The following is a 56851-nucleotide window of genomic DNA, read 5'->3' as shown; positions in this document are numbered from 1 at the left end:
CACTGGCTTCATGGGAAAGTGCCACGCGCTGGCCTATGGCTCGGTAAAGGCTGTATTCGGAAATGTCCCGGAGACCCGCCTTGAGGTTCTGTGCGATGTGCCCGCCGACAAGGCGAATAGCTTCGCAAATCAGTTCGGTTTTGCCAGGGGGACGGACGACTGGAAGGATCTTGTTGCTGATCCCAAAGTCGACATCGTCTGCATCACGACGCCAAACAAGGTCCACAAGGACATGGCGACAGCAGCGCTTTATGCCGGCAAACACGTCCATCTTGAGAAGCCGATGGCACTTACGCTCGAAGATGCCAACGCCATGCTGGCGCTTTCAAGGGAAACGGGCGCCAAAACGATCGTCGGCTACAACTACCTTCATAATCCCGCGTTCCGGCATGCGCAGAAACTCATTTCCGAGGGAGCCATCGGGCGGATCGTGCATTTCCGCGGCGCGGTCGACGAAGACTACCAGGCCGACCCTGAACTTGCCTGGACCTGGCGGGCGACAAAGGCCGATGCGGGGCTTGGAACCTTGGGCGACCTTGGGTGTCACCTGATATCACTGGCAACCGGCCTCGTCGGGCCAATCGAAAGCCTTGTTGCGGAAACCAGGACCGTTCACGCCACACGACCAATGGGAGAGGGGGCGCTGGAGCGCCGGGACGTTGAAAACGAGGATATTGCCTCCGCGTTGCTCACCTTCGAAAACGGTGTCCACGGTGTTATCTCCACGTCGCGTAGCGCCTGGGGACGTAAAAGCTACATCGGCTTCGAAGTGCACGGAACGGAAGGCATGATCACGTTCGACCAGGAACGGATGAACGAGCTTCGACTTTATCAAAATCGTGGTCCACTGGCAGAGCAGGGCTTCAAGACGCTTCTTACCGGACCTGCTCATCCACCCTATGGACAATTCGTTCCGGCCGCAGGTCACCAACTTGGTTTCAACGACCTCAAGGTCATCGAAGCCCATGAATTCCTGTGTGCGATCTCGGAAGGCCGGGATGCGCTGCCCTCCTTCAAGGAAGCGCTGCATTTCGAAGCCGTCATCCATGCGATTGCGGAAAGTGGTATGACTGGAACCCGGGTTCAGATCGCTGCCATCTGATCTTCCGGCAGGGACTCGCTCCAGATCCTGAGTTCGTCCAGGAAGCCGAGCGCCGTCCTGCCGAAGTCGGTGATCTCATATTCGACCGAGACCGGTGCGGTCTTGAGAACGGTTCGGGAAACGAGACGGCGTGCTTCAAGCTGCCTGAGCCGCTCTGCAATCATTTTCTTGCTGGCGCCACCCAGCATTCTCGTCAGATCGTTGAAGCGGACCGGGCCGTCCTTCAAATGCCAGAGGATGGAACCGGTCCATTTGCCGCCGAGAATGCGCATGCCGCGTTCGATCGGACAGGGGGCAGTGCATTCTCTCAAAACAACGCGCCTCTTTCCGATTGTCTTCAGGCGTCCGGCCATCTTGAAGCTCCAAACAAAACAAGTTCAAGCAGGTTACAAAAAGTATACTGGTTGATTTTCGTTACCTTATGCCTCATCTGTTTGCCGGGTCAAGCATATGCCGGGGATGAAGCAGAGCCGTGCGCTGAAGTTGATCTTCTTCACCGGTCGGGGCGATCCGGCGCGCAATCGAAAGACGTCGTAACGGAGGGAGCAACAGATGCCGAAGCCGGATATCCACCTATATACCGCCGCCACGATGAACGGTTACAAACCGGTGATTTTCCTGGAAGAAGCGGGAATACCATATGAACTGACCTTCATCGATTTTGCGAAGAAGGAGCAGAAGGCGCCGGACTACCTGAAGCTCAATCCGAACGGCCGCATCCCGACAATTGTCGACCGGAGCAACGGTGATTTTGCAGTGTTCGAGAGCGGTGCGATCCTCTGGTATCTCGCGGAAAGGTATGACTGCTTTTTACCTGCCGAGCCGAAAGCACGATCCGAAACCCTTCAGTGGCTCATGTTCCAGATGGGCGGGATAGGCCCGATGATGGGCCAGGCCATGTATTTTCAGCGCATCGCCGCGCCGAACGGACATGAAGAGCCGTTTTCCGTCAAGCGTTATGTGGACGAAACGCGGCGGCTGCTCGAAGTGCTGGACACAAGACTTGAAGGGCGCGACTGGCTTGCCGGCGATACCTATACGATTGCTGACATGGCGACCTATCCCTGGGCACGCGCCTATGTCTGGGCCAAAGTGTCCGTTGACGGTCTTGATCATCTGCAAGCCTGGTTCGAGCGGATCGACGCACGCCCTGCGGTGCAAAAGGCGCTGACGATACCCAAGGCTCAACCGGCCTTCTGGGGACAGGCAGATGCGTCCGAGTTCCTGAAGGAAAATGCCGCGCGTTTTTCCAGTGATGTGAAGCGCACATAACATCTGTTGGAGCGACACGGGCTCCTGTAACCTTAACATTAACAAACGTTGGACCCGGCGGCCTGGCCGCCTTGTTTCATTTGTACGAGCGGGGGTTTCCTTGGCCAAGGTACTGGTACTTTTTGCGCACCCGAGACCGGACAGGTCTGAGGTGAACTATCCGATGTTTGAAACAGCGCAGGCCGTACAGGGCGTTACTGCTGTCGATCTTTATGCGCGGTATCCGGATTTCGACATCGATGTCGATGCAGAGCAGGCCCAGCTGGTCGAGCATGACGTGATTATCTTTCAGCACCCGCTGTACTGGTACTCGGCTCCTTCGATCATGAAGGAGTGGCAGGATCTGGTTCTGGAATATGGGTTCGCTTACGGCCAGCACGGGCATGAGCTCGACGACAAGATATTCCTGAATGCGGTGACAACCGGTGCCAAGCCGGACGCCTATTCGGAGCAGGGAATGAACCATGCTGACCTGCGTAGCCTGCTCGCACCGTTCGAAAAAACAGCCGACCTCTGCCGGATGAAATACCTTGCGCCGTTTTGCCTGTTCGGCGCCGGCCGGGCCGTTGAAGAAGGGCGGCTCAATGTGCACCGCAATGCCTATGACGACCTCCTGAAAGCGCTCGTTGCAGACCGGCTGGATCTTGAAAAGGCGGCCCGGGCCGACGTTCTGACCGACGTTCTCGACGATTTCATTTTGAAAGGGGAGGTGGTCTGATGGAGCTCCTTAGCGACGCATTCGTTTATTTGTGCGCAGCCGTCATCGCCGTGCCGATCGCAAACAGGCTCGGCCTTGGTTCGGTGCTTGGATATCTGATCGCCGGTGTGGTCATTGGTCCCGTCCTCGGGATTGTCGGGTCGGAGACAACCGAAGTGCAGCATTTCGCCGAGTTCGGTGTGGTGATGATGCTGTTTCTGGTCGGTCTGGAACTGCAACCCGCTGTCTTGTGGAAGATGCGCAAACAGCTGATCGGACTTGGCGGGCTGCAGGTTGTCGGTACCACAGCCGTCTTTGCGGGGATCGGGCTTGCGTTTGGCCTTGCGTGGCAGGGTGCGCTTGCGCTTGGAATGATCCTCGCCCTGTCGTCAACGGCAATCGTTCTGCAGACCCTCAATGAAAAAGGTTGGCTGAAGACACAAGGCGGGCAGAGTTCCTTTTCAGTGTTGCTGACGCAGGATATAGCGGTGATCCCGATGCTCGCCGTCTTGCCGCTTCTGGCAGTCGGTCACGTATCCGGTAGCGGCGCAGCGCATTCTGACGGCAACGGAGGACATGAGGGCGGTGGCGCGCATGGCGGTGAAGCCCTCGCTGCCTTGCCCGGATGGGCCCAGGCACTCGTGATCTTCGCCGTGATTATCGCGATCATCATTGCAGGCCGGCATTTGCTCAGGCCCATCTTCCGGTTCATCGCTGAAGCGCATTTGCGCGAAATCTTCACGGCGACCGCACTCCTGCTCGTAATCGGGATCGCGCTTCTGATGGACTTTGTCGGGCTGTCCCCTGCGCTTGGAACCTTCCTTGCGGGCGTTGTCCTTTCCGACAGCGATTACCGGCATGAACTGGAAAGCGATATCGAGCCCTTCAAAGGGCTGCTGCTCGGACTGTTTTTCCTGACCGTCGGGGCCGGGATCGATTTCAATCTTCTGTTTGGCGCACCTATCACCATCTTCGGACTGGCTCTTGGTCTGATGGCCGTCAAGTTCGCCTTGCTGTTCGGGCTTGGCACGCTGTTCCGCCTGGACGGTCCTGATCGCTGGCTATTTGCGCTCGGGCTTGCCCAGGCCGGCGAATTCGCGTTTGTGCTCTTCGGGTTTGCAAGCAGTTCCGGCGCGCTTGATCAAAGCCTGCTTCGAACCATGACGCTTGTCGTCGCCATATCGATGCTGCTCACACCAGCGCTGTTCATACTCTATGAAAAGGTGATCGCTCCGCGGGCCTCGGTGAAGTCCGACCGGGAGGCGGATGTGATCGACAGCAAGGGCCGCGTCGTGATCGTGGGCATGGGCCGTTTCGGTCAGATCATTTCACGGCTGCTGCTGACCAGCGGCTATGACGTCGTCATCCTGGATCACGATCCGCAGACAGTTGAGAACCTCAGCAAGGTCGGCATCAAAACGTTTTATGGTGATGCCACACGGCCCGATCTGCTGCACACGGCAGGGGTCGGCGATGCGGATCTCTTCATTGCGGCGATCGATGACCGTGACAAGCAGACGCTTGTGGTCGAGCACGTTGCCAAAACCTATCCGAAGGTGAAAATTCTCGCCAGGGCGCGAGATCGCCACCATGTCTACGAGCTGGAAAACGTCGGGGCCCATATCGCGGAGCGGGAAGTGTTCGAAGGTGCGCTGGCCCTCGGACGGCAGGCACTTGTCGAGCTTGGCGGGCATCCGTTCCGGGCCAGAACGAAAACCAAGGAGTTTCGCAATCACGACTTCGCGATGCTTGACGATCTGCGTGAGAATTACAACGACGGCGGCGTCGACAAATCCTACATTGACGCGATGCGCGCCCATGCCGAAACGCTGTTCGACATCATGAGGGTTGATCGCGGTGAAGAGCGTCATGACCGCACGGAGCGTGGATGGAACCCACCCCCGAAAAGCGATGCGACCCTGGGACTGGAAACCGAAGGAGAAGAAACCCGTGGCTGATTTATCAGATCTTGATATGGACGAGGTTCTTCAGATCGATATCGTCTCCGATGTTGTCTGTCCCTGGTGTATTGTCGGTTTCAAGCAGCTGGAACAGGCCATACAGCGGACACAGGCCTCCGCAAGCGTAAAATGGCACCCTTTCGAACTCAATCCGGATATGCCGGCCGAAGGCGAAAACCTGCGCGATCACATCATGCGCAAATACGGGTCGACAAAAGAGCAATCCGAAGATGCGCGCAAGCGCCTGACGGAGATTGGAAGCGGACTGGGCTTTGAGTTCAAGTTCACCGAAGACATGCAGATGGTGAATACATTCAAGGCACATCAACTGTTGCACTGGGCCGCGAGCGAGGGCAAGGAACACGTTCTCAAAATGGCTTTGTTCACCGCCTATTTCCGGGATCGACGGGATCTCAACGATGATCATGTTCTGGCTGATGTCGCACATAACGTCGGTCTCGACAGAGCAGTCGCATTGAGTGTCCTGGAAGACGGCCGTTATGCGGATCAGGTGAGGCAGGAAGAAACGTTCTGGACACAGAACGGGATCCAAGGTGTTCCGGCCGTGATCTTCAACCGGCGGCATCTGGTAACGGGTGCACAGGGCGTCGACGCTTATGAATCGATCATCCGGCAATTGCTGGCGGGTGAGGCCGCCTGAGGTCAGGAATGACGGTTTGAACTGCAGATCTGCGTGTTACTCACTACCAGATATCCAATTCTCCGTCGTCATCCAGGCCAAGCGTAAGCGCGAGCCGGGACCGGTGAGCCAAGAGACCCTCTATGGCTCCCCGTTCCCGGGTCTTCGCTTCGCTGCGCCCGGGATGACGAACTGAATGACTTTGATCGTCAACGTTCTGCATTGAGCCATCCGCGCCGTTATCTTCAACCGGCGGCATCTGGTGTCCGGCCTAAAGGGTGTTGAGTCTTTTAAGACGATTATCCGGCAGCCGACCAAGAGCGGCGCGAAATGAGGCGAACATTGAGGGCAAAAACTGCAAGCCCCAATGCAAAGTCTCCTGTTCGTTTCTGCTTCCCAATTGTCATCCCGGTTTGCTGCGTAACCGGCAAGACCGGGATCCAGAATTCCATCTGGCCGGTTGAGAAAAGACGGACAGACAAGGGTTTACTGGTTTCCGGCCTTCCGCTGCGCTTCGGCCGGAATGACAAGCAGAGGACCAGAGGATCACCCGCAAAGTCGTGAAACAAATCCGGTAATGATGGACTGCCAAAGGAACCCATACCGTTCGGCGGAAAGACCTTCTAGAGATTTTCGAAAAGAACACCGGCCGCCTCGATCCGACCGACCGGCGTTTCGGCAGGTTCCGAACCGTAATTGACCCAGATCCTCTGGCTGGCTGTTTCCCGGCAGCGAACGCCGCCCTCGAGCGCGATCGTCTCAAGTCCGGTCTGCTGACAAAGCCCGGAAAGAAGGTGCATCCAAGCTGTCTCGTCGCAGGCACCGCCAACATAGGTCATGTTTTCAGACCGCATGACGGCGATCTGACCATCTTCGAGTGTCATGACAACTTCGGCAGAACCTTCGAGCTCCTCGCGATAGCCGACAAAGCATCCGCCGCCCTTCAACGGCATCGGCATATCGGGTCGAACGCTTTCAACCCGCGCGACGGTGACATCGACGTTGGGCATATCGGGAGGCAGTGGAACCGGGATGACCATATCGGCGTTGCGCGCCGCGGTCCGTGGCCCGATCACGACATGGGCTTCAGTTTCTGCGAGCGCGCGCTTCAAGTCCTGGGGCATGTAGATCATGCCGGGGGCAAGCACGAGCTTGTAACCCGAGAAGTCGCGTGTGTCGGCCCGGAGGATATCGATGGACAGTCCGAGTTTTCTGAGCGCCTTGTAGACGTCGAACACGATCTGGAAGTAGTTGAGACCTGCACCATGCGGCTGGGTGGCCCAGGCGAAATCGGCATCGTAGTCATAGATCAGCGCAACCGGTGCCTGTTTGATCGAGACATCCGGGGCATCGCGTAGCTCATCTGCAACCTGCCTGGCTTCAGTCAGTGCAGGTGCGTCCGCATTGTCGGGGCGAAGCATGCCGGCATGCATCTGTTCCTGGGCAAAGGGGGCCTGGCGCCAGCGGAAATAACAGACGGCTTCGGCACCATGTGCATAGGCTTCCCAGGCCCACAGGCGCATCATCCCGGGCATTGGGGCGGGATTATACGGCGCCCAGTTGACCGGCCCCGGCTGCTGCTCCATGACCCACCAGCGTCCCCTGCCGACTGCCCGGTAAAGGTCGTGATGCAACGCCTGGAAATCCGGATCGCCCTGACGGGCGTAGGTCCGCTGATGCTGTTCATCCGCTCCGACCCTGTCTTCCAGGAACCCGAGCGGGTAACTGTCCCAGGTCGCGATATCAAGATCGTCACCAACCTTGAAATGGTCGAATTCCGTGATCCGGCCCATGAAATTGTGGCTGGTCGGTGCTTTGGAATATTCGCGGATGATTTCCACCTGGCGCCGATTGAAACTTGCGACCTGATCTGAAGAAAAGCGGCGGAATGCCAGCACATGAGACGGGTTTGGTTCGGTCACGGTCAGATTGGGCAGTCCGATTTCGCCGAATGAACCATATTCCATCGACCAGAAGACGTTGCCCCAGGCACGATTGAGGGCGTCGATGGCTCCGTAACGGTCCTTGAGCCACGACCTGAACGCGTTGAGCGCGGCAGGCGTATAGGAATGCGTCGTGTCGTGGCAGCCGTATTCGTTGTCGGTCTGCCATGCGGCAACATAGGGGTTGTAGCCATAACGTTCGGCAAACAGCCGGACGATCCGGTCGCTTTCTTCCCGGTATCCCTGATGCGAAAAGCAGTAATGGCGACGAGAGCCGAAACCTCTTGGATTTCCGTTTGCATCCAGCGCGATCATGTCGGGATGTTTGTCGACAAGCCATCTGGGGGGCGTTGCCGTCGGTGTGCCGAGAACGACCTTCAATCCCGCCGCACCCAAAATTCCGATGGACCGGTCCATCCAGTCAAACTGAAGGTCACCGGGAGAAGGCTCCAGCCGCGACCACGCAAATTCGCCGATCCGTACCCAGGTCAGGCCTGTTTCCGCCATGCGGCGGGCGTCGGCTTCCCACATCTCTTCCGGCCAGTGCTCTGGATAGTAGCAGGTCCCTAGCGTGCGCTTCATCTGGCTTCTCTCATCAAATTTGTTGTCCCGGTCGGCGACAGCGCGCCAGGGCCGGGCGGCCACTCGTCCTGAAGTCAGGTTGGTCTTTGCGGAATTGTACCGGATCCCTGCCTTCGCAGCGATGACAACCGCAGGTGACCTGGTTCAAGGGCGATCGGCGGCCAGAGTATTCCTGTTTTTGGTCAAAGAATGACGCGGTGCTCCGCTTGCCCGCGTGCAGACACCTGGGCGAAATAGGTTTTGCCTTCCCAGTCGCCGTTCAGACCCACTGCGGCCGAGGTTGCGAACAGGGTTTGAAGGTCTGCACCTCCGAATGCCGGACAGGAGATCTGCCGCGCGCGGAACGAAACTTCCTCAACAAAGCTGCCGTTCGGCGTATATCGCGCGACACGGTTGGCACCCCATTGTGCGTTCCAGAGGTAACCTTCGCTGTCGACAACGGCGCCGTCGGGATTGTGTCCTTCCTTCGAAAGGTCGGTGAAGAGCGTGGGTGTTGCCGTAGGCCATCCGTTGTCGTCGAGGACAACTTGTTGAATTGTCTGGGTTGCCGTATCGGCGAAGTAGGCTTTTTGCCCATCGGGCGAAAAGCAGATCGCGTTGGTGATCGTGATGCCGGAGTAAAGCCGTCGCAGTTCGCCACGGTAGTAGCGGTAAATCGCGCCTTTGCCTTGTTCGGCATTGATCCCCATCGTGCCGATCCAGAACCCGCCCTTGGGGTCAGCGCGGCCGTCATTCGATCTGGTAACAGGATCATCCGCTTCCAGTGTGCACAGTTTCATTCTGGCTTCGGTGTCAAGGTTGAACAGAAAGAGCTGGCTCGCGCTCGCGATCATCAACTCCGACTTGCTGACCCAGCCAGCGGCCGAAACATACTCGTCAAAATCCCAGGATTTGGTCGTGCCATTTTCCCGTGACAACAGACGCCGGTTCAGGACGTCGAACCAGAAAAGCTGCTGGCGTTCCGGGTGCCAAAGCGGTCCCTCGCCGAGCGTACAGGGCCGCTCGTCAAATATGTTTGTCATTATTATTATCCGCTGGCTGAGACGGCAGTGTCATAGGCGCTGACAATCTGCGCGGCGCGTTCCTTGACGTCCGCGACGGTGAGGCCCGGTTTATAGAGGGCGGTTCCGATCCCGAATCCTGTCGCGCCTGCCTGAAACCAGGCCCCGAAATTGTCCGGACCGGCGCCACCGACCGCATAGGTCGGGGTTTCCTTCGGTAAAACCGCGAGCATGGCTTTCAGTCCGTCGGGCCCGATCAGGGATGCAGGAAAGAATTTCAGTCCGTCCGCTCCACAGCGCAGAGCCGTAAAACACTCGCTCGGGGTCATGACCCCCGGAAAAGAGGACATGTCCTCCGCTTTCGTGGCGAGAATTACGTCGGGATTGCAATCAGGCGAAACAATCAAGGTTCCGCCCGCCGACTTGACTTCAAGCACCTGTTCGGGTGTCAGAACGGTTCCAGCGCCAATCTCAGCACGGTCAGAATACGCTTTGACCATGGATTCGATGCTCTTGAAGGGATCCGGAGAGTTCAACGGAACTTCGATGCGGGTGATGCCAGCGTCGATCAGGCATTCAGCGATAGGCAATGCCTCAGGTGGGGTCAAGCCCCGCAGGATTGCGATAAGATTCCGGCTCATGAGGAAACCTTTGAATAGGAAGAATAGGCAAGCGCAAGGCCATTCAGCGTGGTGGCCTCAGCGTTGATCACTTCGGACTTGTGTCCGAGGCGGGCAAGCGCCCTCTGGTATGCCGTGGCAATCTGGTCGCTCCCCAGCAGGATGACGGCTGAAAGATCAAACTCATCTCTCACCGCGGCGAGTTCAGCGCCAATCAACAGACCCGAAAGACGCCCCCTGGCCGATTGCGGTGACAAGCCGGCAACAAGACCACCAGCGCGGATACCGAAGAGGCTTGTAGCGATCGACTGTGGGCGACCGGCAACCTGCTCAACAGCCTCGTCAAACGCGGTTTGATCCATTTCCTTCGGCGAGAGGCTGTGTTGCAGGACGGAGCGCGCGGAAAGGAGTGCGAACATTTCCCCCGTCATGCAGGTCCTGAAATGCTCTACGATACCGTCCTGGAGCCTGACCCATTTCGAGTGTGTTCCCGGCAAACAAAGGGTTCCCGAGAACCCGGCGTTTTCCGACAGAAAACCGGCAATCTGGGTTTCCTCGCCGCGCATGACATCGGCCGGATCAGGTTGCTTGATGCCGGGCAGAATGCGCACGTCGAGGCGCTCATCCAAAGAACGGACTGTGGTTGCGTCTTTGAGGGCAGGCGGTGCGCAGGGGGTTGTTTTATAGGGGGCCTCCGCCCAGCCCTGACGGGACCCGGCCATGCCGCAGATCACGACGGCAGTTTTGCCGGCGGGACGAATGAGGTCACCAATCAGTTCAAGCAGGGTCGGTTCGAACTCGTCTTTTTCAAGACTGCTCATCCCTTTGCTTGAGCTGCGATGGGCGATGATATTGTCTTGAGAATCAAGCGCCCAGGCGCGCAGATTGGTTGTGCCCCAATCCACCGCGATCCAGTCCGCTTTTGCCTGAAGGCTCATCCCGTCACCACTACTCCACCGTCGACGACGATCGCTTGCCCTGTCATGCCCCTGCTGGTCTTCGATGCCAGGAACAGGACGGGATCGACCATGTCTTCAGGCGCTAATTCAAACTTCAGGCACTGGCGGTCAATATGCGCCGCGAGTGCTTCCGGCGTCACCCACATGTCTTTTTGTTTTTGTGTCAGCACCCAGCCGGGTGCGATGGCATTGACCCGGATGTTTTCCGGACCAAACTCGCGGGCAAGGCTCCGCGTCATTCCGTTAATCCCGGAATTGGCAGTCGTGTATGAGGCATAGCCTGCATTGCCCATCATATACGAAATCGACGTGAAATTGACGATCGATCCGCCTCCGGCCGCGCGCATTCCCGCAACTACATGCTGACATGCAAAGAAATAGGCCTTCAGATTAATGGCCTGGGACCAATCCCAGAATTCCTCATCCACTTCTTCCGTTGCGTGGCGTTTGTCGTTGGCGGCGTTGTTGACAAGCACCGTAATAGCGTCGTGCGCTTCGGCAGCCTTGTCGATTGCGCCTTTAAGCTGGCCAATATTGGAGATATCGCAAGGCAGAAACAGCGGTCGGTTGCCGTGCAGGCGCTCCATCTCATCGCAAAATTCTGTCGCATCCGAACGTTGGACGAAGGCAACCTTTGCACCCTGGGCCAAAAATCCGCTTGTGAGTTCCGCGCCGATGCCGGAACCGCCGCCGGTAATGAAGACCGACTGGCCTTTCAGGTCAGGATAGTTTGCGTGCATATGACGCTCCCTTCTGTTTTGCCACGGCACCTCAAAACACTGTGCCGGCAAATTCTTGTCTGTTCAGAGCCGTTTTGCTTCCAGAACCCAGATCGTTTCCGGGAAGCGCCAGGGCAAAATGAGACCATGCGACATGAGATACTGCCCGCTTGCCTCTAGGTCATTTTTCTTCAGGAGCGGAGACCCGCGGGACAGGCCCGGCGCCTCGGCACGATTGATCAGCGTGATCCTATAGAGTGCGTTTTTGTCGAGGCCGGTCAGCCGCAACGGGTATTGCAAAATCTGGTTCGAAGGACGCACGAGTGCTGCAAAGACAACAAAACGGCCGCCGTCCTCTGCCAGTTGCTGCTCTGCGAACAATGCCGGATCTGCGCTGTCCAGGCGCAAAATGTCGGCCGTTGCCATCCAGTCCCTGTTTGCCTTCCACCAGCTGGTGACCGATTTCAGGATGTCTGCTTCCTCATCAGACAATTCCCGAGGGTCCATTTCGAAACCCATATGCCGTTGAGCTGCCGTCCAGGCACGAAACTTGCCGTTTATCGTGCGGCCCGATGTGTGGCTGACACGCGGGCCGACATGCGATCCTGTCACGCTTGCGGGAAGAAACAGGGACGCGTCATGCTGAATGCGCTGCCGTTCGAGGGCGTCGTTGCTGTCCGAGAGCCAGACCCTGTGCGTCCGCTTCAAAATTCCGAAATCGACCCTGCCGCCGCCAGAAGCGCAGCTTTCGATCTCGACATGTGGAAAGTCCGCGCGCAGGCGATCGATGAGGGTGTAGAGCCCTTCGGTTTGAGCCGCATCGACTACGGGCAAAACGCGATTGTGGTCCCATTTGATGTAGCCGATATCATTTTCCGAAAGCACCTTGGCGATGCAATTGAACAGATAGTCATGTACGTCCTCGCGCGACATATCGAGGACAAGTTGCTGCCGACCCTTCGGCTGATCGGCCGATCCCAGAACCCAATCAGGATGCGCCCGGAACAGGTCGCTGTTTTCGTTGATCATCTCTGGTTCGAACCAGATGCCGAATTCGAGTCCGAGCGATTTGACGTGGTCGATGAGCGGTTTAAGCCCGTCGGGGTATTTCCGCTTGTCGACGACCCAGTCACCAAGGGAGGATGTGTCATCGTCCCTTTGGCCGAACCATCCATCGTCCAGCACAAAACGCTCGGCCCCCAGGTCCGCCGCCCTGGAGGCAATTGACTTCAGTTCGTCAAGCTTGTGATCGAAATATACGGCTTCCCAGCAATTATAATGGACCGGGCGCGGCATTTTCGCACCGGAAACCAGCTGGTTCCTGACGTATCTTTGGAAACGCACCGCGGCGCCGTTGAAACCGGTGCCGGAATAAGTGGCGAAGAGTGGTGCCGTCCGGAATGCATGGTTCTTTTTCATGCTTGCGGATGCATGACCGAACTGGACCTGGCGCCGTCCGTCGGCCAGTTCCTCTGCGACCATCCTGTGACCGCCGGACCATCCGTAGTGATACGCGTAGGCTTCTCCTGACGTATTGCTCGTTTGGCTCGAACAAACAATCAGGGCGGGGAAGTGCGCATGATCGGTGCGGCCGGTCCGGTTGTCCCGCACTCTTGCTCCCGGTGCAAAGGGAAGTCTGCGCGTCAGGAACTCCGCGCACCAGCGGCCGGAATACTCGATCATTTCCCCCATATGGGCGGGAACGGGGAGCACCGGGGCTGCGAGCCAGTCAACCGTAATCTTGTGTGCGCTTTCCAGATGGGTTTGCATCTGCAAGAGCGACGTTTCCGGATCTATCGACAGTTCGAGGACAAGGCTCAGATCGAGGTCGGTGTCGGCATAAACAAGCGTCAGGCCGTGCTCAGACACCGTTTCGCTCGAAAAGCGAAACCGTGGTGTGAGCGGCTGGCCGTCGGCGTCCCGACCGGTCAGTCCCGACTGACCGGGAAAGGTCTGGGATGCTTCCGGGTTCAGGCTGATGGGCGCATTCCGGTCCACCATGCCGCCCGTGACATCTGTTACTGCAGCGGCTGCAAGCGACTGATACGATTGCTGTTCCGGAAGCGCAGGCCCCCAATAAACCGCTTCGGGAAGGCAGTCCCCCAAGCTGGCGAGCACCAGGCTTTGATAATCATCGCCGAGATGCCAGGTCCTAGCCTGCATTCCCTTAACTCCACACACTCTTTTTTGTATTCAGACCGGCCTGATACAGGCCGATCATTTAACAGCCCCGAGTGTCAGGCCGGCGATAAAGTGCCGCTGCATCAAGAAGAACATGGCCACCGGCGGAAGCGCTGCAACGATCGAACCGGCACTCATCAGATGATACGCGGCGCGATATTGCGCATTGAACGAGGTGATCCCTGCCGTGACCGGCTGGCTTTCCACGCCCTGCGTCAGAACAATTGCCCAGAAATAGTCGTTCCAGATAAAGGTGAACATCAGAACAGAGAGCGCGGCAATAGCAGGCTTCATCAGCGGAAGCACCACGAACCAGAAAATCCGCCATTCCGAGATACCTTCTACGCGCGCCGCCTCGATCAACTCGAAGGGGAGGGCGCGGATGAAGTTTCGCATGAACAGGGTGCAGAACCCGGTCTGGAAGGCAACGTGGAACAGAACCAGACCCGTTATGGTGTTGTAGAGACCCAGCTGAAGCGTGAGGTCACGAACGGGGACCATCAGGATCTGGAACGGAACGAAATTGCCGGCGACAAACATGAAGAAGATCCAGATGTTTGCCTTGAACTTGTAGATGCCGAGCGCAAATCCGGTCATGCAGGAGAGCGCCACGGCACCGATCACGGTCGGGATCGTGATCTTGAACGAGTTCAGCATGTATTGCGGCATGTCGGATGCGGTAAACACCAGCCAGTAGTTGGCAAACCCCTTGAATTCCGACGGCCAGCCCCAATAGTTCGCGTTGGCGAAGTCGGATTCGGGCTTGACCGAGAAAATGGCAACGGCGATGAGGGGCAGCAGCCAGAGGATCAGCGCCAGCGGCAGGAACGACTGATAGGTCACTTGCCATGAGCGCGGTGTGCGTTCGATCGGTGTCGGAAACATCTCAGCGCGCCTTTTCTTCTTTGTACATCGACCGCAGGAAGTAGGCGATGAAGGCCAGCATGATCAGGAACAGTACGACCGCAATTGCAGCACCGTAGCCCATGCGGAACCCGTATTCGGACAGGGCGACCTCGAACATGTAGAAGCTGAGGACGCGGCTGGCACCGAACGGACCGCCATTGGTCATGACGGAGATCAGGTCGAAGGACCGCAATGCACCGATGATGGTGACAACGAAGGCGATGAAGGTTGCCGGGCGCAACTGCGGAACGATGATGTACCACAGCATCTTCCAGCCCTTGGCGCCGTCCAGACGACCGGCTTCGATCTGTTCGGGATCAACGGCGTTGAGGCCTGTCAGATAAAGGATCATGCAGTAGGCGGTTTGCGGCCACAGACCGGCAACGATAATCCCGACGGTAACCCAGTTCTCGTCGCCAAGCACATTCATCGGTGGAATGCCGACCGCGCCAAGAACCACATTGAGGATGCCGAAAGTCGGGTCGTAAAACCAGGTGAACACGAGACCGACGACAACCTGCGAAATCACAAACGGGAAGAAAAACAGCGATTTATAGAGCCGGATACCTGTCACCGTCTGGTTCAGGAAGAGGGCGATGAAAAGCCCGGCGGGAATGGCAAGCAGATAGAGAAGCAGCCAGATGACGTTGTTTTTCAACGACGTGTAAAAGGCTTCGTCCCAATAGAGTTCTTCGTAGTTGTAGAGCCCGACATATTCTGCCTGGCCGAGACCGTCCCATTCATAAAGAGACAGGTTGAACGACTGGAAGATCGGGAAGATCACATAAAACAGAAAGAAGAGAATACCTGGAGCCAGGAACAGCCACGGAGTGATTTGTTGCTGGTTTCGGTGCCACCACGAGCTCTGGTGGTCTTGGGCAACGGACGCCTGGGCCATGTTTGCCTCTCCAGAATTGGCTACTGGGACCTTGTAAGGGGACAGGGTGCGGGACGCACCCTGTCCTGTTCCGCTATGTGCGGAACTTACTTGTAGATGCGCTCGCGAGCGCGATCCAGGCGGGCCAGGATCTTGTCAAGGTTATCCGGCTTGACCATGAATTCCTGCAGGCCTTCCATGGCAACTTTCGCCATTTCAGCCGGCGCGTCACGGTCAAAGAACTGGGCAACGCCACCTGGAGAGTTGCTCGAGAGCATCTCGAAGCCCTGGACGAGGAACTTGTCGTCGTCGACCGAGGAGTTGGCGTTAACCGGAAGCTGACCAAGGTTCTTGCCGTTGTTGATCTGGGTCTGTACGTCCGGAGAAACAACGAACCGCAGGAACTCGCGTGCCGCTTCCTTGTTCTGCGCATTGGAAGGAATGTGGAATGTGTCGGTCGGCGCGTCTTCGGCCTTCTCGATACCAGGCGTGATTTCCACGAACTGGTAGAAGTCGATCTGGTCGTCGCTCAGGCCGGCGTCGCGCAGCGGCGCTACGGCGAAATTTCCCATCAGGTATGCAGCGGCATCACCCTTAACCATGAAGGGCAGGGCTTCCTGCCAGCTGTAGGTCTGGTGGTTGTCGATGAACGCGCCCATGTCGATGAGCTCGCGCCAGTTGGCGAATGTCTTGCGAACTTCGTCGGACTGCCACGAAGCCTCGCCGGTCAGCAAGTCCATGTGGAAGTCGAAGCCGTTGGTGCGCATGTTCAGGTAGTCGAACCAGCCGCCTGCGGTCCAGAGGAACTTGGTGCCGATCGTGTAGCACTTCTTGCCGGCATCGATGATCTTCTGGCAGTTGGCTTTTTCTTCTTCCCAGGTCGTCGGCTCGCTGAGGCCGAGTTCGTCGAAGATGTCTTTGCGGTAGTAAACGCCCCACTGGTAATACGTGTAGGGAACGCCCCATTGCTTGCCGTCGATGGTCATCGCGCCTTTGGTCGATGCCAGATTGTCGGCGATTGCAGGCTCTGCCCACAAATCCGAGACGTCTTCAAAAAGGCCTGCTTCAACATAGGGACGCATGCGGTTGGCAGCGTACCAGGTCGCGACATCGGGCGCATTCGCGGTGAGGAAGTTACGGATCTGGGTCTTGTAGGCCTCACGATCGATCACGGTGGTCTCGATGTTCAGGTCCGGGTTTTTCTCCTGGAACTGCGAAATCATGTTTTCCATCGTGGCCCGCGGTGCCGGGTTCGACGTGTCTAGGAAAATCTTGAGATCGCCTGTCAGGCCGTCAGCAGAAACAGCGCCCATTGTGCCTGCCAGAATGGCGAAAGCAGCAGCGGACGTCTTCAACATGGAACGCATGGTGTCCTCCCTTTTGGTTCCATTATTTGAAACTTAGTTTTGTATATTGATACTTTGAGCTGATCAGGTTAAGTTGTCAACAGGCCCGGCGAAAAAGAAACGGGCCGACGGAGGAAATCATGAACAAGCAGGCCACTGGCGACGGAACTGTCGGCAAGGCGCTCGATGTGCTCGATAAAGTCGCTGCCGTCGGACGTCCGGTCCGCTTTAGCGAGTTGCTATCCGAGAGTGTGCATCCCAAGGCGACGCTCTACCGGTTGCTTCAGACACTGGTGAGTCAGGGTATGCTTGCCTATGACGAAGGCCAGCAAACCTATTCGCTCGGAATCCGGCTTGTCCGGCTTGCTCACGCCGCCTGGCGCCAGAGTTCCATCGCTCCTATCGCGCGTCCTTTCGTGCGCAAACTGTCCGAAGCCGTCGGAGAGACCGTCCACCTGGCGCAACTGGACGGAGGGCAGGTGCTTTATGTCGACAAGCGCAATGCCATCAATCCCATCGACATGTATTCGCAGGCCGGCAAGATCGGACCCGGATACTGTACCGGGGTCGGAAAGGCGTTGCTGGCGTTCCTGGAGCCGGACGAGCTTGCGGAAGCGATCAAGAAACAGTCGTTCTATGCTTACACACCTTCGACGTTGAGCAGCGAAGCCGCGCTCAGGGCCGATCTGGAGGACATCAAAAACAAAGGGGTTGCATACGACCGGGAGGAGCATGAACCCGGCATTATCTGTATTGCCGCACCTGTCCTGTCCTCAAAAGGGCGTCCCATCGGGGCGCTCTCCGTCACCACATCGACAACACGAAAGGGTCTGGAAGAGCTTTCAGAAGTGCGTCCTGTGCTTATGAAAACCGCTTCGGAAATTGCTGCAGCCGTTGAAGACTGGCAGTTCCCCGCCTGAATCACATCTAGGGAGAAGAGATTAAATGTCTGGCGTCACGCTGACCAAAGCAGTCAAAAAATATGCCGACCTGCAAGTCATCCACGGCGTGGATCTTCAGATCGACCATGGTGAATTCTGCGTTTTTGTCGGCCCGTCCGGCTGTGGAAAGTCCACACTCTTGCGCATGATTGCCGGACTAGAGGAAACAACCACCGGACAGATCCAGATAGGCGGTCGCGATGTGACGAGATTGGATCCGTCCGAGCGCGGCGTGGCGATGGTGTTCCAGACCTACGCGCTTTATCCGCACATGTCGGTTGAAGAGAATATGGGCTTCGGTCTCAAGATGAACGGCCACCCCAAGGAGGAGATCAACGCAAAGGTTTCCGAAGCAAGCCGTATCCTTAAGCTGGATCCCTACTTGAAACGCAAGCCGAAAGCTCTTTCGGGCGGTCAGCGCCAGCGTGTTGCCATCGGCCGGGCAATCGTTCGCGGACCGGAAGTTTTCCTCTTTGACGAACCGCTGTCCAACCTCGATGCGGAACTGCGTGTCGACATGCGTGTCGAAATCGCGCGGCTGCACAAGGATATCGGCGCTACGATGATCTACGTGACGCACGACCAGGTCGAAGCCATGACGCTTGCCGACAAGATTGTCGTGCTGCGTGCAGGCAAGATCGAACAGGTCGGGTCGCCGATGAAGCTTTATTCTGATCCAGACAACCGCTTCGTTGCGGGTTTCATCGGCTCGCCGAGCATGAACTTTGTTGAAGGTGTTGCCGCCGAAAGTGGTGTCACCATTCCCGCATTTGGTGGAATAACCGTGCCGACGAATGTTGCGCTTCCGGGTGCCGGAACAAAGGTTCTGGTCGGATTGCGCCCGCAGCATCTGAAGATTTCCGCGAGTTCCGAGGGTGCGACCGTCGACCTGTGCGAACAGCTCGGCGGCGTTGCCTACTCTTATCTGATCTGTCCGAGCGGTGAGAAAGTCATCGTGGAGACGAAAGGAGAAGAGGCTCCGGTGAGGGAAGGCAACGTTGAAATCGCTTTCGATCCGTCGTCCGCTTACTTCTTTGACGCAGAGACCGAAGCGCGGTTGCGGTAATCTGCTTGGGCGGTCGCCGTGCTCAGCGGCGACCTCCTTCCCTGTCTGTGGGCGCAGCCTTTTCTGTTGGAAGCCGCATTTTCCACACCGGATTTGCCAAGCTAATTCAACAGTATCTGATCCCGGGTGCCGAATATCGTGAGCGGTTTATCCGCTCACTTTCTTCGTAACGCGGCCATCGCAAACTCAACAATTCAAGATTTGAAATTTCGGCCAGCCTGAAGAGCGTTGTCCGGTCTAACAGGGGGTGTCTTGCGAGGCCTGTTGCGCCGAGCTGTCGTCGTCTTGTCTTGACATGAATACTGATTCAGGTTTCATATATGCATGGCGTTGGGCGGAAAGATGGAGTTTTGCGTGATGTGAGAGCAGAACGCAGCCTGTCTGGTTCCTGCGCCTATCGGGAGGAAAACGATGACCATACGCCTTCACCGCTGGGCAAGTCCGATTGTGGCCGGCCTGAGCCTTTTCGCCGTGAGCGTGCCTGCCGCCCTGGCGGAAGATATCAAGATAGCTCACGTCTACGGAAAAACCGGACCGTTCGAAGCCTATGCAAAACAGTCCCACACCGGCCTGATGATGGGGCTTGAATACGCCACCGACGGCTCGATGGAGATCGACGGCCGCAAGATCGTGGTGATCGAGAAGGACACGCAACTGAAGCCGGATATCGGCAAGGCGGCCCTTGCCGAAGCCTATGGCGATGACGAGGTCGATATTGCGGTCGGGCCAGTTTCTTCCGGTGTTGCACTCGCGATGCTGCCGGTCGCCGAAGAATATGAAAAGCTGCTGATCGTTGAACCAGCCGTTGCCGATTCAATAACAGGCAACAATTGGAACCGTTACGTCTTCCGGACCTCACGCAATTCATCGCAAGACGCGATCGCGAATGCGGTCGCGCTTGGCCAGGAAGGCGTTTCGATTGCAACGCTCGCGCAGGACTACGCGTTCGGCCGGGACGGTGTCGCCGCGTTCAAGGAAGCGCTGGCGGGCACCGGTGCCAACCTTGTCTTCGAAGAATACGCCCCCACCGACACCAAGGACTTCACCGCGAACGCGCAGCGCATTTTCGATGCCCTGAAAGACGAACCAGGCCGCAAGTTCCTGTTCGTGATCTGGGCTGGCGGCGGCAATCCGATCAGCAAGATCCAGGCAATGGAGCCGGAAAGGTTCGGCGTCGAGATTGCGACGGGCGGCAATATCCTGGCGGCGATGAAGGCCTACAAGGCATTGCCTGGAATGGAAGGCGCGACCTATTACTATTATGAGATCCCGAAAAACCCGGTGAACGACTGGCTCGTAACCGAGCACCAGAAGCGTTTCGATGCGCCACCAGATTTCTTCACCGCAGGCGGCATGTCCGCAGGGATTGCAATTGTCGAGGCGATCCGCAAGGCAGGTTCAACGGAAACGGAAGATCTGATCGGCGCGATGGAAGGCATGGAATTCGAAACGCCAAAGGGCAAGATGGTGTTCCGCGCGGAAGATCATCAGGCACTGCAGCCCATGTATCACTTCAAGATCCGGGTCGATCCCGATGTCGAGTGGGGCATTCCGGAACTGGTCCGTGAACTGAAGATCGAGGATATGGATATACCGATCCGCAATCAGTAGGGAGACCGGCGCGTTTCACCCCATCGACCACGCGCCAGTTCCCGAAATCCTGTAAAGTTGCCCGGCCGGAGAAATTCGACCGGCCGGGGCCTTGCCGGCAGACGTATTCGAAATCACAGGATGCATTCCCGTGGCGACAGAAAAACCTATTCTCGAAACTCGTGACCTGACCATCCGCTTCGGCGGTCATGTTGCGGTTGACCGCGTCTCATGCAGGTTCGACCGGGGAACACTGACCGCCATTGTCGGACCGAACGGCGCAGGAAAGACAACCTATTTCAATCTCATTTCGGGGCAGCTCAAGGCATCAGACGGCGTCGTGACGCTGAATGGCGAAAACATCACCAGACTGTCAGTTCCCGAGCGGACGGATCGCGGCATCGGGCGCGCCTTCCAGCTGACCAATCTGTTTCCCACCCTGAGCGTGCGCGAAAACGTCCGTCTTGTCGCGCAGTCCAAGGCGCGTAAAGGGTTCGATCTGTTTTCGATCGCGGAAAGCCATATCGAGCTTCTGGAACGCGCCGATCACGTTCTGGCGGAAGTCCGGTTGATCGATCAGGCCGACCAGATCGTTTCGGCGCTCCCCCATGGCGACCAGCGCAAGCTTGAAGTCGCGCTGCTGATTGCTCTTGGGCCCCAGGTGCTGATGTTCGACGAACCGACAGCTGGCATGAGCGTCGACGAAGTGCCGGTCATTCTGGAGCTTATCCGGAAACTGAAGGCGGACATGGACCGGACCATCCTGCTGGTTGAGCACAAGATGGACGTGATTCGGTCCCTGGCTGATCGCATCGTTGTGCTGCATAACGGCGAACTTGTTGCAGATGGTGATCCCGCCGAAGTGATTGCGCTGCCCGTCGTGCAGGAGGCGTATCTCGGCAAGGCTCCGGAGGCGGCCTGATGTCCGACACCCTGCTTTCACTTGCCGGCGTGCACACGCTTATCGGTCCTTACCACATTCTTCAGGGCGTGGATCTCGTCGTGCCGGAAGGCGGTGTGACCGTTCTTCTGGGACGCAACGGCGCGGGCAAGACCACGACGCTCAGGACCATCATGGGGCTGTGGACCGCCAACCAGGGTGAAATCCGCTTCGATGATCACCTGATCACACAACTCGATACGCCCGAGATTTCCCGGCGCGGCGTTGCCTATGTGCCCGAAGACATGGGAATCTTTACCGATCTGACCGTTGCCGAGAACATGGCGCTCGCGGCCTCAGGCGGCCCCATGGACGGCAAACGTCTCGGCTGGATCAAGGACCTGTTTCCCCCGATAGGCACTTTCTGGGAGGCATCCGCCGGAACGCTTTCCGGTGGTCAGAAACAGATGCTCTCCGTTGCCCGGGCGATCATCGAACCGCGCCGGCTGATCCTGATTGACGAACCGACCAAGGGACTCGCGCCGGCAATCATCAACGCGATGACCGAAGCCCTGCGCGAGCTGAAGCAGACGGACACCACCATCCTGCTCGTTGAACAGAATTTCGCAATGGCGTCCGCCATCGGAGACACCGTCGCCGTCATGGATGACGGCCGCATCATTCACTCCGGACAGATGAGCGAACTGGTGGAGGACGAGAGTTTGCAGGAGAGACTGATGGGGTTGAGCCTGGAGGCGCATCAATGAGCGATACCGCAATCAAGCCGCGCATCGAGAAAGTCCCTTTCCGGGAACAGGTGTTGCAGAAACTGCCGGTGCTGCTGGTACCCGTGCTTGCATTGCTGGGACTTGTTGCCATTGGAAACCCGGCGAGCTGGCTGACCCTGACGGTGGCGGGCCTGGCGATGGGCATGATGATTTTCATCATGGCGTCCGGGCTGACCGTGGTGTTCGGGCTCATGGATGTCATCAATTTCGGCCATGGGGCCTTTGTCGCAGTCGGGGCCTTCGTCGGATTCACGGTGCTGGCGTGGCTTGCCGGCTGGACCGCCTCGCCGAGCGTCATGCTCAACCTTGCCGCGGTTCTAATCGCCATCCTCGCGGCCATGGTGGTGACCGGATTGCTCGGGTACGCCTTCGAACGCGTCATCGTAATGCCGGTCTATGGCGAGCATCTGAAACAGATCCTCGTCACCATGGGCGGCCTGATCGTTGCCCAGCAGATGATTTACGTGGTGTGGGGGCCGGACGAACTGCATATCTCGCGCCCGGAGGCGTTACAGGGATCGGTGGTATTCGGAGAGGCGGCCATCGAGAAATACAGGCTCGTGGCGGTCGCCATCGGCCTCGCTCTCTTTCTTGCGATGCGGCACGTTCTGAAGAACACAAAGGTCGGCCTGCTTGTCAGGGCCGGGGTCGAGAACGGCGAGATGGTCGAGGCGCTCGGTTACAGGATCCGCAGGTTGTTCCTGATCGTCTTCATGACCGGCTCGGCGCTTGCCGGTCTCGGCGGCGTGATGTGGGGGCTCTACCAGGAGACGATCACGGCGCATATGGGATCGGAGATCATGGTGCTGGTCTTCATCGTGGTGATCATCGGCGGACTAGGCTCCGTCGAAGGTTGTTTCATAGGCGCTCTGCTTGTCGGCCTGCTCGCCAACTACACGGCCTTTCTCGCGCCCAAAGTGGCGCTGATCTCGACCATCGCGCTTATGGTCGTGATCCTGATGTGGCGGCCCCAGGGTCTTTATCCCGTCGTCAAGGCGAAGTGAGGGACAGGCATGCTCACCAGACTTCTTTCCGGCGACACACCGCGCAGCGGTCTTCTGACTTTGCTGCTCGTAGCGGTCCTGATTTCGCTCGCTTTTGCACCGTTCCTGTTCCCGGGGACAAAGTCGCTCGAGACGGCAGCGCGGATCTGCATCTTCATCGTCCTGGTGGCGAGTTACGATCTCTTGCTCGGTTATTCGGGGATCGTCTCCTTTGCGCATACCATGTTCTTCGGCATTGGTGCTTATGGCACCGCACTTGCGCTCAGCACGTCCGGTCCGAGCTACGGGTCGCTCGTCTGGGGCACGCTCGCCGGCGCGCTTGTTGCGGCCGTCTTTGCCCTTGCAATCGGTCTTTTCTCGCTGCGCGTCAAGGCGATCTTCTTCGCCATGGTGACGCTGGCCGTTGCAAGCGCGTTCGCGGTTTTCGTTTCGCAGATGTCCTGGCTGACAGGCGGCGAGGACGGGCTCAACTACAAGATCCCGCGCGAGCTGACACCGGCCTTCAAGCTCGTTCAGGAAAAAGTCTTCGGCGTCCGGATAAACGGAAAGCTTCTGGCCTACTACCTCGTGTTTTTTGCCTCACTGATGCTGTTTCTGGTCATGTTGCGGATCGTCAATTCGCCATTCGGGCGGACGCTCAAGGCCGTTCGGGACAATGCGTTCCGGGCAGAAGCGATCGGGTACAAGGTGGTCTGGTATCGCACCACCGCAACGGTCCTTTCCGCTGTCATGGCGGCGTTTGCCGGGTCATTGCTGGCGATCTGGCTACGCTACACAGGCCCGGCCACAACCCTGTCGATGGAGATCATGATCGACATTCTGCTGATGGTCGTCATTGGGGGCATGGGCACGCTCTATGGAGCCGTTCTCGGAGCGACCCTGTTCATCCTGGCGCAGACCTATTTGCAGAACCTGATGGGCGTTGCCGCGGAGGCGACAAGCGCCGTACCGCTGGTTTCCACACTCGTTGCACCGGAACGATGGCTGCTTTGGCTCGGCGTGCTATTTGTTCTCTCGGTTTATTTCTTTCCGAGCGGGATCGTCGGAAGACTGCGGGCGGGGCGTGCTTGAGCAACAAGGGACTTTACATTCGCGACGTCGGAGCAGGACGCCCCCTGGTGCTCATTCACGGCTGGTCGTGTACGGGCCAGTTCTTTCAAAGCCAGATTGACGGCCTCATGGCGCATGCCCGCTGTCTTGTTCCGGATCTTCCAGGTCACGGGCACACCGGCAACCATCTGCCATTGACGATCGAAGCGGCTGCTGATGCAGTCCATGCCGAACTGGTTAGGCGAGATATCACAGGCGCCGTTGTCTGCGGCTGGTCCATGGGAGCCCTCGTTGCTTATTCGATGATCGAGCGTTTCGGTCCGGACAGGCTTTCTTCCTTCGTTGCAATCGACATGACACCGAAAGTGCTGAACACGTCCACCTGGCAAAACGGCACGCTGAACGGGCTCAATTCGGAGCTCAACCAGGTGTTTCTTGATGCCATTGTTCCGGACTGGCCGAAGCTGCCGGGGCGGATCGCGAGCCGGCTCTTCGCGCACGGATTGCCCGTTGGGCAGGAACGGAAGGAAAAAGTTGGCGCAGAGATCGCCAAGGCCGATCCGGCACTTTTGAAACCGATGTGGGCCTCGCTGACAGCCCAGGACTTCCGTCCGCTTTTGCAGGATTTCCCCTTACCGTTTCACCTGGTCGCGGGGCGCAGGAGCCAACTGTACGGTCAAGGCGTCCATCGCTGGCATGAAAAGAATGTGCCGGACTTTCAGCTGCACCTCTTCGAAAGCTCCGGCCACGCACCGCATATGGAAGAACCTGTCCGTTTCAACGACCTGCTGATGGACCTGATTGACGAGCGCTAAGGTGCTTCAGTGCCCGTCGCCAATCTTCGATTTCACGAACTCGATGATCTTGTCGAGGAATGTCAGGACAACAAAGACCGCCAGCAGCCCGACGAAAAAGCGGAGGTCCGTTGTCAGGCTGTTCTTGGTTACATCCCATTGGCGCGCACCAATATTGGCGTATGTCCAGGCGTAATAGGCAACAGCCGTAAGGGCTGTCGTCAGGATCAGCGAGATGACGATGGTTATCGCACCAGGCTCTGATGATTTGTCTTCGCTCATTTCAGGATCCTCGCCTTTGCAAGGTCTACCTTGAAGACCATCAGATCATCGAGGCGTTCGACGTCGCCCTCCAGTTCAACGTAAAGCGCCAGCAATGGTTTGATTTCGTCACCGATCAGGTTCCCGTCCTGATCGGCCATCAAAAAGAAATTGCGGTTTTCAACCGGGCCAGACGAGACGAAGACCGGCGGTATGCCACCTGTCAGGCAGAGATCTGCGCAGGCCTTGTGGGCAAGGCCGCGGCCCGGGCGCATGGCCCCGGCGTAACACTTGCCGTCACAGATTTCTCCGGTCAGTTTCCAGCGGCCGAGCGGCACAGGTCCTGCGGGTGTAAAGTCGGGAGCATTTCCTTCGACGGCCTCAACCCGCCCGACCTGGATCATGGTGAGATCCCCGCGATTGACTGGAACGCCGCGCAAGGTTACGGGACCGTCCTGGTTTTTTTCCGCCTGACTGAATGCTCCGCGTTTTCCCTGGCCGGCAAGCATATAGGTTCGCGCAGGGGTTTCGCCGTCCGCCGGCACCCGAAGAACGGGATAGGGACGCAGTTCGAGGACACCGACATTCTCAAACCGGTTGCCCCATTGGAAACCACCGTTGCCCGGATCGTTCTGCGTTGACGAAAGCGCGAGTGCCGCGATTCCAAGGCCGCCTGCAAAACAGACAGAGAAGACAACGAGGAACATGACCAGCTGCTTCGGCACCGCATTCAGGTAGCCGACGTAGAAGGGGGCGTCTTTCGTCTGTCTCCAGCTCATGCCGCTTCTCCGATTTCGACTGGGTCCACATGGGTGCCGGGTGGCAGCGCATTCGGATCAAGCAGGATTGTCGATCCGATCAATTTCAGTTTGTAGGTCGAGATCTTTTCGGTGAACGGTGCCGGTGCGCGGCCGTCGCTGAGATTGTACTGATAACCGTGCCAGGGGCAGGTAATGCAGCCCCAGAGCACCTTGCCTTCTCCGAGCGGGCCGTTCTGGTGCGCACAGGCATTGGTGATCGCCGACAGCTTGCCGTCGTACTTGAAAATGGCAACCCGTTCGTCGTCCGACAAAGTTACGACCTTGGCGCAGTCATCGTCGATCTCATCCAACTCTCCTGCGACCAGCCAGCCTTTCTCCTGAAGCGATGCCTTGGCCGTCTCTTCGCCCCGGTCCCGCCGGGCTTCCATGCGGCCGGTGGCAAAGTGAAGTCCCGATACAAGGACAACGCTCGCCGCAACGACGCTGGTAAAGATCGGATCTCCCGCGCCCTGAAGCGCGCCGAGCGCTACATGCAGGACAACGCATGCGTAGGCAGCATAAATGAACATATGCAGCGCTTTCCAGATCGGCGCGCCCAGAAAGCTAAGCCAGAAGTCGTGGCTGGTCGCAGCGAGTACAAACAGGATCAGAAGCGCCGCGATCCCCAAGGTTTCAAAGGGAAATCCGAGGACCTGCCCATAGTTGGTGTTTGAAGACAGAAGAGCGACATATTTGTCGGTCGGTGAGAAATTGTAGTACCAGGTCAGGACATAGTTGGCGTGGACAGCTGCGATGCCCGCCGTCATCACGCCGAAATGCCGGCGATTGTAGAGGAGTGGCAGGAACCGCCGGTCGAGGCGTGCGAGCGGTCCGATGCACAAGATCACCGTCAGCATCAGAAAGGCACAGCTGCCGAACGCCCTCATGCGCAGGATTGCACCGTCAATCGGCTTGGTGACATCCTCGTAGCCGGGTGCGACACGGATGTAGATATAGAGGTAAAGCGCGACCGCAATCAGCAGCACGGCGTCGTAGAAGATCTTGTTCCGGTTCCAGATGACCGGTGTGTATTGCACACTCATTGAGATGCCTCCGCGCCGTTTGGATCGCCTGCTGGCGCTTCAACGAGAATGGCGGGTCGGTCCGCCGGAGGTGTCTGCCGAAGGGTCAAGACCGTGAAGAATGCCAGAGGCAGCAAGATACCGAGGATCGTCCAGATCCGGGCGTGAGCTGTGCGATGAGCGCGTTTCACCGAGCGTCTTCTCCATGTTTTTCCAGGGTGAACCAGCGATACAGCACCAGCGGCCAGATCAGGCAGATGCCCGGTATCAGAAGGGGCCGAAACGCGTAGGAACCGCGCGCGGACGGTTCCACCCGATCGATGCCAAAGACAAGAAATGCGGCCGCCACGACGCCGCCGGCCATCAGGTACCAGCGGCCAAGCTCAAGAAGTAATGCTGCACTTTGCAATCTTAATTCCCCACATTCTGTCGACTTGTCGTCCCGGCTGGAGCGGTTGTTTTCGCACCTGGGAGTTAAAATTAGCCTCATCCTGAGGAAGCGCAAAGCGCTGTCTCGAAGGATGGGCCAACTGATACAGACCTTTTGTCCGATCCTTCGAGACGGACCTTCCGGTCCTCCTCAGGATGAGGCCGCGGTTTGAGCGAAGCCCAATCACACCAGATCCGCGTCGGTTACTATTTCCACAAGCGAGGGTCCGTCATGGGCGATCGCATTGGCGATGGCATCGGAAAGTTCGGATGCCTCCGTGACACGGTGGCCATGGCCGCCGCAAAGACGGGCGAAGGCGGCGAAGGACGGGTTGGTGAGATTGGTCTCCCAGACCGGCCATTCTCCGGACCGCTGTTCCTTGGAGATCTTTCCAAGTTCGGAGTTGTTGAGAAGAATATGCGTGATGTTCATGCCGTATTTGACGGCGGTGGTGAATTCCATCGCGTATTGACCGAAGCCGCCGTCGCCAGAAATCGAGATGACTTTGCGACCCCTGTATTCCTCGAAGTCCTGTGTTGCGCACCAGGCTCCGAGCGCGGCCGGCAGACTGAATCCGATGGAGCCGAGATAGCCGGACATCAGGATCCTCTGACCACGCGGTTCGAAATAGCGGCCGAATGAGTAGGTGTTGTTGCCGACATCGACGGGGATGATGGCATCGTCCGGGCAAAGTTCCGTCAGTGCCTTGAACACCGCCGCGGAATGAATGCCGCCGCCGTGATTTTCCGACAGCCGCGTTTCCTTTTCCTCGCGCCAGATGGCCCATCGTTCGACAAGTTCTGCCCTTTGGTCTGCAGCATCGTCGGCTTGCGAGACGGAGCCTGATACAGCATTGCAGAATGTGCCGATTTCACCCCAGACCGGAAGCGTCACCGGATGGAACTTGCCGAGCTGCATGCGCTCGAAATCCACCTGGATGATCGGCTTGTAGGGCGCGATCCCGGTGTGGTTGGCAAAGGAAGAACCGAGCGAAATGATGAGGTCCGCCTCGTTCATGAACCAACTGGCGATGGGCGTCCCGGACCGGCCGAGCACGCCTGCTGCAAGCGGGTGCGTGTCCGGGATCAGTCCCTTGCCCTTGAAGGTGGTCATCACCGGCGCGCCGATCTTTTCGGCCAGCGCGATGACCTTGTCGCGTACATCCTTGGCGCCGTAGCCGAGCACGATCGTTGGGCGTTTCGCGCCGTTGATCATCTCGGCCGCCTTGGCGAGATCGTCCGGCGAGGGCGAGATCTCCGTTCCGCCGAGGCGCCCTTCCGGACGGCCAGCCGGTTTTTCGCTCGGGATCGTCTGGACATCGTCCGGGAAAATCAGATTGGCGACATCCCGTTCGACAATGGCTGTCTTGAGTGCGAGCGACATGAGTTCGGCATGGTTGGAGGTGCTCAGGACGGGCTGGGAGAATCTGGACACCGCATCAAAGGCCGATTTCAGATCAATGTCCTGAAACGCACCCGGGCCAAACACCTGGGTCTGAACCTGACCGGTGAGGGCCAGGACTGGTGCGCGATCGACCTTGGCGTCCCAAAGGCCGGTCAGAAGATTGGTCGCACCCGGGCCGGCAATGGTCAGACAACCGGCGGGCTTGCCCGTCAGCTTGCCGTAGGCGGAGGCCGCAAACGCCGCGGCACCTTCATGGCGGATGCCGACGAAGCCCAGATTACCTTTGTTGACCTGCAGCCGGATTGCATCGGCAAGGCCGAGATTGGAGTGGCCGACCATGCCGAAGACGCGCTTTACGCCCCAGTTGACCATGGTCTCGGCCATGACGTCGGTTGCGGTGCGCTCGTGCTCCGGTTCGGCTTCGAGCCCGACGAAGATCTCATTGTTCTCAATCTTGAGCGGGTAGACCTGCTGACCGCTGTCTTCGTGTCCGCCCGGGGGCTTGCCGGTAAGCGGATCGAAATCCCAACCGTGCCACGGACAGCGTATCCAGCACTTTCCGTCCGTTCCCTTCTCGATGGAACCCTCGCCAAGCGGACCACGCTGATGCGGGCAGTGATTTTCCATGGCGGCCCACTGCCCATCGAAGTGAGACAGGCAGATGGATGTCGTGCGGGCGGTTACGGTCTTGACGCGGCCTTCCGGCAAATCGTCGGTATGACCGATCCTGATCCAGTCAAGCGATTGAGTGTTCATCATGGTCTCCCTCAAAATATCCTGACCGGATTAGGCGACACCGCCATAGGCGATGCCGGACAGGTCGGACATTTCCCGCTTCCAGGTTGTCAGATCGTCCGGGTTGAATTCGTTCAGGTGCGCGTATCCGCAGGCCCGCGCCATCACCTGCATCAGCTCGACGGAGGCCTCAAAGAAATTGGTCAGCTGCCGCGCGGATTTTTCGATCTGAAGGCGGCTGACGAGATGCGGTTTCTGCGTGGCAATGCCGACGGGACAGTTGTTGGTGTGACAGGCGCGCATGGCGATGCAGCCAATGGCCTGCATGGCCGCATTGGAAACGGCGATGGCATCTGCACCGAGTGCCATAGCTTTCACGAAGTCGGCGGGTTTGCGCAGGCCCCCTGTGATCACCAGGCTGACGTCGGGCCTGCCGGATTTGTCCAGATGACGCCGCGCGCGGGCGAGGGCCGGGATCGTCGGGACGGAGATGTTGTCGCGGAAAATGATCGGTGCAGCGCCGGTGCCACCGCCGCGCCCGTCAAGGATGATGTAGTCGACGCCGACCTCAAGCGCTGCGTCGATATCCTTCTCGATATGCTGCGCCGACAGCTTGTAGCCTATCGGAATGCCGCCGGTCCGCGTACGCACCTCATCAGCGAATTCCTTGACCTGTGCGCAATCCGTCCAGTCCGGAAAACGCGGTGGTGAAATGGCGTCGGTGCCTTCCTCGAGGCCCCTCACTTCGGCGATCTTGCCTTTCACCTTGGCGCCGGGCAGGTGTCCTCCGGTGCCCGTTTTGGCACCCTGACCGCCCTTGAAATGGAACGCCTGAACCCGGTCGAGCTTTGCCCAGTCGAAGCCGAAGCGGGCCGAAGCGAGCTCATAGAAATAGCGGGAATTGGCTTCCTGCTCTTCCGGAAGCATACCGCCTTCCCCGGAACAGATGCCAGTGCCCGCTAATTCCGCACCACGGGCGAGGGACACTTTTGCGGGTTCGGACAAGGCACCGAAACTCATGTCGGAGACAAAAAGCGGGATCTTGAGGCGGAGGGGCTTTTGCGCGTTGGGTCCGATGACGACGTCGGTGCCGACGGGATCGTCATCGAGAAGCGGAAAGCGCTGCAATTGTGCGGTCAGGATCTGGATGTCGTCCCAGTCGGGCAACTGCGTGCGCGGCACGCCCATCGCATCGACCCGGCCGTGGTGACCTGTCTTGGTGAGGCCATCGCGCGCATATTGCTGGATCAGTCCGTTATAGGGCTCTTCCTCGGTGCCGTGGCTTGTGTCGGCGTAAAGACCCAGATACTGCTCGCGCTGAAACGGCTGGGGGTTTTCCTTCCCCCAGGCGGCAATCTCGTCCTCGTCGACGCAGACCTCGTCCCCTTCAACCCAGCTGGTGAACTTGGGCAGGGCCTCGGAATTGTTATATTCCGAAACGCCGCTGTCGACGCGGTAGTCCCAATAATGAACGCCGCAGATCAGATTGTCGCCATCTACGTAGCCGTCGGACATCAAAGCGCCGCGGTGCAGGCATCTGCCGTAAAAGACCGAGATGTCGTCATCGAACCGGACGACCACCAAGTCGACATCGGCGACAAGCGCATATTGCGGATCGCGGTCCGGCAGGGCGCTCAAGGTGGCTACAACGTGTTTTTTCATTTCTTCCCCCGGCTAGTGATTTCGCATCTTTATGCAAAATCTTGGCTGAATTCCTGATGGCGTGACGGGCTGACTGTCACTCGGCCGGGCTGTCCGGCCGCATGGGCGGGACGGCGGCCATTTCGGCGGCTCCTTCATTGTCGGACATACGGGCACCATACCACTTCGCTAAAGGCACTGCGGTGACACCGTGCAGGACGGCGCTGATCCAGACGGCGTTGACGGCAAGGTTCAACAGATATGCGCCGATCTCGTGATCGATTTGATCGACGACCAGAAGTGCAAACAATGCGGTGGCGAGCCCGCGTGGCCCGAACCAGCCGAAAAAGAGTTTCGTGAGCGGCGCTGCATCTGTTCCCGCAAGCGACAGCCAGACGGCAAGGGGCCTCACGATGAACAAGCTGACGAGGATGATCGTCAGCATGCCGGCGTCGAGATGCGCAATCGCCTCAGGCAAAAGCGCCAGCCCGATGAGAAAGAAGGCGCCCCATGCGAGCATTTGTCCCTCGTTTTCAGTGAACTCGTAGATGAACGCGCACTGGCCCTTGATAACGTTGCCAAAACACAGACCGGCAACGAACGCGGAGATAAAGCCATTGCCATCCACCATGCCGGCGGCGAGATAGGCAGCTCCTGCCATTGCGATGGCACCGATGCCCTCGATCGTAACCGATGTCATCTTGCGGCGCTTGGCGGCGAGGAAAAGGTAACCGCCGACAAATCCCATGATGCCGCCGACCAGCGGTCCGAAGATCAGCTGTTTGGCGCCGAACAGGACCCAATTGGTGGTATCCTGGTGCATCATTTCAGCGGTTAAACTGGCGAAGAGCAGGATGACCGGAAGCGCAAGGCCATCGTTAAGGCCGCTCTCCAGCGTGAGCGCGCGACGAACACGTTCGGGGACGGCTTTGTTGGTCACGACGGCCTGGCCGAGCGCGGCATCGGTCGGTGCGAGCAGTGCCGCGACCAGCGCTGCGACAATGAGCGGGTATGTCGTCAGGAAAGGCGCTGCGGCGGCGGTGCCGATCAGGACGGCGAGCGGCAAGCCGATAAGCAACATCCTGAGCGGCCACTGGTGCCGCTCGCGCAGGGCCTTCAGGTTGATCTGCGCGGCGTCCAGAAACAAGAGGATGATCAGCGCAAGCTCGGCAACGATATGCAGAAGGTGCTCTGCTTCGGCAAAAGGCATCAGCCCGGTCTGCGACATCAGGTAGCCGAAGCCTATAAACAGGATTGGAGCGGTCAGAATGCCATTTGACAGCGTCTTCGCCAGCAACGTGTAGCAGACCGTAAACATCGCCAGCATCAAAAGACCGGTGGCCATTACGTTCTCTCTCCCGAAGCCCACGGCGAATAAGTGCAGGCGGCAGCTCCCTGATTCAAATCATAAGCAGATGACAGTCCTGTGTGGCAATCGTGAAGTGACCCGAGGTTAAAATTGTGATCAGTGCCGGTTTTATCGTTGGATAAACCTTGTCGGATCCCGTTACTCGGCCTGGGCGAGCCGTGTCAGAATCTTTTCCGCGTCTTCCGGCTGTGCTGCGATCTCCAGAATAAGCTTTTTGCGTACGGCTTCTGCGAAGGTTTCGGCGCTGTCCGCAGTGACAACGAAAGCCGCCGGGCCGCCGATGATCTCGTCGTAAAATCTTTGCTCCAGATCATAGGAGACCGGACGACCGGAACAGTGTCTGCATAAGACTGCAAGGCCGTTGATGACAATACCGGCGGAAACCACGGTGTCGCGCGCCTCGCGGATCGGAGGGCCGTTCCAGTTGTTGGCGCTGTCCGCCGACAGATCAATCACGCGGCGCAGGCCGGTGTAAGCATTTTTATCGATGAGTTCCTTGCCTTTCAAAAGCGCGGCGCCGATGGCATTACGTCCGTAGGCCAGTCGTGGCGTTTCCATCAGTTTGCCGGCAAACTCCTCGGCAGAGGCCTTGCCGTCGATCACCGTCCAGTCGACCACCACGTCCTGGGAAAACATGTCCGCCCACTCGACATAGGTCACGACGATCTTGCCGTAGGCGTTGCTTGCAATCGCGCTCAGGACTGACGGATCCGTGATCGCCTCGGCATACCCGGCCCGCTGAAACCGGATTTCAGCATCGTCGATCGATCCGGTCGCGTCGGCGAGGAGGACGAGTTCAAGGTCGAGTTCTTCGGCGAGAGAGGGGGATGCCAGCAACAGGAACCAGGTGAATACAGCTACAAAGGCAATTCTCATCAATTTTGCTCCGCTCGACTGACACTTCATTGAAAGTTAGGGCAGTCACGGGAAAAGGCAGTGTCGCGCGACAAAACAAGTAAGAGCGACAGTTGTTCGCCATCATGAACTGTTTGGATTTTCAATCAAGGAATTCGCGCAATGAAGATGCAGATCAAGTCTAGATCGACGCAACCTTAGTCATGTTCCGCAGCTTCAATCGCTGCGACGATCGCGTGCGCTTTTTCGTTGACGCTGTAAGCAACACCGCTGCCTTCGTGCTCCGGTGCGGCCATCCTTATCGTGGCGTATTTCTGATAGTCCTCAATGGAAGCAATGAATGCAGGGTTGACCCAAACCTGGCCACCGGCAATCGATTCAAGCTTAATTAGATTGGTGCGCATATCAGAGCCCTTTTGAATGATACGGAGCCTCTTGTCCCGATTTTCGTGTTTGCTGGCGAGACGCGCTCTGCGCGGTGGTTCGGGTGACCACGAGCAGAGCGCAACGAAGTCCAGCGGACCCGAAAATCGGGCCTTCGGTGGACCAATTCAACCCATCTCCTGCGTTGCGGAGTTTGCACGATAAACCATATCGCGCTGTGCTCCGCGCCTTGGATACGAGCTGAATTGGTTCCATCAATCGGCTGCGTGTCATTCAATAGCGCTCTAGTCTTTTGGATGTGGTGACCCGAATTCTTGTGACAAGCATGGCCAGCCAGCTTATCGCCTTTGCGTGCTGCAAACAGGAATTAAGCCGATGCAAAAATGCCGGGACGGGTGGTGTCGCCTGTTTGCACGAGGTTGATATGGCGGACGCGATGCGAACTTAAAAACAGGCACAAAAAAACCCGCCCGTTAAGGGCGGGTGGAGGGTCTACCTTCCGGGAGGAGAAGGAACGGATCAGGCCACGGCGCGGGCAAGCGCGCATTGCGACCAGAGATCGTTGATTGAATCAGCAAGATGCTCGATGTCGGCCGCCGTATGAAGAGGTGTCGGCGTGAAACGCAGGCGTTCCGTGCCGACCGGCACCGTCGGGTAATTGATCGGCTGAACGTAGATGCCATAGGTTTCAAGCAGGATGTCGGAGATCCACTTGCACTTCTTCGCGTCGCCGACCATGACCGGTACGATATGGCTCGGGTTTTCCATGTGCGGAATGCCGCGCTTGTCCAGCGCTGCGCGAACCTGAGCGACCCGGTCCTTATGTGCCTTGCGCTCGAAAGGGCTTTTCTTCAGGTGCTTGATGGACTCGGTTGCGCCTGCAGCAAGTGCCGGGGGCAGTGCCGTGGTGAAGATAAAGCCGGACGCAAAGGACCGGATGAAATCCACGACTGTCTTGCTGCCGGTGATGTAACCGCCCATGACACCGAACGCCTTGCCAAGCGTGCCTTCGATGATTGTCAGCCGGTCCATCAGGCCTTCGCGTTCGGCAACACCGCCACCGCGTGCGCCATACATGCCAACGGCGTGCACTTCATCGAGATATGTCAGAGCGCCGAACTTGTCCGCGACGTCGCAGATCTCCTTGATCGGGGCGATGTCTCCGTCCATGGAGTAAACGCTCTCGAAGGCGACCATTTTCGGTGCGTCCGGATCGTCGGCGGCCATCTGCCGCTCGAGATCCTTATAATCATTGTGCTTGAAGATCCGCTTCTCGCAGCGGGCGTGACGGATGCCCTCGATCATGGACGCATGATTGAGGCTGTCAGAGTAAACGATCATGCCCGGCACCTGGGACGCCAGCGTGCCCAGTGCGGCCCAGTTGGAGACATAACCGGATGTGAAGATCAGAGCCGCTTCCTTGGCATGCAGATCGGCCAATTCGCGTTCCAGGAGGACGTGATAGTGGTTGGTACCGGAAATATTACGTGTTCCACCGGCGCCCGCGCCGCATTTGGCGATAACGTCCTGCATCGCGCCAACGACCTTTTCGTGCTGGCCCATGCCAAGATAGTCGTTGGAGCACCAGACGGTGACGTCCTGCTGTGAGCCGTCTTCGCGATAGCGCGTTGCCCGGGGGAAATTTCCTGATTGACGCTCAAGATCAGCGAAGACACGGTAGTTGCCATTGTCATGAAGTTTGCCCAAGCGCTCTTCAAGATACGCGTTCACGTCCATGATACCGGTCCTCTTTATCGCTGGTTTCTTCCGACCAGCGCCTCTCGTCAATCTCCCGCCGACTTATCGCGCCGCGGCGGTGTGCTTCAGGTCCCAACCTTCTGAAGGTAATTATCAGGTACCTTTAAGTTATTCAAAACTGCATAAATAGACAACTCGCCTTGATCAAGGTCAAACACACGTGATGCGTCCAAAAGTCATAGAGCTGTCGCAACCTGCAAGATTGCTTCTCTAAAAACCCGGTTCTTCCAAATTGGGTCACAATCTCTTTGATTTTCAACCGCTTATATAAGTCTATTGCTTTCAATCGACAAACATGAATACTGATTCATGTTTCATAGTTTTTGGAGTGTCGACGTGAACAGACCGGCCAGCACCTTGGATGTGCCGCTCAAGACGCCTTTCAATCAGCCGAAAACCGCCAGGGGCGAGGCGACGAGAAAGGCGATTCTTTCAGCCGCGGAACGTGTAATCGGCGCCCGGGGTTACAATGATGCCTCCATCGGCCACATAACCAGCGAGGCCGGTGTCGCCCAAGGCACGTTTTACATCTATTTCAAGACCAAGGAAGAGGTTTTTTCCGAGCTTGTTCTGGAAATGGGGCGCCTGGTTCGTCACACGATTTCCGAGGCGACACAGGACATAGAGGACAGGCTTTCGGCCGAAAAGGAAGGCCTGAGAGCGTTTCTGGAGTTCGTGCAGGCGCACCCTGACCTTTACCGGATCGTTCAGGAGGCGCTCTTTGTCGATCCGCGGGCTTACCGCGAATACTATGAGGCGTTTGCCGACGGCTACCGCCCGGGTCTCGTTGATGCGGCCGCCTCCGGACAGATATCGGCAGGCGACCCGGACACCCGCGCATGGGCCCTGATGGGAATTGCGCGCGCGCTTGGCGAGCAGTTGGTCGTCTTTGAGACCAAAACGCCAATATCCGAGCTTGTCGAAAGCGCCTACGACCTGATCGCAAATGGTATCAAGCCGTGAAACCGGCACCTGGATTTGTCGAAACGGAAGAGCGGGACGGTGCTGTCTGGGTTCGGATGAACCGTCCTCATCGCCATAATGCGCTGGTTCCCGATCTGCTTCTTGACCTGAGGGCCGCAATCTTGGCGGCAGCGCAAGCAAAGCCTGTAGCTCTCGTTATCTGCGCCAAGGGCACCAGCTTTTCAACGGGCGGAGACTTGCTGGGATTTCTGGAACACGGTTGTCGTCACCAGGAGCTTCTGGCCTATTCGGATCGTCTCGTCGGTCTCCTCCACGAAGCGATCCTTGATCTTCTGACGTTCCCAGCGCCTGTTTTGGCAGCCGTCAACGGGCCGGTCACCGGTGGATCCGCCGGACTGATTTTTGCGGCCGATATGGTTGCCATGTCCGAAGACGCCTTCATCCAACCCTACTACTCGGAAGTAGGCTTCGGACCCGATGGCGGCTGGACCGCGCTCTTGAGCGATCGCATTGGAGCGGCCAGATCGCTTCAGGTCCAGTATCTGAACGAAAGGGTTTTTGCTGACGAAGCCCTGGCTCTTGGACTGGTGTCGCGGGTTTGCAAACCGGCCCGGCTTGAGGCTGACGTTGGAGATTGGATTGCGGTCCTCGGTTCTCAGCACCTGCAAAGCCATCTGGCAACCCGGCGGAACGTTTGGGATGAACTGCGTCTTGAAGCGGTGCGCAAGCGTCTTGGAAACGAAAAAGAACAGTTTCTCGAACTCGTTGCCCGGCCCGAAACCATTGCCGGCCTGAAGGCTTTTACCAGCTAGAGCGCCTGAAACGGGAACCCAATTTGAACACCAGGTGTTGGGAGGACACATGGAGTTTTTGACCGACATGGCGGCAAAGCGGGCGGAACTAACGCCCGAGAGACTGGCCTTCACTGACCACGAAAGCGGATTGGCCTATACGTTCTGTGAGGTGAACAGCCGGGCAAGCCGCCTTGGAAACCTGCTTCTTGGCCGCGGGCTCAAGAAAGGCGACCGTGTTGGGGTTCTTTGCCGCAATCATCCCGACTTTTTCGTGCTTTTGTTTGCCGCGCAAAAGACCGGGATCTTGCTCATTCCGCTCAACTGGCGTCAGCCTGTTGCCGAATTGAAGCCCATACTTGCAGCGTCGGCCGCGCAATTGCTTTTTGCCGACGAAGAGAGTGCGGAAACCGCGGCTGAGCTTGCGCGGGAATGCGATGTCGAGGTGTTACCCATCGGCGCTGCACCGAACGGAGACAGCGCGCTTGGTCCGCTGCTTGCGCAATCAAGTCCGGCGGCCATCGGCTGCGGCCGCATCAAGGCAAATGCACCGTGGTATCTCTTGTTTACGTCAGGAACCACCGGGTTGCCAAAGGCCGTCATTCAGACTGCCGGGATGGCCTATGCCAACATGACGAACTATTGCCAGGCGACCGGGCTGAGTGTCGGAGAAAAGGGCGTCAATTTCCTGCCCCTCTTTCACACGGCCGGTATTAATCTGCCGACATTGCCGATTTTCCTAAATGGTGGAGCGTCCACCGTTTTGCGCAGTTTCGATCCAGATCATGTGCTTGATTTGATTGACGCAGGCGATGTCACCGCATTTTTCGGCGTGCCGGCGATTTACCAGGCAATGGCGCTTTCTTCCAAGATCCGCAAAGCGGACTTTTCCAGGGTTCGTTCGCTGGGATGCGGCGGCGCACCTGTTCCAAAGCACCTCCTAACCGACTTCCGAAAACGCGGCGTGACCATCTGCAACGGTATGGGCATGACCGAAACGGGACCGACGGTATTTCTGATGGACAGGGACCATGCGGACCGGAAGATCGGCTCGGTGGGCAAGGCACAAATTCTGACCGATGTAAGGCTTGTCGATGCGGACGGCGAAGTGGTCGAAGGCCCCGGCGAAGGGGAGGTCCAGTTCAGGGGGCCGAACATCACGCCCGGCTACATGGACAACCCGGATGCAACGGGAGCTGCTTTCACAGAGGATGGGTGGCTGAAGTCCGGCGATGTCGCGCGGCGGGACGAGGACGGCTACTACTTCATCGTTGACCGGATCAAGGACATGTACATTTCCGGTGGTGAAAATGTCTATCCAGCCGAGGTCGAAAAGGTTCTGGTCAGCCATCCGGCCATTCTGGAAGCCGTGGTTATCGGTGTGCCCGACGAAAAATGGGGCGAGGTCGGTGCCGGTTACCTGATCCTGAGGCCAGGTGCGAAGCTTGATACGGCAGACCTGCCCGCCTGGTGCAGGCGGCATCTGGCGCCCTACAAGATCCCCAAACGCTTCGAAGTGGTAGAGGATCTGCCCCGAACCGCTGCAGGCAAAGTGCGCAAGAACATTCTCAAAGACAGTTTTTCGTCGCAACCGGTTGCGGAGGATGCGTAAGCCATGAGCCATTCCGCCGAAAAGCCGTCTTGTACCACCTTTACCTGGACGCCGAGACAGGCTGACTTCGATGCATTCGCCAGGCTTTCGGGCGATGACAATCCGATACATGTCGATCCGGATTTTTCCGCCCGTACCCGGTTCGGAAGAACCGTGTCGCATGGAATGCTTCTCTACACGCGGGTTTACGGACATTTGCAGGCACTTTACCCGGAGCGCGACCACGAACTGCAAACGCTGATGTTTCCCAATCCGTCCTATGCAGACGAAGAATTGACGATTTCCTTTTTGGAGAATCCCGACATGCCCGATCAGGTCGAGATCGAAATACGCCGAAGCGCCGATGGTGTGGTCACCCTTTCAGGGGCATGCACATTCAAAGGTGCGGCATGATTTTCAGTCTTGGGCAGCAAGCTCTACTCCGGAGAACCTTTACCAGCGAGGACATGCGTGCCTTCGCCGCCTTGTCTGCTGATCATGCCGCTGTGCCTGCAAGCGTGCCGGGGCCGCTTGTCGGAGGTCTCTTTTCGTATTTGCTCGGGGTCAGGCTTCCCGGCCCTGGTACGAACTATCTCAAGCAAAGCCTCGATTTTCTGGCTCCGGCCCCTGTGGAAGAAGAACTGACGGCATCCGTCACCGTAACGCGTTTGAGGCCCGACAAGCACCTGGTCGACCTTGAAACCATCTGCGAAACCGCCAGTGGAATCCGCATCTGCCAAGGCAGGGCGCTTGTCTATGTCGAGGACGTGGAGCAGCTCACGATGCAGCCACCGGGGTCTTGATCGGTTCATTCGTTCAACTAATTGGTTGACTAATGTTTTGAACTGGAGTAATTCAACTAAATGGTTGAACGAGTGCCTGATGACCAGAAACTCACCGCCATTTTGAAGGCGATGAGCGATCCGCGCCGTCGGGAACTGCTGACACTCCTTGTCCAGCATGGTCCGACAAGGGTCACAGATCTCGCAAGGCACTTCGACGTCAGCCTCAACGCCGTGTCGAAGCATATCAAGGTTCTGGAAGCAGCCGGCCTTGTGCGCAGACGAACCGAATGGCGCGAGCACCTGATCGAACCGGACATGGGGCCGGTCCGAGAGATCGATCGCTGGTTCCAGGACCTCAGATCCATCTGGGCGCAACGCCTCGACGCGCTGGACGAGTTACTTGAAACGGAGCCGGATGATGAATGATCTGAGTGTTGTTGTTTCGCGTGTTTTTGCTGCACCGGCGGAACGTGTCTTCGAAGCCTGGCTTGATCCTGAAACGCTCTCAAAGTTCATGACACCGGGACCAGGCATGACCGTTCCAAAAGCGACCGCTGATCCAACTGTCGGGGGCCGCTTCGAAATCGTCATGCAGGCAGGGGATCAGCAAATACCCCATGCAGGAACGTATAAGGAAATCTCCCGCCACTCGCGTCTTGCATTCACCTGGGAAAGCCCGTTCTCAGAGCCGGACAGCATCGTTACTCTTGATTTTGAGGAAGTTGACGGTGGCACGCAGCTTACGCTCACGCATGTTAAGTTTCCGTCTGAGGAAAGCCGCGACAATCATAAGGGAGGTTGGACTCATATATTGGAATGCCTAGGACCTGTCACAGAGAACGGACAGGCCGTTTAGAACGGGTTTTGTAGAGCGATCTGGCAGACCTACTCGCCTTCCACCAGACGGGTTTTCGCCGGCCAGAATGCGTAACATTCCTTCAATTGATCGGTTATGGAAATCGGGTCGCGATACACCCAGCCGATTTCGGTGCCCTCCAGCGCGATGTAACTGGCGTCACCCTTGATCGGGCAGTGTGTCGACCTTTCTACGGTCTCGAAAATTGCAACAAGGTCTGCCTCAGGAATGTAGACCACGGGATCATACACCGACTTGCCGAACTCAATGACCCTCTGCGCGGAGGTGCTGTCCGCCAGCAAGACATCGCCGGCATAAACACGTATGCGGCGCGGCACGTTCTTGATCACCATCATATGAGCCGGATTGTCCGGATTTCTAATCGCCTCATTAAGTGCGGGCATTGAGGTGTCTGGCATTGGTTTGTCCTTTCTTTCTCCATTTACGTGAGGTCGCGGAGGCAGTTTGGCAATTGTAAAACGGGAAATTCCACGGTGCGAAAATGCACATGAAACTGGCTTTTAGATAGTATGAAGACGAATCTGGCTAAATCGCGCCTTGAAAAATGTCTCAAAACAGCGCTCAAACTGCCGACCTGTTCGAGATGAAAGGTGTTCCCCCATGAGCAATCAGCCTGCCGAGGCCCTGCGAGACCTGTTTCAGCGGGCGGTGGAAGTTGCCGATCCGATGAAAAGCCTCTCTGCTTTTCTGCCGGAAATGCCGGACGGCCGGGTCGTCGTGATTGGAGCGGGCAAGGCCTCAGCGCGCATGGCCGAAGCTGTCGAAGCCGTCTGGGGACCCTGTGAGGGGCTGGTCATCACGCGCTACGGCTACGGGCGTCCCTGTCAGGGGATCGAGATTGTTGAAGCAGCCCATCCCGTACCCGACGAGGCAGGTCTCAATGCCACACGCCGCCTGCTGTCGCTTCTTGAGGGTCTTGGCGAAGATGACTTTGTCCTGGCGCTCATCTCCGGAGGCGCTTCGGCGTTGCTTACATCGCCGGCAGGCGACATTTCGCTTTCGGAAAAGCAGCTGGTTAATCAGAAGCTTTTGAGTTCGGGCGCTCCCATCGGTCAGATGAACACGGTGCGAAAGCACCTTAGTGAGGTGAAAGGCGGACAGCTCGCCGCAGCTGCCTATCCGGCCCGCACGCTGGCATTGCTGCTATCCGACGTTCCGGGGGATGGTCCGGCCGAGATCGGGTCCGGGCCAACGGTCGGCGACCGAAGCTCTAATGATGACGCCGCGGCGATCCTGGGCAAGTGGGGCCTTGAGGTGCCGGATACGGTCAAAGCCGTTCTGGCGGGGCCCACCGGGGTCCTCCCGCCCGACGATTTGAAGCTCTCGCGTGTGACCAACACGATCTTTGCTGCCCCTTCCCAATCGCTTGAAGCAGCGCGAGAACAGGCCGAAGGTCTCGGATGCGACGTTGAAATTCTGGGGGATGCCCTGGAGGGGGAGGCCCGAGAGGTCGCACAAGCGCATGCGCGTCTCGCCCTTGAGCGCCAGAGAACGCGCGGCGCGGAAGGCCAACCGCTCCTGTTGCTTTCGGGCGGCGAATTGACCGTGACGCGCAACGGCAACGGGGTTGGTGGACCGAATGCGGAATATGCACTCGCATTGGCGCTTGCGCTTGAGCGGGCGCAGGGCATCCACGCGCTTGCATGCGATACCGACGGTGTCGACGGAGCCGCAGAGGTTGCCGGTGCCGTCATTGGACCCGATACGCTCTTCAAGGCCGAAGAGCAGGGCGTTTCGGCGTCGGCAGCGCTGAGCGAAAACGATGCGCACAGTTTCTTTGAAAAGATCGGCGATCAGGTCGTCACAGGACCGACATTGACAAATGTGAATGATTTCCGTGCCATATGGATTGAATAGCGACCTGATCCGGCAGCGAATTCGGATTTGCCGAAAGGCGATTTGAACAGGGGTTGGAATGTCCGAAGTCACCATCACGCGTGCGGTGCGCATGCCGGACCCGTTCAGGATCGAACGGTTTCTGTCCAATCCGAAGCTCGGCCCGCGCCTCCTCTTTTTCAGCGGAGGATCGGCGCTGAATGGCGTGTCGCAAATTCTGAAGCGATATACGCACAACTCCATTCACCTCGTGACGCCATTTGATTCCGGCGGCAGCTCGCAAGGGCTTCGTGTCGCATTCGACATGCCGGCAATCGGAGATCTGAGAAGCCGTCTCATGGCGCTTGCCGACGAGACGGTGCTCGGGCATCCGGATGTCTTCCGGCTTTTCACGCACCGTTTTGCAAAGTCTGCGATGCTGGAGGATTTGCACAATGAACTCGGCGCGATGATCGCCGGCACGCATCTGCTGGTCGGTGCCATCGAGCAACCCATGCGCACACTCATCCAGAACCAGCTCGGCATGTTCCGGTCTGCCTGCCCGAAGACGTTCGACCTGCGCGGCGCAAGCATCGGCAACCTCATTCTTGCGGGTGGTTACATCAACCAGAACCAGCAGATTGAGCCGATTATCTTCCTGGTGTCCAAGCTGGTCGGTGTGCAGGGCACGGTTCGTGCGGTGACCGATGACAACCTGCATCTGGGTGCCGAACTTGCCAATGGTGACGAGATCATCGGTCAGCATTTGCTGACCGGCAAAGAGCACCCGGCACTGACGTCGCCGATCAAGGATTTTTTCCTCAATCACGGTCTGAACCGCAAGGACCCGGCACAATCTGTATTCCCGGAACGCAACCGGACGCTGATGCATTCCGCCGATCTGATCTGCTATGCGCCCGGCAGTTTCTATACGAGCCTGATGGCCAACCTGCTGCCGGAGGGGGTCGGACAGGCGATCGCGGAACGCACGGTTCCCAAAGTCTATGTGCCAAGTCTAGGTAACGATCCTGAAACCGGCGACATGTCTCTCGCGGACAAAGTCCACACCTTGCTGACCTATCTGCATCGCGATGCCGGTAGTGGCTGTCGGACCGAGGAGCTGCTCAATTTCGTCATTGTCGACAAGAGCGTACCGGACGCGCAGACTGCTGAAATCAGCGCGCGTGGGATTACGGTGCTGAAACTCGATTTGGTGAGCAAGACGTCTTCGCCGTATTACGACCCGGTGGCGCTTTGTGAAGCGTTGGTCTCGTTGGTGTGAAGACAGTCGGAGGGCGGTAGATGAATGATTCAGCGAAAGTCGATGGTATCGGCGGCGTCTTTTTCAAAAGCACTGACCCGGAGCGGCAGGCCGCGTTCTACAAGAAGCACTTCGACATCAATCTGGGCACGTGGCTGCATCAGAACGCGGGCCCGTCCGTCGTGGCTGCCTTCAAGGCGGACACATCTTATTTTGGACCCGCCGACAATCGCTTCATGATCAACTTCCGGGTCACCGATATCGACGCTCTTATGGCGAGCTTGCGCGGCGACGGAGTGACGGAACTCGGCTACGACGACGAGGAATACGGCCGCTTCTTCCGCTTTCTGGATCCAGAAGGCAATGCCGTCGAGCTGTGGCAACCGCCCGAAGGCGATCTGCCAGAGGACTAGCATGTTGTCACCGGTGGCAATGCGGGCTTAAGACAATCTGCACATGTCCGTGTTCGAATATCGTGAGTTACGTGCCTGAACATCGAGGAAGCTTCATGAAACGCACGCCGCTCCTGAACCGTCATCTCAGCAAGCTGGTGGCTTCCCTCGGTCATCTGGATGAAATTGTGATCGCAGATGCCGGTCTCCCGGTGCCTCCGGGCGTCGGTGTTATCGATCTTGCCGTGTCGCCGGGTATACCCGGATTTTTCGATGTCTTCGAAGCCCTGACCTGGGAACTTGTTGTCGAACAGGCCGTGTTCGCTGAGGAAGCTGCTCCCGAGTTGGTCACGCGCATCGAAGTCAAGCTGGCACACTGGGCAGCGGAAACCGGCAAGCCGATCGAGCCAGTCCGTGTGTCTCACGATGACTTCAAACACCGCTCGCAGCGCGCACGTGCGATCATACGTACGGGTGAAGTGACCCCTTACGCAAACATCATCCTCGTGTCCTCGGTGCCGTTCTGAGCCTATTAGGTACCCATCTTGACGATGGAAGGTGGTCCTGGCTGAAGCATGGCGAAGAGCGGTGCCCCCGTAATCATTGAGTTCGGTACCTTTCTGCTCGAATGCAGATACCGGATGCGGGTCTTCGCGCTGCCAAACCGGGCTGACTATGGATCCCGGTCGAGCTTCTAATCGTATGTTATTGCAGGTTTGGCTCGCGACGTGTTCTTGATTTACCGAAACCATTGAGAGCAGTGTTTTGCTTTAACACCAGCATGTTCCCGCAGTGCAGAAAATTCTTTTTGCGTTTCCGAAACCGATTTTGTTGACTTCCGAAACCGGTTTTGGAACACTTTTGCCTAATAAATCGGCGCCAGGTGTATCCCGGTCGCCGAGAAATCAAGGGGTGAAGCGCCCTTCGGGAGGAAAGATGTCGCGACTCCGTGGTTCCGTCACCATTGACGACGTGGCCCGCCATGTCGGCGTAGCCAAGGGAACGGTTTCGCGCGTCCTCAACAATTATACCGACATTTCCGACAGTACCCGTAAACGTATCCTCAAAGCCGTTCAGGACCTTGGATATCAACCATCCGCGACAGCGCGGAACCTGAAACGGGGACGGCAGGACACGCTCGGTATCATCATTCCAGTCGGACACGGAAACGGAGCCGATCCGTTTCTGGCCGAATTCATCGACGGCATCGCGCGCGCACTGGATGAGCTCGGACTTGATCTCCTTGTGACAACCGCACACTCGCGCGACCACGTGATTCAAACGCTTAAGCGTCTGATCGCCCGGCGCAAGGTGGACGGTTTCATTGTTACACGAACAGAAGTCGACGATCCGCGGATCGCGTATCTGAACGAGCTGAATTTCCCGTTTGTCGCCCACGGGCGGACTGGGGATCCCTCCGGTTATGCCTGGTTCGACATCGACAACGAGGCGACATTTGCCGACGGTGTCCGCCATCTTTACAGCCTTGGTCACGAGCGGATCGGCTTTGTCGGCGGATCGCTCGACCTGAACTTTGCCCGTCAGCGCCGGGAAGGTTACCGTCAAGGTCTCGAGGCGCTTGGCGTGCGCCATGACCCGGATCTTGAGACAATCCAGACTATCAGCGAAGAGGGCGGTCTCGCGGGCGCGGAGGCGCTGCTGTCGCAAGCTGCTCCGCCAACCGCAATGCTCTGCGCCACGGATGCGCTGGCAATCGGCGTCGTCCAGTTCTGCCGTAAACTCGGCTTGAAAGCCGGATCGGACGTTACCGTGATCGGCTACGATGGCTTGCCGGTGGGCGAATATCTTGATCCGCCGCTGACGACGTATTCGCAGAGCGCTCAGGAAGCCGGCGGGCGCGTTGCCCGCATGCTGATCGACCTTCTTGACGGCAAAGAGCCGCAAACGCTGCAGGCTCTTGCAAAAGCAAGACTTATCCGGCGCGCCTCCGATGGCGCTCCGTCCATGACATCGGATGCGCTGGCAAATGTGCTCCGTGACCGGCTGAACCAACAGCCACCTTCTGGCAGTAAGGGAGAATGAAATGTTTGGGAGGAGTAAATTCCTGGCCTCGACCATTGCGGGCGTGCTCGCACTTGGCCTGACGACGGCACAGGCGGACACGCTGCGTTTCTGGACGACAGAAGAGCAGCCTGAGCGTCTTGCCAAACAGGAAGAAATGGCAGCAGCCTTCAAGGACAAGACCGGTATCGAAGTCGAGGTCATTCCGGTTTCTGAATCCGATCTCGGAACGCGGGCAACCGCGGCTTTTGCGGCCGGTGACCTGCCGGACGTGATCTATCACACGCTTCAATATGCGCTGCCCTGGGCAGAAGCCGGTATTCTGGATACGGAAGCGGCGACCGAAGTCGTTGATAATCTCGGCAAGGATACTTTCGCGCCGGGCGCTGTCGCAATGGCGGCTGTCGACGGCGGTATCGCCTCCGTTCCGGTTGATGGCTGGACGCAGATGGTCGTTTACCGCAAAGACCTCTTCGAAGCGAACGGTCTTGCGGCACCAGACAGCTACGAGAACATTCTGGCCGCGGTTGAAAAGCTGCACAATCCGCCGGAAATGTTCGCATTCGTCGCAGCAACGAAAATCGACGAAAACTTCATGAGCCAGGTGCTCGAGCATGTGCTGCTGGCCAACGGCGTGACCCCGGTTGACGGCGACGGCTTCAAGGCTCTTGACGAGAAGAAAACGATTGAAGCCCTGGAGTTCTACAAGGCAATCGCCAAGGCTTCGCCTCCCGGCGACCTTTTCTGGAAGCAGTCGCGCGAACTTTATTTTGCCGGCAAGGCTGCAATGATCATCTGGTCTCCGTTTATCCTGGATGAACTTGCCGGACTGCGCGATAGCGCTCCGCCGACCATTACCGACGATCCGACATCGAAGGAACTGGCATCCAAAACCGGTGTCGTGACGACACTGAGCGGTCCGTCCAATCCGGACGGTGCGGCCTGGGGCGACGTGCGTTATTTCGGCATTACGAACGACGCCGACACCGAATCTGCGATGCAGTTTATCGAGTTCTCGATGGATGACGGCTACATGTCCACTCTGTCGATCGCGCCTGAAGGAAAGTTCCCGATCCGCCGCGGCAATGCCGACAATGCGACGGCCTTTGTGGATGGCTGGGCCCAACTGCCGGTCGGTGTGGACCGCAAGGCTCCGTTGACGGAACTCTATGATCCCGAGACGATCAAGACCATCGTTGCCGGTCTCGATACCGCCAGCCGCTGGGGCGTCACGGAAGGTCAGCTTTCGCTTGCATCGAAGATCATCAACAGCCAGGTGATCAACCGCTATGTCCGTGAGTTCATCGACGATGAGCGCGACGCCGCGGCAACCGTTGCCAAACTCAACGAAGAACTCGCCAAGGTTCAATAACAAAACTGCACGTGGTTCCTCCGGCCAAACGGCGGAACATCACCCACCATGAACATCCGGATCGGGCGCAAAACCTATAGGTGCCCGGTCTCCACCAAGTGCTTCTTCCCGCGCATGCTGCGCGGGAGGTCAGGGACGGTTTGTCCTAACGCCGCCAGAATTTCAGGTGGCGAACGGGCAGAAAAGCAGAGCTGGAACCATGAGCGCACAGAACCAAAACTCGGAGTCCCTGGGGCCGCCAAAAGGTGTCGGACCCATGCAGCGCCGCGAGATGTGGCTGGCCTATCTCATGCTGGCGCCCACATTCGCCATCATTTTGATGATTGTCGCCGGGCCGCTACTTGCCAACTTCTGGATCAGTGTGAAACCGGTTCAGCTGGCTGATCTGCGACCGCCCACTGTCCTCGTCAACGAGCGCGTGCGCGGCCGTCCCGCAGCTGCGGGAGATAGTGCGGAGATCGAATATCGTCTTCGAAATTCCTCGCAAGAGGCGGAAGTCCGCGATGTCGTGCTCACGGACGCCATTCCTGCCGGCTTTAACGTGACCGCTGTGCCCGATGTGTGCGCGCTCAATGGCAGCGCGATGACCTGTACAATCGGGACTGTCGAACCCGGCTGGCGGGAACGCCTCAAGATCGAAGGGACTGTGACCGACGCATTCCTGGCCGCGAACCGTCCCGAGCGTGCGAGCAAACCGGTCATATCTGGCGATGCCGACAATATCCTGACCAGTTTCGATTTCTCGCTCGAGAATTTCCGAAGGATCTTCAGCGCGGACGAATTCTGGTCGGTCCTGCGCGTAACCTTCTATTACACGATCTTCGGAACAGGCGGTGCGCTGGTCCTGGGCCTTTTTGCAGCGCAGCTGCTCAACACGGCTTTCAAGGGCAGGGGATTTGTCAGGGGGCTTTTCCTGTTTCCCTATGTCTCCCCGGTGATTGCCGTGGCGTTCACCTGGGTAGTGCTTTTCGATCCGTTTTCCGGCACGGTGAATGCGCTTCTGACCAAAATGGGTGTGGTGAGCGACCCGATCAATTTCTTCGGGCAACGGGCGATCGAGTACTCGCTTTTCGGCATCCAGATGGAGTTCCCCCTGGCGCTGACGACGGTGATTGCGTTCGAGGCGTGGCGGTATTTCCCCCTGTCCTTCCTGTTCATTCTGGCGCGCATGCAGTCGATCAACACGGATATGTATGAAGCTGCCGAGATGGACGGAGCAACGCCGTTGCAGCAGTTCTGGTACCTGTCGCTGCCGCAGCTGATGGGCATCCTGTCCGTGCTGTTCCTGCTGAGGTTCATCTGGACGTTCAACAAGTTCGACGACATCTTCCTGCTCACTGGCGGCAATGCCGGAACCAGGACGCTCACCGTCGATGTCTATGAACAGGGCTTTGCGCTCTCCAACCTTGGAGCCGGTGCCGCGGTGGCGGTCGTGGTCTTCGTGGTTCTGGTGACATTTGCGACCCTGTTCATCCGCTTCTCACCGAAGGAGGAAGGGCTATGAGACCGGGGAGCATCATTCTTGCCGCCATCACGGGCCTAATCTGGGGCGTAACAGGAATTGTCGTCATCGCCGTCACCCTGACGCTGATAACCGGCGAAGTCGCGCTGCCGCAGGCAACGGCCGCCGGCATTGCAGGCCTGGTGAGCGCGCTGGTGTTCGTCTGGCGGCAATCGGCAGTTTCAAGCGGAGGGTTGCAGGCCTGGGTGATTGCCGCCATCACACTGTTCGTGATCCTGATGGTCGGATCTTTCGCGGCGCCCTTTACGCTGCCGCTGAGCACCGTCCCGGTCTGGCAGATCCTGGCGCTGATCGTATTCGTTCTGGGGGCCACCTGGGCGACAAGCGTTTGCCTGTCAGGCGCGAGCCTGGGCGCGATGAGCCGCTACGAACGCGAAGTCATCTATATCCGCATCGCCAAGGGCGTCGGGTTCGTCGTCTTCACGATCATCGTGGCACTGCCGTTTTACGTGATGGTGATGACGTCGCTGAAAAGCCAGCAGACGCTTCTTGCAAACCCTCTGGATCTGTCCATCGACTTTTCGCAAGGGCTGGACGGTCTGCTGCGTTCCTATGTCGAACTGTTTACCCAGTTCAACTTCGGCCGGTATCTGCTCGTCTCTGCCTATGTGTCCGTTTCGACCGTGTTGTTGACGCTGCTGTTTTCCGTTCCCGGTGCTTACGCGGTTTCAAGGTTGCGCTTTCCCGGACAGGCTTTCCTGTCGCGCTCGGTCCTGTTGATCTACATGGTCCCGGCGATCGTGCTGGTGATCCCGCTTTATGCCGTGTTCTCGCAGCTCGGTTTGCGCAACACGCTCACCGGGCTTCTGATCGTCTATCCAGCCACGACGATTCCGGTCGCGCTTTACATGCTGCAGGGGTACTTCCGCGGAATTCCCTCCGAGCTGGAAGAAGCCGGCCTGATGGACGGCCTCACGCGGATTGGCGTTATCCTGAAGATAACACTGCCCTTGTCGCTGCCGGCGCTCGCGTCCGTCTCGCTCTATGTGTTCATGATCGCATGGAATGAATTCCTGTTCGCTTTCATGTTCCTCGACAATCCGGACATCTTCACCCTGTCGCGCGGTGTCGTGTCCCTGAATTCCTCCGAGGTGCCTCGTCAGCATCTCATGGCGGGCGCGGTGATTGCGACCGTGCCCGTCCTCGTCATTTTCCTCTGGTTCGAACGCTTCCTCGTGCAGGGCCTGACGGCCGGCAGCGTGAAGGGTTAGATCGAATTTGAAACGGCCGCACTGGCCAAGGAGAAATCTGTGTCAAGCGCAGACTTAGATCAAACAGCAAAATCCATCCTGATCGAAAATGATCAGGGTGGGTACACGGTACCGACCAAGGGGCTTTATCCCTATCAGTGGAACTGGGATTCGGTGTTCGTGGCTCTTGGTTTCGCGACCTTCGATCAGGATCGGGCGTGGCGGGAAATCGAAATGCTCTTCGAAGGTCAATGGCGGGACGGGATGGTTCCTCACATTCTCTTTCGAAAGGATGATCCGAGCTACTTTCCCGGTCCTTCAGTTTGGGGAACAGATGGCGGTCCCATCCCGAGCTCGGGCCATTCACAGCCACCGGTTGCCGCCACGGTTATCAGCGATCTTGTTGACAGCGACACCAGCGGGAAGGCACTCGGCCGCGCCGCTGCCCTCTTTCCCAGCCTGATGAACTGGCACCGGTGGTTCCTCGCCTACCGGGATCCGGAGGCAAAGGGTGCCATGTCCGTCATCCATCCCTGGGAATCTGGCCGGGATAACCTGCCGGATTGGGACGACGCTCTGCGTGCCGTTGTCGTGAAGGACATCGGACCCTATGAGCGTAAGGATACTTCACATGTCGATCCGGCGATGCGGCCGCACAAGGAAGACTACGACAGGTATCTGAGCATCATGGCCGCCTGCCGGAATGTCGGTTGGGACCCGGCCGAAGTTGCAAGAACCTGTCCCTTCTTTGTCGCCGATCCGGGGGTCACGTTTATTTTCCTGCGGGCGTCCCGCGACCTTCTGACGTTGGCCGAGAAACTGGGCAAGGACGCGGAAGCGGATGAAATCAAGGGATGGATAAACCGGATGGAAACCGGTGTGAAATCCCTTTGGCATGATGGCTTGAAAGCCCATGTTGCGCTGGACCGGAGATCCGGCAAACACACGGACGGGATTTCAAGCATGTCTTTCCTTGCTCCTTATGCCGGCATTGCCGACCAGGAAACGCTGGAATCGCTCCAGGGGCACTTTGACAGGATCGCCGAAAAGGTTCGCTATCTGATGCCGTCCTACGATCCCGAACATACCAGCTACGAACCGCTCAGGTACTGGCGCGGTCCGGTTTGGGCCATGGTGAACTACATGATCGCCAGGGGTTTCGCCGAAGTCGGCGACAGCGCGCGCGCGGAACGGCTCAGGAATGACACGGCAAGCCTCGTCGAAGCGAGCGGCTTTGCCGAGTATTTCAGCCCGGAAACAGCGGCAGGTGCCGGAGGAGGCACATTTTCGTGGACGGCAGCCATCTGGTTGACCTGGGCATCTCCAACACACGTTGAACAAGCAGCTTAACAAGCCGGAGGACTTCAGACATGGGCGCGATTCAGCTCAACAAGGTCGAAAAATGGTTCGGCGATCTTCAGGTCATCAAGGGCATAGACCTGGATATTCAGGACGGTGAGTTCGTCATTTTTGTTGGTCCTTCCGGTTGTGGAAAGTCGACGTTGCTGCGGCTGATTTCAGGTCTGGAAGAGACCAGCCGGGGATCAATCGAGATCGACAGCAAGGACGTCACGGCTTTGCCGCCATCAGGGCGCGGTCTGTCGATGGTGTTTCAGTCCTACGCCCTTTATCCGCATATGTCGGTCAGGGAAAATGTCGGCTTCGGCCTGAAAACGGCGGGCATCCCGAAACCTGAAATCGAAAGCAAGGTCAACGCAGCCGCCGAAGTGCTCAAGCTCGACGATTATCTTGACCGCAGGCCAAAGGCGTTGTCGGGTGGACAAAGACAGCGCGTTGCCATCGGCCGCGCCATCGTGCGCGAACCGAGCGCCTTCCTGTTTGACGAACCGCTTTCCAATCTCGATGCCGCGCTCAGGGTCGAAATGCGCTTTGAGGTCGCGCGCCTCCATAAGAGCCTCGGGACCACGATGATCTACGTCACGCACGATCAGGTCGAAGCGATGACGCTGGCGGACAAGATCGTGGTTCTGCAGGCTGGCCGGATCGAACAGGTCGGTTCGCCGCGCGAACTTTACGAGCGGCCGGACAACCTTTTCGTTGCACAGTTTATCGGGTCACCGAAAATGAATGTGCTGCCATGTTCCGTCTCCGGCGATCAGTTCTCGCTCCAGGGTCATGGTGGGGGTCATTATCCGCACGCCGGTCTTTCACAGAAGCCGGTCAAGCTCGGCATTCGCCCCGAGCACATGACGATCGTTGCCGAAGGGGAAGGCCATTGCAGTGGAACCGTTGAGGTCGCCGAATATCTCGGAGCCGACATTTTCCTCTACGTTGCTCTGGACGGCCTGGAAACCATCCTTGTCAGGATAAGCGGCAGCGAGACTATCGAGGAAGGCGCTAGAATTGGCCTGAAGTTCGATGAAATGCGCATGCATTTCTTCGACGGAGAGGATCAGGCCATACGCTGACGGGACTCAACGATTGCTGTCCTGTCTGCCTCGCAACAGACCTTGTGAGGCGATCTCCTATCGATAGACTTGTCATTCCGGCTGAAGCGCAGCGGAATGCCGGAAACCGGTAACCTTTTGTATTTTTGTCTTCGACCCGACGGGGTGCTGGATCCCTGTCTTGCCGTTTGCACGGCAAGCCGGGATGACAATTCGGGACAAATTTACGGAACCTGGTTAGGCGATCCGCTGACCGATCTTATCTTGGAATCACATCCACCTTGTGACCGGTGGTCTGTGTACCCGCCGTGTGCAACACGCCTTTCACGGGCGCCGCATCACCGTAGTCCCGGCCCCTGGCGACCACAATATGATCCTGGCCGACCCGAAGGGCGTTGGTCGGGTCGTATTCGACCCAGCCAACTTCAATTCCGCACCAGGCACGCACCCAGGCATGCATGGCATCGGCGCCTTCAAGACGCGGTTGTCCCTCGGGCGGGATCGTGCGCAGGAAACCGCTGACGTAGCCTGCCGGAATACCAATACTGCGCAAGCAGGCAATCATGATGTGCGAAAAGTCCTGGCACACACCATGACGGCGCTCGAAGGCCTCAAGCGCGGGCGTATCGACGGACGTGGCGTCGGCATCAAATTCCAGGTCTTCGTGCAGCGCCTTTCCAATCGTTTCGACCGCCGAAAGCGCGGTACTTCCCGAATTGACGTGCTCCTGGGCATAGACGGCGAAGGCGGGATCCAGCGGCAACCTTGGAGAGGCCGTCAGAAAATGAACCGGTTCGTCCGGCTCAAGCGACTGGACGTTTGCCAATTCCCGGGCCAAAACCGGAAGTGGCGGTGAAATGTCCAGTTCCTCCGGCGTTGCGGTCCGGTCGATCCTGGCGGCCAGTCTGAAAGTCAATTCGCTGTGGGCCCTGCGATATATGACGTCCGTGACCGCATTTTCAAAAAAGTCTTTCCGGTCGCGTCGTTCCGTCGGGCCCGGTGAAAGCCGGATACTTGAAGACAGAAGCCTTTGTTCACCGGGTATTGTTGCAGGCAACAGCCGCAACGCGTGACGCCCCGAATACGCGGAACTCGCATAGTCGTAAGTGATTTCCAGGCTCACATCATAAAGCACGGCGAACTCGCAGACTGTCAGCCCGGTGGAACCCGGGCTATCGGATGTATGTATCGGAAAGCTCGACCGAGAGGAACGCGATCTGGTCCCTCAATTCGCCGAGTGATTCCGGTGTCAGGGTTTCGGGTGTGGCAACGGCAAGGCTCGTGTGGACCTGCAGGACCGCGCGGGCAAGATCTGACAGGTACCCGTTTTCCGAAGCGCCGGGAAGCACACTGATATGGTCTTTCATGTCGGTAAGCTGATGCATGACCGAACGCGGGTTCTTCGGGTCCATCGCAAGCAGGTCGAGAACCGTCGCATGCGAAAGGGAGACGGCATAGCGCCTGCTCATGGACATTGCGCTGTCCCCGACCTCGAGCAGCAATTCCAGGGCACCTTCCGGAGCATCCGGCCCGGTGAAACCGGACAGCAGATCGGCCATTCTGTTCGCGCGTTCCAGCGCGCGTCCAATGCTCAGGAAACGCCAGCCGGTGAAGCGGTACATGTTTTCGTGGACCAGTCCCGAAAACCCGGTGATCTTGCGCAGCAACAGGCTCATGGCCCGCGGCACATCCGCGTTGTCCTTCATGACCTGGCGCGCACCGTTGGCAGTCTGGGCGAGGTCGTTGAGCGCAAGCCAGCCGTCGACGGAAAAACGGTCCCGAACCTTGCCGGCACTGTTCACGGCAGACTGCAGCATGGCGCACAGACCGTCCGGGATCGGCGTCTCGGGAGCGACCCCGATGTCTTCAAGATAGTCGGCTGTACGCGCGATCAGCGGCGCTTCCGGATCTGCGGTTTCGAGCAAGCGTGCATGATAGGCCCGCAGCAAGCGGACTGCTCCTTCGGCCCGCTCGACATATCTTCCGAGCCAGAAGAGATTGTCCGCAGCCCGTGAGGGAAGTGCCCCTGACTGCGATTTGAAGAAGGGCGATTCGCTTTGGTGAAGCAGGGTGTCCATCGCCAGCTTGCGCTTGCCGACGATCCAGACATCGGCAGCCGATCCACCTGCCTGCATTGCAATCGCGCTTGCGCTTTCCGCCTTGCCGATCCGGGCAAATCCGCCAGACATGACTTCCCAGCCTGCGTGGGTGCGCGCCAGGAAGACGCGCAGGCTCATCGGGCGCGGGACGAGCAAACCGTCATGGTAAGCCGGCGTGGTGGAGAGCGTGACCGCTTCCTGGGCGACGAGGCCACCTTTTTCCGTATCGATCCAGTTCTCCAGGATGCCCTTGTGAAACCTGTCTGAATCCTTTCCGATAAAGTCGGTTTGCCCGGACGTGAAAGGCAGTGCGGTCGACAGCGCGGGACTGAACATCATGGCTGCCGCATGCTCTTTGACATAGGACCGGGTGGATTCCTCACCGCACCACCACGTCGCGACGTTGGGCAGCTTCAGCCGTGTTCCCAAAAGTTGTTCGCAAATGCGTGGCAGGAAGGCGAGCAGGGCACGGGTTTCTAGAATGCCCGTACCGAGTGCGTTGACCATCGTCACGTTACCTTCACGCACAGCCTGAACTATGCCGGGTGTCCCGATATGCGATTCTTCGTTCAATTCGACGGGATCGGTCCATGCAGAATCGAGACGGCGCCAAAGAACGCTGATCGGTTTCAATCCGGCAACGGTGCGCACCATCAGATGACCGTTCTCAACCGTCAGATCCTCGCCTTCGAGCAGCATGAAGCCGAGATAACGTGCGATGTAGGCGTGTTCGAAGTAGGTATCGTTCAACGGGCCAGGTGTCAGGATCGAGACGCGGCTGTCCTGCTCGCCGCGCAAGTCCAGAACCTGATCCCGAAACCTGCGGAAGAACCCGGCAAGACGGTGCACATTTGCCTTGGCAAAATACTCGTTGAAGACACGGCCTGTCGCGACGCGGTTTTCAAGCGCAAAACCGGCTCCTGAGGGTGCTTGCGCCCTGTCGGACAATACCCACCAGGTGCCGTCCGGTCCGCGGCCGATTTCAAACGCCAGGAAATGGAGGAAATGCCCTGAACGCGGCGTGATGCCGACAAGCGGCCGCTGCCATTCGGGACTTTCGGCTATCAGGCTCGCGGGCAGATATCCATTGGTGACGAGCCGGTTTTCGCCATAAAGATCGCCCACAACCTTTTCGAGAAGTTCTGCGCGCTGAACCAGCCCTTCGGCAATCGTTTGCCAGTCGCTCTCGCCGATAATCACCGGAATATGGCTCAGCGGCCATTCACGCTCCAGCGCACCATCTTGCCCGTACTGGCGAAAGTAAACGCCCGCGTCGTTGAGATACTGATTACCGCGCGCGAACCGGTCGCCGATGTCTTCAGCGGACAAAGAGGACAGGTGATCAAGGAACGGTCTCCAGACCGGCCGGACAGTGCCGCTGGGATCAAGCAGTTCGTCGGAAACGCCCGGAAAAGGATGGTACGACTTCAACAAGTCGTATTCCAGGTCGCCGCTCTTTGCTGTTTCATCCAAGCTCATTCACATCATTCCCAGTCCGGCTTCTTCAACGCGTTGAAGGCCTTATACACCGGCAGGACGCCTGAGGTCCAAGGTCAGCGGAAATTCCGGGTGCGGTTGCTCCGCTTGAGGGACGTAAAGACCTGGTGTGTGACCGTGCGATTCGAAACGCGATAGCCGCCGGGCTTCCGCCTCGTTGCCATTGACGGGAAACGTCTCGTAGCTGCGGCCGCCCGGATGGGCCACGTGATAAACGCAGCCACCGAGTGCGCGGCCACTCCAGCGGTCGAAGATATCGAAGGTGAGTGGAGCGTCTACCGGGTGAACGGGATGAAGTGCCATCGCAGGCTGCCAGGCCTTGTATCGGACGCCTGCAACAGCAACGCCGCTCGTGTCGGTTTTCTGCAATGGAAGCAGCCGGCGATTGCAGGTGACACTGTAACGCTCAGGATCCGCGGTCGTCAGTTTCACCTGAAGGCGCTCCGTTGAGCTGTCGGTATAGCGTGCGGTTCCGCCGATCGCTCCGGTCTCGCCGAGAACATGCCAGGGTTCGAGCGCCTGGCGCAGTTCCAGATGGACGCCGTCAACCTCGATCTCGCCGCAGAACGGAAACCTGAATTCGGATTGTGCCTCAAACCACTCGGGACGCATGGCAAAACCGTGGTGCCGCAGATCCTGAAGCACTTCCATGAAATCAACCCAGATATGGTGCGGCAGCATGTACCGATCATGAAGGGTGGTGCCCCAGCGCGTCAGATTGCCTGAT

The 56851-nt window shown here is 58.1% G+C and carries 56 protein-coding genes (2 of these 56 cut by a window edge); 30 read left to right on the top strand and 26 right to left on the bottom strand.

All coding sequences use genetic code 11. The features are described from left to right. Positions 1-1102, top strand: the 3' portion of a protein-coding gene (locus Q0915_RS29950; protein WP_299484007.1) for a Gfo/Idh/MocA family oxidoreductase. It extends 29 nt beyond the left edge of the window; only the last 1102 of its 1131 coding nucleotides appear in the window; its start codon lies beyond the left edge, outside the window; it ends in the stop codon at positions 1100-1102. Here the strand turns inward: Q0915_RS29950 and Q0915_RS29945 are convergent. Further along, positions 1084-1455, bottom strand: coding sequence for a helix-turn-helix domain-containing protein (locus Q0915_RS29945; protein WP_299484006.1), 372 nt, complete (start codon positions 1453-1455; stop codon positions 1084-1086). The genes Q0915_RS29950 and Q0915_RS29945 overlap by 19 nt on opposite strands. A 199-nt stretch (positions 1456-1654) precedes the next feature. On the opposite strand from Q0915_RS29945, the gene Q0915_RS29940 reads away from it, so the two are divergent. The 4 genes from Q0915_RS29940 to Q0915_RS29925 all read left to right on the top strand — a co-directional run bounded on the left by Q0915_RS29940 (position 1655) and on the right by Q0915_RS29925 (position 5693). After that, the gene (locus tag Q0915_RS29940) at positions 1655-2374 is read left to right on the top strand and encodes a glutathione binding-like protein (protein ID WP_299484005.1); all 720 of its coding nucleotides are present in this window, start codon (positions 1655-1657) and stop codon (positions 2372-2374) included. A gap of 100 nt (positions 2375-2474) precedes the next feature. Next, on the top strand, positions 2475-3092 hold the full coding sequence (locus Q0915_RS29935) for an NAD(P)H-dependent oxidoreductase (RefSeq protein WP_299484004.1): 618 nt from the start codon (positions 2475-2477) through the stop codon (positions 3090-3092). After that, positions 3092-5029 carry a monovalent cation:proton antiporter-2 (CPA2) family protein gene (locus tag Q0915_RS29930; RefSeq protein WP_299484003.1) on the top strand — a complete coding sequence of 646 codons (1938 nt, stop codon included), beginning with the start codon at positions 3092-3094 and terminating at the stop codon, positions 5027-5029. Before Q0915_RS29935 ends, Q0915_RS29930 begins: the two co-directional genes overlap by 1 nt. After that, a complete protein-coding gene (locus Q0915_RS29925; RefSeq protein ID WP_299484002.1) occupies positions 5022-5693 on the top strand; it encodes a DsbA family oxidoreductase in 672 nt (223 codons plus the stop codon). Before Q0915_RS29930 ends, Q0915_RS29925 begins: the two co-directional genes overlap by 8 nt. 43 nt (positions 5694-5736) lie before the next feature. Here the strand turns inward: Q0915_RS29925 and Q0915_RS29920 are convergent, their stop codons facing one another. The 10 genes from Q0915_RS29920 to Q0915_RS29875 form a co-directional block, all read right to left on the bottom strand. Next, positions 5737-5895 (bottom strand): hypothetical protein, encoded by a 159-nt coding sequence (locus tag Q0915_RS29920; RefSeq protein ID WP_299484001.1) that lies wholly within the window; start codon positions 5893-5895, stop codon positions 5737-5739. Between the two features lie 400 nt (positions 5896-6295). Then, positions 6296-8197, bottom strand: coding sequence for a beta-galactosidase (locus Q0915_RS29915; protein WP_299484000.1), 1902 nt, complete (start codon positions 8195-8197; stop codon positions 6296-6298). Positions 8198-8379: 182 nt separating this feature from the next. Beyond that, the gene (locus Q0915_RS29910; protein ID WP_299483999.1) at positions 8380-9219 is read right to left on the bottom strand and encodes an SMP-30/gluconolactonase/LRE family protein; all 840 of its coding nucleotides are present in this window, start codon (positions 9217-9219) and stop codon (positions 8380-8382) included. 5 nt (positions 9220-9224) lie between these two features. Beyond that, positions 9225-9839, bottom strand: coding sequence for a 2-dehydro-3-deoxy-6-phosphogalactonate aldolase (locus Q0915_RS29905; protein ID WP_299483998.1), 615 nt, complete (start codon positions 9837-9839; stop codon positions 9225-9227). Then, positions 9836-10756 carry a 2-dehydro-3-deoxygalactonokinase gene (locus Q0915_RS29900; protein WP_299483997.1) on the bottom strand — a complete coding sequence of 307 codons (921 nt, stop codon included), beginning with the start codon at positions 10754-10756 and terminating at the stop codon, positions 9836-9838. Before Q0915_RS29900 ends, Q0915_RS29905 begins: the two co-directional genes overlap by 4 nt. Then, positions 10753-11517, bottom strand: a complete 765-nt coding sequence (locus Q0915_RS29895) for an SDR family oxidoreductase (RefSeq protein ID WP_299483996.1) — start codon at positions 11515-11517, stop codon at positions 10753-10755. The genes Q0915_RS29900 and Q0915_RS29895 overlap by 4 nt, the downstream gene beginning before the upstream one ends. Positions 11518-11580: 63 nt before the next feature. Continuing rightward, positions 11581-13659, bottom strand: a complete 2079-nt coding sequence (locus tag Q0915_RS29890) for an alpha-galactosidase (protein WP_299483995.1) — start codon at positions 13657-13659, stop codon at positions 11581-11583. 54 nt (positions 13660-13713) lie between these two features. Beyond that, positions 13714-14562, bottom strand: coding sequence for a carbohydrate ABC transporter permease (locus Q0915_RS29885; RefSeq protein ID WP_299483994.1), 849 nt, complete (start codon positions 14560-14562; stop codon positions 13714-13716). Position 14563: 1 nt separating this feature from the next. Beyond that, positions 14564-15481 carry a sugar ABC transporter permease gene (locus Q0915_RS29880; RefSeq protein ID WP_299483993.1) on the bottom strand — a complete coding sequence of 306 codons (918 nt, stop codon included), beginning with the start codon at positions 15479-15481 and terminating at the stop codon, positions 14564-14566. Positions 15482-15567: 86 nt separating this feature from the next. After that, the gene (locus Q0915_RS29875; RefSeq protein WP_299483992.1) at positions 15568-16827 is read right to left on the bottom strand and encodes an ABC transporter substrate-binding protein; all 1260 of its coding nucleotides are present in this window, start codon (positions 16825-16827) and stop codon (positions 15568-15570) included. Between the two features lie 119 nt (positions 16828-16946). Here Q0915_RS29875 and Q0915_RS29870 point away from each other — a divergent pair, with 119 nt between their 5' ends. The 8 genes from Q0915_RS29870 to Q0915_RS29835 all read left to right on the top strand — a co-directional run bounded on the left by Q0915_RS29870 (position 16947) and on the right by Q0915_RS29835 (position 24940). Beyond that, the gene (locus Q0915_RS29870; protein WP_299483991.1) at positions 16947-17726 is read left to right on the top strand and encodes an IclR family transcriptional regulator; all 780 of its coding nucleotides are present in this window, start codon (positions 16947-16949) and stop codon (positions 17724-17726) included. 25 nt (positions 17727-17751) lie between these two features. After that, positions 17752-18813 carry a sn-glycerol-3-phosphate ABC transporter ATP-binding protein UgpC gene (gene ugpC, locus Q0915_RS29865; protein ID WP_299483990.1) on the top strand — a complete coding sequence of 354 codons (1062 nt, stop codon included), beginning with the start codon at positions 17752-17754 and terminating at the stop codon, positions 18811-18813. A 411-nt stretch (positions 18814-19224) separates the two neighbouring features. Beyond that, positions 19225-20424: a substrate-binding domain-containing protein gene (locus Q0915_RS29860; protein ID WP_299483989.1), complete on the top strand. Its 1200-nt coding sequence runs from the start codon at positions 19225-19227 to the stop codon at positions 20422-20424. A gap of 130 nt (positions 20425-20554) precedes the next feature. Next, on the top strand, positions 20555-21325 hold the full coding sequence (locus tag Q0915_RS29855; protein WP_299483988.1) for an ABC transporter ATP-binding protein: 771 nt from the start codon (positions 20555-20557) through the stop codon (positions 21323-21325). Beyond that, positions 21325-22050 carry an ABC transporter ATP-binding protein gene (locus Q0915_RS29850; protein ID WP_299483987.1) on the top strand — a complete coding sequence of 242 codons (726 nt, stop codon included), beginning with the start codon at positions 21325-21327 and terminating at the stop codon, positions 22048-22050. Before Q0915_RS29855 ends, Q0915_RS29850 begins: the two co-directional genes overlap by 1 nt. Continuing rightward, positions 22047-23075, top strand: coding sequence for a branched-chain amino acid ABC transporter permease (locus Q0915_RS29845; protein ID WP_299483986.1), 1029 nt, complete (start codon positions 22047-22049; stop codon positions 23073-23075). Before Q0915_RS29850 ends, Q0915_RS29845 begins: the two co-directional genes overlap by 4 nt. 9 nt (positions 23076-23084) lie before the next feature. Further along, complete coding sequence (locus tag Q0915_RS29840; protein WP_299483985.1) at positions 23085-24146, top strand: branched-chain amino acid ABC transporter permease; 1062 nt, start codon at positions 23085-23087, stop codon at positions 24144-24146. After that, complete coding sequence (locus tag Q0915_RS29835) at positions 24143-24940, top strand: alpha/beta hydrolase (RefSeq protein ID WP_299483984.1); 798 nt, start codon at positions 24143-24145, stop codon at positions 24938-24940. The genes Q0915_RS29840 and Q0915_RS29835 overlap by 4 nt, the downstream gene beginning before the upstream one ends. Before the next feature lie 6 nt (positions 24941-24946). On the opposite strand, the gene Q0915_RS29830 is transcribed toward Q0915_RS29835, so the two are convergent. The 11 genes from Q0915_RS29830 to hemA all read right to left on the bottom strand — a co-directional run bounded on the left by Q0915_RS29830 (position 24947) and on the right by hemA (position 35557). After that, complete coding sequence (locus tag Q0915_RS29830; RefSeq protein ID WP_299483983.1) at positions 24947-25201, bottom strand: hypothetical protein; 255 nt, start codon at positions 25199-25201, stop codon at positions 24947-24949. Then, a complete protein-coding gene (locus Q0915_RS29825) occupies positions 25198-25959 on the bottom strand; it encodes a hypothetical protein (RefSeq protein ID WP_299483982.1) in 762 nt (253 codons plus the stop codon). The genes Q0915_RS29830 and Q0915_RS29825 overlap by 4 nt, the downstream gene beginning before the upstream one ends. Beyond that, positions 25956-27023, bottom strand: coding sequence for a Rieske 2Fe-2S domain-containing protein (locus Q0915_RS29820; protein WP_299483981.1), 1068 nt, complete (start codon positions 27021-27023; stop codon positions 25956-25958). The genes Q0915_RS29825 and Q0915_RS29820 overlap by 4 nt, the downstream gene beginning before the upstream one ends. Then, positions 27020-27193 carry a hypothetical protein gene (locus Q0915_RS29815; protein ID WP_299483980.1) on the bottom strand — a complete coding sequence of 58 codons (174 nt, stop codon included), beginning with the start codon at positions 27191-27193 and terminating at the stop codon, positions 27020-27022. The genes Q0915_RS29820 and Q0915_RS29815 overlap by 4 nt, the downstream gene beginning before the upstream one ends. Continuing rightward, on the bottom strand, positions 27190-27411 hold the full coding sequence (locus Q0915_RS29810; protein ID WP_299483979.1) for a hypothetical protein: 222 nt from the start codon (positions 27409-27411) through the stop codon (positions 27190-27192). The genes Q0915_RS29815 and Q0915_RS29810 overlap by 4 nt, the downstream gene beginning before the upstream one ends. A 204-nt stretch (positions 27412-27615) precedes the next feature. After that, positions 27616-29592, bottom strand: coding sequence for a thiamine pyrophosphate-dependent enzyme (locus Q0915_RS29805; RefSeq protein WP_299483978.1), 1977 nt, complete (start codon positions 29590-29592; stop codon positions 27616-27618). A 30-nt stretch (positions 29593-29622) separates the two neighbouring features. Beyond that, positions 29623-31233 carry a glutamate synthase-related protein gene (locus Q0915_RS29800; RefSeq protein ID WP_299483977.1) on the bottom strand — a complete coding sequence of 537 codons (1611 nt, stop codon included), beginning with the start codon at positions 31231-31233 and terminating at the stop codon, positions 29623-29625. 76 nt (positions 31234-31309) lie between these two features. Further along, complete coding sequence (locus Q0915_RS29795) at positions 31310-32557, bottom strand: cation:proton antiporter (RefSeq protein WP_299483976.1); 1248 nt, start codon at positions 32555-32557, stop codon at positions 31310-31312. Positions 32558-32719: 162 nt separating this feature from the next. Continuing rightward, complete coding sequence (locus Q0915_RS29790; protein ID WP_299483975.1) at positions 32720-33457, bottom strand: DUF1194 domain-containing protein; 738 nt, start codon at positions 33455-33457, stop codon at positions 32720-32722. A 176-nt stretch (positions 33458-33633) separates the two neighbouring features. Then, positions 33634-33840: a hypothetical protein gene (locus Q0915_RS29785; protein WP_299483974.1), complete on the bottom strand. Its 207-nt coding sequence runs from the start codon at positions 33838-33840 to the stop codon at positions 33634-33636. Between the two features lie 499 nt (positions 33841-34339). Continuing rightward, positions 34340-35557, bottom strand: a complete 1218-nt coding sequence (gene hemA, locus Q0915_RS29780; protein WP_299483973.1) for a 5-aminolevulinate synthase — start codon at positions 35555-35557, stop codon at positions 34340-34342. 357 nt (positions 35558-35914) lie between these two features. Between hemA and Q0915_RS29775 the strand changes: the two genes are divergently transcribed. From Q0915_RS29775 to Q0915_RS29745, 7 genes are read left to right on the top strand one after another with little or no spacing between them, the layout of a single operon-like run. Then, a complete protein-coding gene (locus tag Q0915_RS29775; RefSeq protein WP_299483972.1) occupies positions 35915-36541 on the top strand; it encodes a TetR/AcrR family transcriptional regulator in 627 nt (208 codons plus the stop codon). After that, complete coding sequence (locus Q0915_RS29770; RefSeq protein ID WP_299483971.1) at positions 36538-37314, top strand: enoyl-CoA hydratase/isomerase family protein; 777 nt, start codon at positions 36538-36540, stop codon at positions 37312-37314. The genes Q0915_RS29775 and Q0915_RS29770 overlap by 4 nt, the downstream gene beginning before the upstream one ends. 49 nt (positions 37315-37363) lie before the next feature. After that, positions 37364-38905, top strand: coding sequence for an AMP-binding protein (locus Q0915_RS29765; RefSeq protein ID WP_299483970.1), 1542 nt, complete (start codon positions 37364-37366; stop codon positions 38903-38905). A 3-nt stretch (positions 38906-38908) separates the two neighbouring features. Next, positions 38909-39298 carry a MaoC/PaaZ C-terminal domain-containing protein gene (locus tag Q0915_RS29760; protein ID WP_299483969.1) on the top strand — a complete coding sequence of 130 codons (390 nt, stop codon included), beginning with the start codon at positions 38909-38911 and terminating at the stop codon, positions 39296-39298. A 53-nt stretch (positions 39299-39351) separates the two neighbouring features. Further along, positions 39352-39687, top strand: a complete 336-nt coding sequence (locus tag Q0915_RS29755) for a phosphate acetyltransferase (RefSeq protein WP_299544517.1) — start codon at positions 39352-39354, stop codon at positions 39685-39687. Positions 39688-39747: 60 nt separating this feature from the next. Beyond that, positions 39748-40095 carry a metalloregulator ArsR/SmtB family transcription factor gene (locus tag Q0915_RS29750; protein WP_299483967.1) on the top strand — a complete coding sequence of 116 codons (348 nt, stop codon included), beginning with the start codon at positions 39748-39750 and terminating at the stop codon, positions 40093-40095. Next, positions 40088-40525, top strand: coding sequence for an SRPBCC domain-containing protein (locus tag Q0915_RS29745; RefSeq protein WP_299483966.1), 438 nt, complete (start codon positions 40088-40090; stop codon positions 40523-40525). The genes Q0915_RS29750 and Q0915_RS29745 overlap by 8 nt, the downstream gene beginning before the upstream one ends. A gap of 29 nt (positions 40526-40554) precedes the next feature. On the opposite strand, the gene Q0915_RS29740 is transcribed toward Q0915_RS29745, so the two are convergent. Continuing rightward, entirely contained in the window at positions 40555-40944 is a 390-nt protein-coding gene (locus tag Q0915_RS29740) for a DUF427 domain-containing protein (protein ID WP_299483965.1), read from the bottom strand. Between the two features lie 202 nt (positions 40945-41146). Here Q0915_RS29740 and Q0915_RS29735 point away from each other — a divergent pair, with 202 nt between their 5' ends. From Q0915_RS29735 to ugpC (Q0915_RS29690), 10 genes are all read left to right on the top strand, one after another. Beyond that, positions 41147-42403, top strand: coding sequence for a glycerate kinase (locus Q0915_RS29735; protein WP_299483964.1), 1257 nt, complete (start codon positions 41147-41149; stop codon positions 42401-42403). Positions 42404-42461: 58 nt separating this feature from the next. Then, positions 42462-43643 carry a GAK system CofD-like protein gene (locus Q0915_RS29730; RefSeq protein ID WP_299483963.1) on the top strand — a complete coding sequence of 394 codons (1182 nt, stop codon included), beginning with the start codon at positions 42462-42464 and terminating at the stop codon, positions 43641-43643. A 20-nt stretch (positions 43644-43663) separates the two neighbouring features. Next, a complete protein-coding gene (locus tag Q0915_RS29725) occupies positions 43664-44035 on the top strand; it encodes a VOC family protein (protein WP_299483962.1) in 372 nt (123 codons plus the stop codon). 95 nt (positions 44036-44130) lie between these two features. Beyond that, complete coding sequence (gene rbsD, locus Q0915_RS29720; protein ID WP_299483961.1) at positions 44131-44541, top strand: D-ribose pyranase; 411 nt, start codon at positions 44131-44133, stop codon at positions 44539-44541. Between the two features lie 409 nt (positions 44542-44950). Then, the gene (locus Q0915_RS29715) at positions 44951-46057 is read left to right on the top strand and encodes a substrate-binding domain-containing protein (RefSeq protein WP_299483960.1); all 1107 of its coding nucleotides are present in this window, start codon (positions 44951-44953) and stop codon (positions 46055-46057) included. 1 nt (position 46058) lies between these two features. Then, a complete protein-coding gene (locus tag Q0915_RS29710; RefSeq protein ID WP_299483959.1) occupies positions 46059-47408 on the top strand; it encodes an extracellular solute-binding protein in 1350 nt (449 codons plus the stop codon). Between the two features lie 199 nt (positions 47409-47607). Then, entirely contained in the window at positions 47608-48912 is a 1305-nt protein-coding gene (locus Q0915_RS29705) for a sugar ABC transporter permease (RefSeq protein WP_299483958.1), read from the top strand. Further along, positions 48909-50141 (top strand): carbohydrate ABC transporter permease, encoded by a 1233-nt coding sequence (locus Q0915_RS29700; RefSeq protein ID WP_299483957.1) that lies wholly within the window; start codon positions 48909-48911, stop codon positions 50139-50141. Before Q0915_RS29705 ends, Q0915_RS29700 begins: the two co-directional genes overlap by 4 nt. Before the next feature lie 39 nt (positions 50142-50180). Then, complete coding sequence (locus Q0915_RS29695; protein ID WP_299483956.1) at positions 50181-51470, top strand: hypothetical protein; 1290 nt, start codon at positions 50181-50183, stop codon at positions 51468-51470. 20 nt (positions 51471-51490) lie between these two features. After that, positions 51491-52549, top strand: coding sequence for a sn-glycerol-3-phosphate ABC transporter ATP-binding protein UgpC (gene ugpC / locus Q0915_RS29690; protein WP_299483955.1), 1059 nt, complete (start codon positions 51491-51493; stop codon positions 52547-52549). Between the two features lie 238 nt (positions 52550-52787). Here ugpC (Q0915_RS29690) and Q0915_RS29685 read toward each other — a convergent pair whose 3' ends face one another. The 3 genes in view from Q0915_RS29685 to Q0915_RS29675 are tightly spaced (at most 42 nt apart) and all read right to left on the bottom strand, a layout consistent with a single transcriptional unit that may run on beyond the window. Then, on the bottom strand, positions 52788-53663 hold the full coding sequence (locus Q0915_RS29685; protein ID WP_299483954.1) for a transglutaminase family protein: 876 nt from the start codon (positions 53661-53663) through the stop codon (positions 52788-52790). Positions 53664-53700: 37 nt separating this feature from the next. Beyond that, positions 53701-56106 carry a circularly permuted type 2 ATP-grasp protein gene (locus tag Q0915_RS29680; protein ID WP_299483953.1) on the bottom strand — a complete coding sequence of 802 codons (2406 nt, stop codon included), beginning with the start codon at positions 56104-56106 and terminating at the stop codon, positions 53701-53703. 42 nt (positions 56107-56148) lie between these two features. Beyond that, positions 56149-56851, bottom strand: partial view of a transglutaminase family protein gene (locus Q0915_RS29675; RefSeq protein ID WP_299483952.1) — the final stretch only. Its footprint extends 2630 nt past the window's final position; the window shows 703 of its 3333 coding nt (coding positions 2631-3333); the start codon falls outside the window, past its right edge — the gene reads right to left on this strand; its stop codon occupies positions 56149-56151.

It is taken from the genome of uncultured Roseibium sp., assembly GCF_947494555.1.
Classification (GTDB): Bacteria; Pseudomonadota; Alphaproteobacteria; order Rhizobiales; family Stappiaceae; genus Roseibium.
Note: the sequence above shows the minus strand (reverse complement) of the source record. Positions and strands in the feature narration are given on the sequence as shown.

Excerpts from the sequence above, each read along its gene's own strand:
- Q0915_RS29945 (WP_299484006.1), bottom strand. The coding sequence starts at position 1,455 with ATGGCCGGACGCCTGAAGACAATCGGAAAGAGGCGCGTTGTTTTGAGA.
- Q0915_RS29890 (WP_299483995.1), bottom strand. The coding sequence starts at position 13,659 with ATGCAGGCTAGGACCTGGCATCTCGGCGATGATTATCAAAGCCTGGTG.
- Q0915_RS29875 (WP_299483992.1), bottom strand. The coding sequence starts at position 16,827 with ATGCGTTCCATGTTGAAGACGTCCGCTGCTGCTTTCGCCATTCTGGCA.
- Q0915_RS29850 (WP_299483987.1), top strand. The coding sequence starts at position 21,325 with ATGTCCGACACCCTGCTTTCACTTGCCGGCGTGCACACGCTTATCGGT.
- Q0915_RS29715 (WP_299483960.1), top strand. The coding sequence starts at position 44,951 with ATGTCGCGACTCCGTGGTTCCGTCACCATTGACGACGTGGCCCGCCAT.
- Q0915_RS29760 (WP_299483969.1), top strand. The coding sequence starts at position 38,909 with ATGAGCCATTCCGCCGAAAAGCCGTCTTGTACCACCTTTACCTGGACG.
- Q0915_RS29845 (WP_299483986.1), top strand. The coding sequence starts at position 22,047 with ATGAGCGATACCGCAATCAAGCCGCGCATCGAGAAAGTCCCTTTCCGG.
- Q0915_RS29740 (WP_299483965.1), bottom strand. The coding sequence starts at position 40,944 with ATGCCAGACACCTCAATGCCCGCACTTAATGAGGCGATTAGAAATCCG.
- Q0915_RS29790 (WP_299483975.1), bottom strand. The coding sequence starts at position 33,457 with ATGAGAATTGCCTTTGTAGCTGTATTCACCTGGTTCCTGTTGCTGGCA.
- Q0915_RS29860 (WP_299483989.1), top strand. The coding sequence starts at position 19,225 with ATGACCATACGCCTTCACCGCTGGGCAAGTCCGATTGTGGCCGGCCTG.
- Q0915_RS29930 (WP_299484003.1), top strand. The coding sequence starts at position 3,092 with ATGGAGCTCCTTAGCGACGCATTCGTTTATTTGTGCGCAGCCGTCATC.
- Q0915_RS29680 (WP_299483953.1), bottom strand. The coding sequence starts at position 56,106 with ATGAGCTTGGATGAAACAGCAAAGAGCGGCGACCTGGAATACGACTTG.
- hemA (WP_299483973.1), bottom strand. The coding sequence starts at position 35,557 with ATGGACGTGAACGCGTATCTTGAAGAGCGCTTGGGCAAACTTCATGAC.
- ugpC (WP_299483990.1), top strand. The coding sequence starts at position 17,752 with ATGTCTGGCGTCACGCTGACCAAAGCAGTCAAAAAATATGCCGACCTG.
- Q0915_RS29755 (WP_299544517.1), top strand. The coding sequence starts at position 39,352 with ATGCGTGCCTTCGCCGCCTTGTCTGCTGATCATGCCGCTGTGCCTGCA.
- Q0915_RS29870 (WP_299483991.1), top strand. The coding sequence starts at position 16,947 with ATGAACAAGCAGGCCACTGGCGACGGAACTGTCGGCAAGGCGCTCGAT.
- Q0915_RS29705 (WP_299483958.1), top strand. The coding sequence starts at position 47,608 with ATGAGCGCACAGAACCAAAACTCGGAGTCCCTGGGGCCGCCAAAAGGT.
- Q0915_RS29915 (WP_299484000.1), bottom strand. The coding sequence starts at position 8,197 with ATGAAGCGCACGCTAGGGACCTGCTACTATCCAGAGCACTGGCCGGAA.
- Q0915_RS29795 (WP_299483976.1), bottom strand. The coding sequence starts at position 32,557 with ATGGCCACCGGTCTTTTGATGCTGGCGATGTTTACGGTCTGCTACACG.
- Q0915_RS29880 (WP_299483993.1), bottom strand. The coding sequence starts at position 15,481 with ATGGCCCAGGCGTCCGTTGCCCAAGACCACCAGAGCTCGTGGTGGCAC.
- Q0915_RS29910 (WP_299483999.1), bottom strand. The coding sequence starts at position 9,219 with ATGACAAACATATTTGACGAGCGGCCCTGTACGCTCGGCGAGGGACCG.
- Q0915_RS29745 (WP_299483966.1), top strand. The coding sequence starts at position 40,088 with ATGAATGATCTGAGTGTTGTTGTTTCGCGTGTTTTTGCTGCACCGGCG.
- Q0915_RS29900 (WP_299483997.1), bottom strand. The coding sequence starts at position 10,756 with ATGAGCCTTCAGGCAAAAGCGGACTGGATCGCGGTGGATTGGGGCACA.
- Q0915_RS29905 (WP_299483998.1), bottom strand. The coding sequence starts at position 9,839 with ATGAGCCGGAATCTTATCGCAATCCTGCGGGGCTTGACCCCACCTGAG.
- Q0915_RS29750 (WP_299483967.1), top strand. The coding sequence starts at position 39,748 with ATGGTTGAACGAGTGCCTGATGACCAGAAACTCACCGCCATTTTGAAG.
- Q0915_RS29820 (WP_299483981.1), bottom strand. The coding sequence starts at position 27,023 with ATGAGTGTGCAATACACACCGGTCATCTGGAACCGGAACAAGATCTTC.
- Q0915_RS29885 (WP_299483994.1), bottom strand. The coding sequence starts at position 14,562 with ATGTTTCCGACACCGATCGAACGCACACCGCGCTCATGGCAAGTGACC.
- rbsD (WP_299483961.1), top strand. The coding sequence starts at position 44,131 with ATGAAACGCACGCCGCTCCTGAACCGTCATCTCAGCAAGCTGGTGGCT.
- Q0915_RS29725 (WP_299483962.1), top strand. The coding sequence starts at position 43,664 with ATGAATGATTCAGCGAAAGTCGATGGTATCGGCGGCGTCTTTTTCAAA.
- Q0915_RS29785 (WP_299483974.1), bottom strand. The coding sequence starts at position 33,840 with ATGCGCACCAATCTAATTAAGCTTGAATCGATTGCCGGTGGCCAGGTT.
- Q0915_RS29825 (WP_299483982.1), bottom strand. The coding sequence starts at position 25,959 with ATGAGCTGGAGACAGACGAAAGACGCCCCCTTCTACGTCGGCTACCTG.
- Q0915_RS29840 (WP_299483985.1), top strand. The coding sequence starts at position 23,085 with ATGCTCACCAGACTTCTTTCCGGCGACACACCGCGCAGCGGTCTTCTG.
- Q0915_RS29700 (WP_299483957.1), top strand. The coding sequence starts at position 48,909 with ATGAGACCGGGGAGCATCATTCTTGCCGCCATCACGGGCCTAATCTGG.
- Q0915_RS29940 (WP_299484005.1), top strand. The coding sequence starts at position 1,655 with ATGCCGAAGCCGGATATCCACCTATATACCGCCGCCACGATGAACGGT.
- Q0915_RS29735 (WP_299483964.1), top strand. The coding sequence starts at position 41,147 with ATGAGCAATCAGCCTGCCGAGGCCCTGCGAGACCTGTTTCAGCGGGCG.
- Q0915_RS29800 (WP_299483977.1), bottom strand. The coding sequence starts at position 31,233 with ATGAAAAAACACGTTGTAGCCACCTTGAGCGCCCTGCCGGACCGCGAT.
- ugpC (WP_299483955.1), top strand. The coding sequence starts at position 51,491 with ATGGGCGCGATTCAGCTCAACAAGGTCGAAAAATGGTTCGGCGATCTT.
- Q0915_RS29710 (WP_299483959.1), top strand. The coding sequence starts at position 46,059 with ATGTTTGGGAGGAGTAAATTCCTGGCCTCGACCATTGCGGGCGTGCTC.
- Q0915_RS29765 (WP_299483970.1), top strand. The coding sequence starts at position 37,364 with ATGGAGTTTTTGACCGACATGGCGGCAAAGCGGGCGGAACTAACGCCC.
- Q0915_RS29730 (WP_299483963.1), top strand. The coding sequence starts at position 42,462 with ATGTCCGAAGTCACCATCACGCGTGCGGTGCGCATGCCGGACCCGTTC.
- Q0915_RS29805 (WP_299483978.1), bottom strand. The coding sequence starts at position 29,592 with ATGAACACTCAATCGCTTGACTGGATCAGGATCGGTCATACCGACGAT.
- Q0915_RS29895 (WP_299483996.1), bottom strand. The coding sequence starts at position 11,517 with ATGCACGCAAACTATCCTGACCTGAAAGGCCAGTCGGTCTTCATTACC.
- Q0915_RS29920 (WP_299484001.1), bottom strand. The coding sequence starts at position 5,895 with ATGCAGAACGTTGACGATCAAAGTCATTCAGTTCGTCATCCCGGGCGC.
- Q0915_RS29830 (WP_299483983.1), bottom strand. The coding sequence starts at position 25,201 with ATGAGCGAAGACAAATCATCAGAGCCTGGTGCGATAACCATCGTCATC.